Source organism: Nocardia mikamii NBRC 108933, assembly GCF_001613505.1.
GTDB lineage: Bacteria > Actinomycetota > Actinomycetes > Mycobacteriales > Mycobacteriaceae > Nocardia > Nocardia mikamii.
This window is the reverse complement of the sequence record NZ_BDCM01000012.1, coordinates 1-56,655: the sequence shown is the minus strand read 5'-3', so window position 1 is coordinate 56,655 and position 56,655 is coordinate 1. Positions and strand designations below refer to the sequence as shown.

General features: G+C 69.2%; 56 protein-coding genes and 1 pseudogene (1 of these 57 only partly in view). 38 read left to right on the top strand and 19 right to left on the bottom strand.

Annotated features, from left to right (window positions below; genetic code table 11):
• The 4 genes and pseudogenes from aroB to NMI01S_RS15100 all read right to left on the bottom strand — a co-directional run.
• Positions 1-672, bottom strand: partial view of a 3-dehydroquinate synthase gene (gene aroB, locus NMI01S_RS15115; RefSeq protein WP_062997738.1) — the 5' portion only. It extends 465 nt beyond the left edge of the window; 672 of the gene's 1,137 nt are visible here — the first part of the coding sequence; its start codon is at positions 670-672; its stop codon lies beyond the left edge, outside the window.
• A gap of 656 nt (positions 673-1,328) precedes the next feature.
• A pseudogene (locus NMI01S_RS35885) lies at positions 1,329-1,844 on the bottom strand (shikimate kinase); the annotation flags it as partial.
• A gap of 56 nt (positions 1,845-1,900) precedes the next feature.
• Positions 1,901-3,121, bottom strand: a complete 1,221-nt coding sequence (gene aroC / locus NMI01S_RS15105) for a chorismate synthase (RefSeq protein ID WP_084512986.1) — start codon at positions 3,119-3,121, stop codon at positions 1,901-1,903.
• 44 nt (positions 3,122-3,165) lie between these two features.
• Entirely contained in the window at positions 3,166-3,729 is a 564-nt protein-coding gene (locus NMI01S_RS15100; protein ID WP_062997734.1) for an A24 family peptidase, read from the bottom strand.
• A 175-nt stretch (positions 3,730-3,904) separates the two neighbouring features.
• On the opposite strand from NMI01S_RS15100, the gene NMI01S_RS15095 reads away from it, so the two are divergent.
• The 5 genes from NMI01S_RS15095 to NMI01S_RS15075 all read left to right on the top strand — a co-directional run bounded on the left by NMI01S_RS15095 (position 3,905) and on the right by NMI01S_RS15075 (position 7,219).
• Complete coding sequence (locus NMI01S_RS15095; RefSeq protein ID WP_062997733.1) at positions 3,905-5,041, top strand: M24 family metallopeptidase; 1,137 nt, start codon at positions 3,905-3,907, stop codon at positions 5,039-5,041.
• A gap of 80 nt (positions 5,042-5,121) precedes the next feature.
• Positions 5,122-5,685: an elongation factor P gene (gene efp / locus NMI01S_RS15090; RefSeq protein ID WP_036502667.1), complete on the top strand. Its 564-nt coding sequence runs from the start codon at positions 5,122-5,124 to the stop codon at positions 5,683-5,685.
• Positions 5,686-5,784: 99 nt separating this feature from the next.
• Positions 5,785-6,294 carry a transcription antitermination factor NusB gene (nusB, locus tag NMI01S_RS15085; RefSeq protein ID WP_062997731.1) on the top strand — a complete coding sequence of 170 codons (510 nt, stop codon included), beginning with the start codon at positions 5,785-5,787 and terminating at the stop codon, positions 6,292-6,294.
• Positions 6,294-6,551 carry a YciI family protein gene (locus NMI01S_RS15080; protein ID WP_036502665.1) on the top strand — a complete coding sequence of 86 codons (258 nt, stop codon included), beginning with the start codon at positions 6,294-6,296 and terminating at the stop codon, positions 6,549-6,551. Before nusB ends, NMI01S_RS15080 begins: the two co-directional genes overlap by 1 nt.
• Positions 6,552-6,661: 110 nt before the next feature.
• A complete protein-coding gene (locus NMI01S_RS15075; RefSeq protein ID WP_063920767.1) occupies positions 6,662-7,219 on the top strand; it encodes an LppU/SCO3897 family protein in 558 nt (185 codons plus the stop codon).
• Positions 7,220-7,233: 14 nt separating this feature from the next.
• Here the strand turns inward: NMI01S_RS15075 and NMI01S_RS15070 are convergent, their stop codons facing one another.
• Positions 7,234-8,211 (bottom strand): quinone oxidoreductase family protein, encoded by a 978-nt coding sequence (locus tag NMI01S_RS15070; protein ID WP_062997724.1) that lies wholly within the window; start codon positions 8,209-8,211, stop codon positions 7,234-7,236.
• 91 nt (positions 8,212-8,302) lie between these two features.
• On the opposite strand from NMI01S_RS15070, the gene NMI01S_RS15065 reads away from it, so the two are divergent.
• The gene (locus tag NMI01S_RS15065) at positions 8,303-8,875 is read left to right on the top strand and encodes a TetR/AcrR family transcriptional regulator (protein WP_245716873.1); all 573 of its coding nucleotides are present in this window, start codon (positions 8,303-8,305) and stop codon (positions 8,873-8,875) included.
• On the opposite strand, the gene NMI01S_RS15060 is transcribed toward NMI01S_RS15065, so the two are convergent.
• Together NMI01S_RS15060 and NMI01S_RS15055 are read right to left on the bottom strand one after the other, a co-directional pair.
• A complete protein-coding gene (locus tag NMI01S_RS15060; protein ID WP_084512985.1) occupies positions 8,865-10,109 on the bottom strand; it encodes an ArsB/NhaD family transporter in 1,245 nt (414 codons plus the stop codon). The genes NMI01S_RS15065 and NMI01S_RS15060 overlap by 11 nt on opposite strands.
• 65 nt (positions 10,110-10,174) lie before the next feature.
• Positions 10,175-11,317 carry a serpin family protein gene (locus tag NMI01S_RS15055; RefSeq protein WP_062997719.1) on the bottom strand — a complete coding sequence of 381 codons (1,143 nt, stop codon included), beginning with the start codon at positions 11,315-11,317 and terminating at the stop codon, positions 10,175-10,177.
• Positions 11,318-11,612: 295 nt separating this feature from the next.
• On the opposite strand from NMI01S_RS15055, the gene NMI01S_RS15050 reads away from it, so the two are divergent.
• A complete protein-coding gene (locus NMI01S_RS15050) occupies positions 11,613-12,164 on the top strand; it encodes a DUF4334 domain-containing protein (protein WP_062997717.1) in 552 nt (183 codons plus the stop codon).
• Between the two features lie 4 nt (positions 12,165-12,168).
• On the opposite strand, the gene NMI01S_RS15045 is transcribed toward NMI01S_RS15050, so the two are convergent.
• The 3 genes from NMI01S_RS15045 to NMI01S_RS15035 form a co-directional block, all read right to left on the bottom strand.
• Positions 12,169-12,909, bottom strand: coding sequence for an HD domain-containing protein (locus NMI01S_RS15045; RefSeq protein WP_062997715.1), 741 nt, complete (start codon positions 12,907-12,909; stop codon positions 12,169-12,171).
• 47 nt (positions 12,910-12,956) lie between these two features.
• Positions 12,957-13,583, bottom strand: coding sequence for an alpha-ketoglutarate-dependent dioxygenase AlkB (locus tag NMI01S_RS15040; RefSeq protein ID WP_062997713.1), 627 nt, complete (start codon positions 13,581-13,583; stop codon positions 12,957-12,959).
• 81 nt (positions 13,584-13,664) lie between these two features.
• Positions 13,665-14,531: an alpha/beta fold hydrolase gene (locus NMI01S_RS15035; protein WP_036502653.1), complete on the bottom strand. Its 867-nt coding sequence runs from the start codon at positions 14,529-14,531 to the stop codon at positions 13,665-13,667.
• A gap of 208 nt (positions 14,532-14,739) precedes the next feature.
• On the opposite strand from NMI01S_RS15035, the gene pyrR reads away from it, so the two are divergent.
• From pyrR to NMI01S_RS14965, 14 genes are all read left to right on the top strand, one after another.
• A complete protein-coding gene (pyrR, locus tag NMI01S_RS15030; RefSeq protein ID WP_082856957.1) occupies positions 14,740-15,402 on the top strand; it encodes a bifunctional pyr operon transcriptional regulator/uracil phosphoribosyltransferase PyrR in 663 nt (220 codons plus the stop codon).
• On the top strand, positions 15,399-16,364 hold the full coding sequence (locus tag NMI01S_RS15025; protein ID WP_062997711.1) for an aspartate carbamoyltransferase catalytic subunit: 966 nt from the start codon (positions 15,399-15,401) through the stop codon (positions 16,362-16,364). Before pyrR ends, NMI01S_RS15025 begins: the two co-directional genes overlap by 4 nt.
• Positions 16,365-16,473: 109 nt before the next feature.
• Entirely contained in the window at positions 16,474-17,814 is a 1,341-nt protein-coding gene (locus NMI01S_RS15020) for a dihydroorotase (protein ID WP_062997709.1), read from the top strand.
• The gene (locus tag NMI01S_RS15015; RefSeq protein WP_062997707.1) at positions 17,814-18,329 is read left to right on the top strand and encodes a PH-like domain-containing protein; all 516 of its coding nucleotides are present in this window, start codon (positions 17,814-17,816) and stop codon (positions 18,327-18,329) included. The genes NMI01S_RS15020 and NMI01S_RS15015 overlap by 1 nt, the downstream gene beginning before the upstream one ends.
• 38 nt (positions 18,330-18,367) lie before the next feature.
• Complete coding sequence (gene carA / locus NMI01S_RS15010) at positions 18,368-19,486, top strand: glutamine-hydrolyzing carbamoyl-phosphate synthase small subunit (RefSeq protein ID WP_062997705.1); 1,119 nt, start codon at positions 18,368-18,370, stop codon at positions 19,484-19,486.
• Positions 19,486-22,812, top strand: coding sequence for a carbamoyl-phosphate synthase large subunit (gene carB / locus NMI01S_RS15005; protein WP_062997703.1), 3,327 nt, complete (start codon positions 19,486-19,488; stop codon positions 22,810-22,812). Before carA ends, carB begins: the two co-directional genes overlap by 1 nt.
• A 14-nt stretch (positions 22,813-22,826) precedes the next feature.
• The gene (locus tag NMI01S_RS15000) at positions 22,827-23,210 is read left to right on the top strand and encodes a hypothetical protein (protein ID WP_062997701.1); all 384 of its coding nucleotides are present in this window, start codon (positions 22,827-22,829) and stop codon (positions 23,208-23,210) included.
• Positions 23,207-24,031 carry an orotidine-5'-phosphate decarboxylase gene (gene pyrF / locus NMI01S_RS14995; RefSeq protein WP_062997699.1) on the top strand — a complete coding sequence of 275 codons (825 nt, stop codon included), beginning with the start codon at positions 23,207-23,209 and terminating at the stop codon, positions 24,029-24,031. Before NMI01S_RS15000 ends, pyrF begins: the two co-directional genes overlap by 4 nt.
• A gap of 614 nt (positions 24,032-24,645) precedes the next feature.
• Complete coding sequence (mihF, locus tag NMI01S_RS14990; protein WP_030513994.1) at positions 24,646-24,966, top strand: integration host factor, actinobacterial type; 321 nt, start codon at positions 24,646-24,648, stop codon at positions 24,964-24,966.
• A 7-nt stretch (positions 24,967-24,973) separates the two neighbouring features.
• Positions 24,974-25,555 (top strand): guanylate kinase, encoded by a 582-nt coding sequence (gene gmk, locus NMI01S_RS14985; protein ID WP_039779181.1) that lies wholly within the window; start codon positions 24,974-24,976, stop codon positions 25,553-25,555.
• A gap of 64 nt (positions 25,556-25,619) precedes the next feature.
• Positions 25,620-25,895, top strand: a complete 276-nt coding sequence (gene rpoZ / locus NMI01S_RS14980) for a DNA-directed RNA polymerase subunit omega (RefSeq protein WP_025350704.1) — start codon at positions 25,620-25,622, stop codon at positions 25,893-25,895.
• Between the two features lie 53 nt (positions 25,896-25,948).
• Positions 25,949-27,166 (top strand): bifunctional phosphopantothenoylcysteine decarboxylase/phosphopantothenate--cysteine ligase CoaBC, encoded by a 1,218-nt coding sequence (gene coaBC / locus NMI01S_RS14975; protein WP_062997697.1) that lies wholly within the window; start codon positions 25,949-25,951, stop codon positions 27,164-27,166.
• Between the two features lie 200 nt (positions 27,167-27,366).
• Positions 27,367-28,581 carry a methionine adenosyltransferase gene (gene metK, locus NMI01S_RS14970; protein WP_062997695.1) on the top strand — a complete coding sequence of 405 codons (1,215 nt, stop codon included), beginning with the start codon at positions 27,367-27,369 and terminating at the stop codon, positions 28,579-28,581.
• Positions 28,582-28,742: 161 nt separating this feature from the next.
• Complete coding sequence (locus NMI01S_RS14965; protein WP_062998600.1) at positions 28,743-30,806, top strand: primosomal protein N'; 2,064 nt, start codon at positions 28,743-28,745, stop codon at positions 30,804-30,806.
• 39 nt (positions 30,807-30,845) lie between these two features.
• Here the strand turns inward: NMI01S_RS14965 and NMI01S_RS14960 are convergent, their stop codons facing one another.
• The gene (locus NMI01S_RS14960) at positions 30,846-31,685 is read right to left on the bottom strand and encodes an NAD(P)H-binding protein (RefSeq protein ID WP_062998597.1); all 840 of its coding nucleotides are present in this window, start codon (positions 31,683-31,685) and stop codon (positions 30,846-30,848) included.
• A gap of 73 nt (positions 31,686-31,758) precedes the next feature.
• Here NMI01S_RS14960 and NMI01S_RS14955 point away from each other — a divergent pair, with 73 nt between their 5' ends.
• From NMI01S_RS14955 to NMI01S_RS14925, 6 genes are all read left to right on the top strand, one after another.
• Complete coding sequence (locus NMI01S_RS14955; protein ID WP_062997693.1) at positions 31,759-32,340, top strand: TetR/AcrR family transcriptional regulator; 582 nt, start codon at positions 31,759-31,761, stop codon at positions 32,338-32,340.
• 98 nt (positions 32,341-32,438) lie between these two features.
• Positions 32,439-33,095 (top strand): PadR family transcriptional regulator, encoded by a 657-nt coding sequence (locus tag NMI01S_RS14950; RefSeq protein WP_439956263.1) that lies wholly within the window; start codon positions 32,439-32,441, stop codon positions 33,093-33,095.
• Positions 33,096-33,221: 126 nt separating this feature from the next.
• Positions 33,222-33,434, top strand: coding sequence for a hypothetical protein (locus NMI01S_RS14945; protein WP_062997691.1), 213 nt, complete (start codon positions 33,222-33,224; stop codon positions 33,432-33,434).
• 88 nt (positions 33,435-33,522) lie between these two features.
• On the top strand, positions 33,523-34,083 hold the full coding sequence (def, locus tag NMI01S_RS14940; protein ID WP_062997689.1) for a peptide deformylase: 561 nt from the start codon (positions 33,523-33,525) through the stop codon (positions 34,081-34,083).
• Positions 34,084-35,007 (top strand): methionyl-tRNA formyltransferase, encoded by a 924-nt coding sequence (gene fmt / locus NMI01S_RS14935; RefSeq protein WP_062997687.1) that lies wholly within the window; start codon positions 34,084-34,086, stop codon positions 35,005-35,007.
• 383 nt (positions 35,008-35,390) lie between these two features.
• Positions 35,391-36,725, top strand: coding sequence for an RsmB/NOP family class I SAM-dependent RNA methyltransferase (locus tag NMI01S_RS14925; RefSeq protein ID WP_369689908.1), 1,335 nt, complete (start codon positions 35,391-35,393; stop codon positions 36,723-36,725).
• Between the two features lie 13 nt (positions 36,726-36,738).
• On the opposite strand, the gene NMI01S_RS14920 is transcribed toward NMI01S_RS14925, so the two are convergent.
• Positions 36,739-37,929 (bottom strand): YeiH family protein, encoded by a 1,191-nt coding sequence (locus NMI01S_RS14920; RefSeq protein ID WP_084512984.1) that lies wholly within the window; start codon positions 37,927-37,929, stop codon positions 36,739-36,741.
• A 103-nt stretch (positions 37,930-38,032) separates the two neighbouring features.
• On the opposite strand from NMI01S_RS14920, the gene NMI01S_RS14915 reads away from it, so the two are divergent.
• Positions 38,033-38,962: a LysR family transcriptional regulator gene (locus NMI01S_RS14915; RefSeq protein ID WP_062997681.1), complete on the top strand. Its 930-nt coding sequence runs from the start codon at positions 38,033-38,035 to the stop codon at positions 38,960-38,962.
• 9 nt (positions 38,963-38,971) lie between these two features.
• Here NMI01S_RS14915 and NMI01S_RS14910 read toward each other — a convergent pair whose 3' ends face one another.
• Positions 38,972-39,898 carry an RNA polymerase sigma factor SigF gene (locus NMI01S_RS14910; protein ID WP_084512983.1) on the bottom strand — a complete coding sequence of 309 codons (927 nt, stop codon included), beginning with the start codon at positions 39,896-39,898 and terminating at the stop codon, positions 38,972-38,974.
• Entirely contained in the window at positions 39,898-40,311 is a 414-nt protein-coding gene (locus tag NMI01S_RS14905) for an ATP-binding protein (protein ID WP_245716871.1), read from the bottom strand. Before NMI01S_RS14905 ends, NMI01S_RS14910 begins: the two co-directional genes overlap by 1 nt.
• 132 nt (positions 40,312-40,443) lie before the next feature.
• On the opposite strand from NMI01S_RS14905, the gene rpe reads away from it, so the two are divergent.
• On the top strand, positions 40,444-41,106 hold the full coding sequence (gene rpe, locus NMI01S_RS14900) for a ribulose-phosphate 3-epimerase (protein ID WP_062997678.1): 663 nt from the start codon (positions 40,444-40,446) through the stop codon (positions 41,104-41,106).
• Here the strand turns inward: rpe and NMI01S_RS14895 are convergent.
• On the bottom strand, positions 41,078-41,470 hold the full coding sequence (locus NMI01S_RS14895; protein ID WP_245716870.1) for a hypothetical protein: 393 nt from the start codon (positions 41,468-41,470) through the stop codon (positions 41,078-41,080). The genes rpe and NMI01S_RS14895 overlap by 29 nt on opposite strands.
• 566 nt (positions 41,471-42,036) lie before the next feature.
• Here NMI01S_RS14895 and NMI01S_RS14890 point away from each other — a divergent pair.
• From NMI01S_RS14890 to NMI01S_RS14875, 4 genes are all read left to right on the top strand, one after another.
• On the top strand, positions 42,037-42,657 hold the full coding sequence (locus tag NMI01S_RS14890) for a riboflavin synthase (protein ID WP_062997676.1): 621 nt from the start codon (positions 42,037-42,039) through the stop codon (positions 42,655-42,657).
• A gap of 81 nt (positions 42,658-42,738) precedes the next feature.
• The gene (locus tag NMI01S_RS14885; protein ID WP_062997675.1) at positions 42,739-43,989 is read left to right on the top strand and encodes a bifunctional 3,4-dihydroxy-2-butanone-4-phosphate synthase/GTP cyclohydrolase II; all 1,251 of its coding nucleotides are present in this window, start codon (positions 42,739-42,741) and stop codon (positions 43,987-43,989) included.
• 29 nt (positions 43,990-44,018) lie between these two features.
• Positions 44,019-44,498 carry a 6,7-dimethyl-8-ribityllumazine synthase gene (gene ribH / locus NMI01S_RS14880; RefSeq protein WP_036502603.1) on the top strand — a complete coding sequence of 160 codons (480 nt, stop codon included), beginning with the start codon at positions 44,019-44,021 and terminating at the stop codon, positions 44,496-44,498.
• 4 nt (positions 44,499-44,502) lie between these two features.
• Positions 44,503-45,006, top strand: coding sequence for a PH domain-containing protein (locus tag NMI01S_RS14875; protein ID WP_062997673.1), 504 nt, complete (start codon positions 44,503-44,505; stop codon positions 45,004-45,006).
• Positions 45,007-45,010: 4 nt separating this feature from the next.
• Here NMI01S_RS14875 and ggt read toward each other — a convergent pair whose 3' ends face one another.
• Positions 45,011-46,954 (bottom strand): gamma-glutamyltransferase, encoded by a 1,944-nt coding sequence (gene ggt / locus NMI01S_RS14870; RefSeq protein ID WP_062997671.1) that lies wholly within the window; start codon positions 46,952-46,954, stop codon positions 45,011-45,013.
• Between the two features lie 100 nt (positions 46,955-47,054).
• Here ggt and NMI01S_RS14865 point away from each other — a divergent pair, with 100 nt between their 5' ends.
• Entirely contained in the window at positions 47,055-48,524 is a 1,470-nt protein-coding gene (locus NMI01S_RS14865; RefSeq protein WP_062997669.1) for an amino acid permease, read from the top strand.
• Between the two features lie 22 nt (positions 48,525-48,546).
• Here NMI01S_RS14865 and NMI01S_RS14860 read toward each other — a convergent pair whose 3' ends face one another.
• Both NMI01S_RS14860 and NMI01S_RS14855 read right to left on the bottom strand, forming a co-directional pair.
• A complete protein-coding gene (locus NMI01S_RS14860; RefSeq protein ID WP_062997667.1) occupies positions 48,547-48,963 on the bottom strand; it encodes a DUF3291 domain-containing protein in 417 nt (138 codons plus the stop codon).
• A gap of 88 nt (positions 48,964-49,051) precedes the next feature.
• Positions 49,052-49,855: an ABC transporter ATP-binding protein gene (locus NMI01S_RS14855; RefSeq protein WP_062997665.1), complete on the bottom strand. Its 804-nt coding sequence runs from the start codon at positions 49,853-49,855 to the stop codon at positions 49,052-49,054.
• A gap of 247 nt (positions 49,856-50,102) precedes the next feature.
• Between NMI01S_RS14855 and NMI01S_RS14850 the strand changes: the two genes are divergently transcribed.
• From NMI01S_RS14850 to NMI01S_RS14840, 3 genes are all read left to right on the top strand, one after another.
• The gene (locus NMI01S_RS14850) at positions 50,103-52,163 is read left to right on the top strand and encodes an MFS transporter (RefSeq protein ID WP_084512981.1); all 2,061 of its coding nucleotides are present in this window, start codon (positions 50,103-50,105) and stop codon (positions 52,161-52,163) included.
• Between the two features lie 326 nt (positions 52,164-52,489).
• On the top strand, positions 52,490-53,209 hold the full coding sequence (locus tag NMI01S_RS14845; RefSeq protein ID WP_062997663.1) for an oxygen-binding di-iron domain-containing protein: 720 nt from the start codon (positions 52,490-52,492) through the stop codon (positions 53,207-53,209).
• A gap of 146 nt (positions 53,210-53,355) precedes the next feature.
• Positions 53,356-53,922, top strand: coding sequence for a hypothetical protein (locus tag NMI01S_RS14840; protein WP_062997661.1), 567 nt, complete (start codon positions 53,356-53,358; stop codon positions 53,920-53,922).
• On the opposite strand, the gene NMI01S_RS14835 is transcribed toward NMI01S_RS14840, so the two are convergent.
• Positions 53,919-55,625: an FAD-binding dehydrogenase gene (locus NMI01S_RS14835; protein ID WP_062997659.1), complete on the bottom strand. Its 1,707-nt coding sequence runs from the start codon at positions 55,623-55,625 to the stop codon at positions 53,919-53,921. The two genes, NMI01S_RS14840 and NMI01S_RS14835, sit on opposite strands and share 4 nt — an antisense overlap.
• 91 nt (positions 55,626-55,716) lie before the next feature.
• Between NMI01S_RS14835 and NMI01S_RS14830 the strand changes: the two genes are divergently transcribed.
• Positions 55,717-56,655: winged helix-turn-helix domain-containing protein (locus tag NMI01S_RS14830; protein ID WP_062997657.1), on the top strand; the 939-nt coding region annotated here is incomplete at its 3' end.

Sequence of the window (56,655 nt, the reverse complement as noted above, 5' to 3'; positions counted from 1 at the left end):
CAGCACGTCGCCCTTCGGGTCCAGGGCGGCGGCGGGTTCGCGTTCGATCAGATCGAGGATGACCGGGTCGGCGATGAATCCGGCCTTGATGATCTCGGCCATTCCCGCGACGATCTCGTTGGGCGGCACCGTTTCGAGGGTCACCAGATCCACCAGCACGGCCGACGGCTCGTGGAAGCAGCCGACCAGGTTCTTCCCGGCCTCGGTGTTGATTCCGGTCTTGCCACCGACCGCCGCGTCGACCATCGCGAGCAGTGTGGTCGGTACGTGGACGACCTTCACACCACGCATCCAGGTGGCGGCGACGAACCCGGCCAGATCGGTGGCCGCACCTCCGCCGAGGCTGATCACGACGTCCTGCCGGGTCAGGCCGATGCGGCCGAGCACCTCCCAGCAGAAGCCTGCGACCGGGAGATCTTTACCGGCCTCGGCATCCGGAATCTCGATGCGATGCGCGTCGAGGGTGTCACCGTGCGGGCCGACGGCCTGCTCGGCGAGCGCCTGCCGCACCACCTCCGCGGTCTCGGTCAGCGGCGGCTGATGGAAGATCGCCACCGTCCGCACTCCGGGCCGGCGGGCGACCTGCTCGACCAGTTCGCCCAGCAGCCCCCGGCCGATGATCACCGGATACGGATCGGCGGTACGGACCTCGATGCGGGTGGGCTCGCTCATGTGTGCTGCTCCGATTCCTCTAGTGCTCGTCGTGTGCGTGCCCGGCGGGCGCGGGCGCGCCGGGACCGGCCGGCCCCGGGCGCCGCGTCGTGCGCGGTCTGCGCGGTGTCACCCGCGAGACGTGCGGTGGGCGAAGGTGTTTCGTCGGCCGCGGCTGCCGGCCGTGTCTCCGGGCCGGAGCGGACCGGGCGCGCCGGTTCCGGATGCGGTGCCGCGGCCGCGCCGGGGTTGTGGCTCGCCGCGGGAGGGCCGGCGGCACGGGTGGCGGTGCGGCGGACCCGGCCCGGCCGGGCATTCGGCTGTGCGGCAGGGGGTTTCGCGGCCACGCTGCCCGACGTCGGTTCGGCGGTGACCGTGGGCCGGTCCGAGGCCGGTTCGAGGGGCGCCGCCTCGGGCGGGGTGCCGGTCCGGTTGCGGGAGTGCCGGCGGCCGCCGCGGCGGGAACGCCGGGCCCGGCGCCGCGGCTGGGTGCGGTCCGTCTCGGGCGAATCCGTCTGTGCGGCTTCGGTTTCGCCGGATGCGGCGGGGAGCTGGGTGGCGTCGGCCGCGGCGCGCGTGCGGCGACGGCGCCCCCGGGAACGGGAGCGGCGAGTGCCGGTGGGTTCGGCACTCGCCGAATCCTGCTGCGGTGCGGGGGTTTCGGCCGGTTCGATGCCGAGTTTGGCCAGAATGGCACGGACGACGCGGCCGGGGCTGCGACCGTCGGTGCGGATCCGGATGGAGGCCACCTCGCGATAGAGCGGGCGGCGCACGCGCATCAGTTCGCGATACTTCGCGCTCGGATCGTCGCCGTTGAGCAGTGGCCGATTCGTCGACGCCCCGGTCCGGCGCAGTCCCTCGGACACACTGATCTCCAGATACACCACCGTGCGCCCGCGCAACAACTCTCGCGTCGCCGCGGACAGGATCGCGCCGCCGCCGAGGGAGACGACGCCGTGTTCGGCGAGGATCGCGCGGCGTACGACGCGTTCCTCGATGCGCCGGAATTCCGGTTCGCCGTCGGTGGCGAAGATGTCGGGGATGCTGCGACCGGTGTCCTGTTCGATCCCGGCGTCGGTGTCGTAGAGCGAGACGCCGAGTTCGCGGGCGAGTTTGCGCCCGATCGTGGACTTACCGGCACCGGGCGGGCCGATGAGGACCACGCTGGGCCGGCTGGGGTCGCTGCGAACGATCACGACGGCTGTCCCGGGCGCCGGACCCGGGCGGTGCCGCGCGCGGGATCAGCCATTCATGCCTCCGACGCCACGACGCCCGGGATGTGCGGGCGGGTCTGGACACGCTTCTGGTACGTCGTGAGGTTGTCGACGGTCTCGGCGAGGGAATCGCCGCCGAACTTCTCCAGGACGGCCTGCGCGACCACGAGCGCGACCATCGCCTCGGCGACGACACCGGCGGCGGGCACGGCACAGACGTCGGAGCGCTGATGGATGGCCACGGCCTCGTCGCCGGTGGCCATGTCCACGGTGGACAGCGCGCGGGGAACGGTGGAGATGGGCTTCATCGCCGCGCGCACGCGCAGGGCTTCGCCGTTGGTCATACCGCCCTCGAGGCCACCGGCGCGGTTGGTGGAGCGCAGCACCCCGTCGGGGCCGGGACGCATTTCGTCGTGGGCGGCGCTGCCGCGGCGACGTGCGGTCTCGAATCCGTCGCCGACCTCGACTCCCTTGATGGCCTGAATGCCCATCAGGGCCGCGGCCAGCCGCGAATCCAAGCGCTGTTCGCCGCTGACGAACGACCCCAACCCGACCGGCAGTCCGGTGACCACGACCTCGACGACGCCGCCGAGGGTGTCACCGTCCTTCTTGGCGGCCTCGATCTCGGCGATCATCGCGGTTTCGGCCTCGGGATCGAATGCGCGGACCGGGCTGGCGTCCACGGCCTCGAGGTCGGCGGCGGTGGGCACGAAACCCGGGCGCGCCGCCGCGGTGCCGATCGAGACCACATGGGAGACGACGTCGACACCGAGGGCCTGGCGCAGGAACTGCCGGGCCACTGTGCCGGCGGCGACCCGGGCGGCCGTTTCGCGGGCGCTGGCGCGTTCGAGCACGTTGCGGGCGTCGTCGAAGCCGTACTTGAGCATCCCCGAGTAGTCGGCGTGGCCGGGGCGGGGGCGCGTCAGCGGAGCGTTGCGGGCCAGTTCGGCCAGTTCGGCCTCGTCGACGGGGTCGGCGGCCATGACCTCGGTCCATTTGGGCCATTCGGAATTGGCGATCTCGATCGCGACCGGGCCGCCCATGGTGCGGCCGTGGCGGATACCGCCGATCACGGTGACCTTGTCGGCCTCGAACTTCATCCGCGCGCCGCGCCCGTAGCCCAGTCGCCGCCGCGCCAGTTGCGCGGCGATATCGGCCGAGGTCACCTCGACACCGGCCACCATCCCCTCGACGATGGCGACAAGAGCGGGACCATGAGACTCACCAGCAGTAATCCAGCGCAACACGACCTCCATCTTTCCACGTCACAACGGTTCCCCGGACATCGGTGTCCGCGCGGCTACACCGTGGGCCACAGTGCCGCAACGGTAGCCAGGCACATCGCGGGCCCGTGTGGCACGGTGATCGAGGCGCCCAACACACCGCGACGACCGTCCGGATCTCCGGCCTCAGCGGGGCGGTCGCCGGGAGGCGCGGGCCCGATCGCGGTGCCGTCCCGGCCGAGCGTGAACAGCCCGCCGCCGGCACCGGCGGCGCGAGCGGCCACACCTGCCGCGATCAGCGCGCCGACCCCGGCCGAGGCGGTCAGCAGCGGCGCTCCGATCGCGGCCCACACCCAGCAGGACGGCCCGCCGCACGCCGCGGCCGCACCGGTGCCGAGTGCCAATTTCACATCTCCGGCTCCGCACGCCGCCGGATCGATCAGATGCGTCAGCAGATACGGCACGGCGAGCAGCAGCGCGCCGGCGATCGCGGCGGTGGCACGCCCGGTCGAGGCCGCGAGCACCGGCACGACCGCCGCACCCGGCAGGGTGAGCACGTCGGGCAGGCGCCCGGTCCGGATATCGATCACGCTGAGCGCAACACACCAGACGATCAGGGCGAGGTAGGCGGCGGTGGTCATGGCAGCCATCGTCTCTCGCCGGCGAGCGGCCACCCCTGCCCGCGAACCTGAAATGTGGACAACCGCAACAGTTGTGAACACACGATGGGTAACACCCGCTCGCCGCCGGTCGCGGCCGTGGGGCGCGGGAGACGGCGTGACGGCCTCGCAACACGGCAGCGGTAGCGTGGCAGCCATGTCTGCTGATGACGGTGCCCGGCGTCCCGACCACGCTGCGCGTCGGGCCGGGTTGCGAGACCTGTTGGTGGAGAACGGGGTCGATGCCCTGCTGGTGACCGATCTGGTGAATATCCGGTACCTGACCGGCTTCACCGGCTCCAACGCCGCCCTGCTGGTGCACTCCTGGGACGGCAGCCAGGTGGGCGAGGATGGGGAACGGACCGTCATCTGCACCGACGGCCGCTACCTCACCCAGGTCGGCGAACAGGTGCCCGACGTGCGCGCCGAGATCGCTCGCGCCAGTGCGCGGCGATTGGTCGAACTGGCCGGGGAATGGCAGATCGGCCGGGTCGGTTTCGAAAGCCACGTCGTGACCGTCGACCAGCACCGCGGCTTCGTCGAGCAGGGCAGCGGGCTCCAATTCGTTCCCGCGCCCGGTCTGGTCGAGCAACTGCGCACGGTCAAGGACGACTACGAGGTCGAGCAGCTACGGACGGCGTGCGCGGCCGCCGACGCCGCGCTGGCCACCCTCCTCGAGCGAGGAGGGCTGCGCCCGGGCCGCACCGAGCGCCAGGTCGCCCGCGAGCTGGAATGGCTGATGTTCGAGCACGGCGCCGACGCGATCGCCTTCGAGACCATCGTGGCCGCCGGCGCCAATTCCGCAGTGCCGCATCATCGTCCGACCGGAGCGATCCTGGCCGCCGGCGATTTCGTGAAGCTCGATTTCGGCGCGGTGGTCGGCGGCTACCACTCGGATATGACCCGCACGCTGGTCCTCGGCGAGCCGACCGATTGGCAGCGCGAGATCTATCAGCTCGTCCACGAGGCACAACGGGCCGGCCGTGAGGCGCTGAAGCCCGGCGTGTCGTGTGCGGCTGTCGATGCCGCGGCTCGCTCGGTGATCGAGTCGGCCGGGCACGGCGACCTGTTCGTGCACGGCCTCGGGCACGGCGTCGGACTGCAGATCCACGAAGCGCCTCCGGTCGCCAAAACCGCGACCGGTACACTTCTGGATGGCGTGGCGGTGACCGTCGAGCCAGGTGTGTATTTCCCCGGCCGCGGCGGAGTTCGCATCGAGGACACGCTCGTGGTTCGCGCGGGGGGTCCGGAATTGCTCACCCACACCACCAAAGACCTCACCGTGGTCGACTGACCCCGGCTGCCCCACCGGGCGGGGCCCTACGGCCCGGCCTACAGAACGTCGAACAGTACTAACAAGGAGATCCGAGGACAGTGGCGGACACCAGCGACTTCAAGAACGGCCTCGTGCTGAAGATCGACGGTCAGCTCCAGCAGATCATCGAGTTCCAGCACGTCAAGCCGGGTAAAGGTCCCGCCTTCGTGCGGACCAAACTGAAGAACGTGCTGTCCGGCAAGGTGGTCGACAAGACGTTCAACGCCGGCGTGAAGGTGGAGACCGCCACCGTGGACCGCCGGGACATGACCTACCTGTACCACGACGGGTCGGACTACATCTTCATGGACGGCGAGACCTTCGACCAGATCGGCATCGACGAGCGGACCATCGGCAAGGGCGCCGGTTTCCTGCTGGAGAACATGACCGTGCAGGTCGCCACCCACGAGGGCGCGCCGCTGTACGTCGAGCTCCCGGTCACGGTGGAACTCGAGGTCACCCACACCGAGCCCGGCCTGCAGGGCGACCGCTCCAGCGCCGGCACCAAGCCCGCGACCCTGGAGACCGGTGCCGAGGTGCAGGTACCGCTGTTCATCAACGTCGGTGACAAGCTGAAGATCGACTCGCGCGACGGCGGCTACCTGGGCCGGGTCAACGCCTGACTCTCCGGATCCACCGGCCCGGCGCCGGAACCATGGGCGGCGCGCGCGTACCGGCTTTCCGGTATCGCACGCGCCGCCGTCGACACTGCGAACGGGATAATGGTGATCGTGGCTGATCAGCCCGTGGACAAGAAGTCCACCCACAAGAAACTCGGAGCCCGGCACAAGGCCCGCCGCCGGGCCGTGGATCTGCTCTTCGAGGCCGAGGCGCGGGACGTCGACCCGGCCGATCTGGTCGTGGAGCGTCTGGACCTGGCCGGTCGCGACGAACAGGTCGCCCCGGTGAATCCCTACACCCGCACCCTCGTCGAAGGCGTCGCCGACGATCTGGACCGGGTCGACGGCACCATCGAGTCCTATCTGCAGGACTGGACCCTCGGCCGGTTGCCCGCGGTGGACCGCGCCATTCTGCGCGTGGCCGTGTGGGAGTTGTTCCACGCCAACGACGTTCCGCCCGTGGTGGCGGTGGACGAGGCCGTCGAGCTGGCGAAGGAATTGTCGACCGACGATTCGCCCGCGTTCGTCAACGGCGTGCTCGGCCGCATCGTGTCGCTGGCCGACCAGGTACGCGCCGCCGCGGCCGCCACCCGCCGCGACGGCGGGGCGTGATGATCAAATATCTCGTTCTCGCGATGCGCACTTCGGCCTGGTCCGACGCGGTCATCGAACCGCACCGCGAATGGCTGGCCGACGTGCGGGCGCGAGGTCAGCTGGATTGCACCGGCCGCTTCACCGACGGCAGCGGCGGGGCATACCTGGTGCTGGCCGAAGACCTCTCGGCCGCAAGGGAATTGGTGTTCACCGATCCCATCCACACCACCGGTGCCTCCGAGCTGACGATCCACGAATGGGAGATCACGGGCTGAGTCGCGCTCGTGGTCCGCGCTCCTGGATTCGGACAAACCCGCTAAATTTCCCGGATCCCCGCCGGGCCCGCATACTGTTCCGGTCACTTGACCTAGAAAAGGTGGAACGGATGCGGTTCAATTCGGCGACAGCGCGCGCGGCGCTGCGTCTCGCCCCGGCGATCGTCGCGGCGGTAACCCTTGCCACGACCGGTTGCTCGGCGGTGGAAAAGGGTGTCGACAAGGGGGTTCAGGTCGCCAAGGATCACAACAAATCCGATACCGCCCGCGCGAAGGTCGGTGACTGCATCAACGTGATCAATGCCTCGGCCGTCGATTCCGATACCGAACCGGTCGCCTGCACCTCCGACAAGGCCGTCTACAAGGTCGCGCAGGTGCACAACGACAAGGTCGATTGCGGCGCCGATTTCACCTCGTACGAGGAAACTTTCAACGGCGGCACGCTGGCGTATCTGTGCCTGGCGCCGAATTTCAAAGCGGGCCTGTGCTACGCGGATTCACCGCTCAGTGGCTACAAGTACGCCGACTGCACATCGGCGGATGCGAGTTTCCGTGTCGCCCAGCGCATCGACGGGCAATCCGACGACACGCTGTGCGGCCCGGAGTCCGACAGTGTGATCACCCTGTCGGATCCGCAGACGACATTCTGTCTGGCGCAACCGAAGTGAGCCGGGTCCTGCGCTCAGGCGGTCTCGGGGCGCAGCACGATCGTGCCGAAGGTCGCGCGCTCGTCGACCCGTCGATGGGCCTCGGCCGCATCCGTCAGCGGTAGGACGCTGTCGATCAGTACCGTGAGGTCACCGGCGGCGGCGAGTTCGAATGCCGCCGCCCGCTTCGCCGCCACCCCGGCCAGCCACTGCGGCCCGGAGCAGCCGGTGAAGGTGAGGCCACGCATGATCAGATCCATGGTCGTGACCTGGGCGGGGGCACCGGACAGCCAGCCGTAGCCGAGCATCCGGCCCCGCAGCGGGGTCATGAGATCGAGGACGGCCGCGGCGCTCTCGCCGCCGATCGAGTCGAAAACCACGTCGACAGTGGTGTTTTCGAGGCGTTCGCCGAGATGTCGCGGCCAGTCCGGATCGCGGTGGTCGACGACCGTGTGCGCGCCGAGTTCGCGCGCGCGCTCCGTTTTGGCCGCTCCGCCGGCGGTGGCGATGATGTGCGCGGCGCCGGATCGGGCCGCCAACTGGGTGAGGTAACCGCCGATGCCGGTGGCCGCGGCCTCGATCAGGACGGTTTCGGTACCGGTGAGTGCCGCGGCGTCCAGCAGGGCGAGGGCCACCGATCCGCTCATCGCGACCGCCGCGGCGGCATCGCCGGCCAGTCCGTCCGGGATGCGGACCGCGGATTCGGCGGGGGCGCACATCCACTCGGCATAGCTGCCGAAGTCGTTGCGCGCCACCAGGACCCGCTGCCCTTTCCATTCCGGGTCGACGTCGTCGGCGACGGCGGTGACGACGCCGACCGCCTGGGTCCCGAAAACCGTGGGCGTCGGCTTCGGTGTCGGGTACATGCCCGAACGCAACATCGTCTCCGGGTACAGCACGGGCACCGCCTCCACTCGGATCAGCATCTCGCCGGGCTGGGGGGTGGGTTCGTCCACATCGCGCGGGACGAGGACCTCCGGGCCGCCGACCCCGGCCATTACGATTGCCTGCATATCGACCTCATAACTTGACTAACGGTCCAGATATTCCGACGGGAAGAATATGGACCGTCGGTCAGGTTTGTCAACGGGACTGGAGTGCACAGTGGCGCAGCAGCGCAGAGAACGAGCCGATGCGGCGCGCAACCGCCGTGCGATCCTCGATGCGACTCGGGCGCTGCTGGCCGAGGGTGGGGCCGAGGCCGTGACCATGGACCGAGTGGCGGCCACGGCGGGAGTCGGCAAAGGCACAGTGTTTCATCGTTTCGGCTCGCGCGCCGGGCTGTTGCACGCGATGGTCGCCGAACCGGCCGAAACGCTGCGGGCGGCGATCACCGACGGCCCGCCGCCGCTGGGCCCGGGCGCGCCGGCGGGGGAGCGGCTGCTCGCCTTCTTCGACGCGATGGCCACGATGGTCGCCGACAACGTCGAACTGATGGTCGCCGCCTACCGCAGCGTGCCCCCGCATCCGCGCACCTCCGAATTCCATGCCACCTGGGCGGAACACATCACGAAGCTGCTGACCGAGGCGCGACCGGACCTCGACGCCGAGGCGGTCGGTCACCTGCTGTTCGGCATGCTGGGCAGCGATTACGCCCTCGCCGCGGTGCGCGAGGGCGAGAGTGCGAGATTACGAACGGCCGTGCGGCAGGTGGTGCTCGCCGTGGTCAGCCCGTGAGCAGAACGCCGCCCACCGCACCCGCGGTCGCGACCACCGCCAGCGCCAGGCCGGTGCAGACGAACCGCACCGGCGGCACCCGGACCGCGTGGGAGCGGCAGAACTCCAGGCACAGCAGCGTCGCCAGTGAGGCCCACGGGGTGGCGATCGCGCCGACATTCGTCCCGATCAGCAAGGACAGCAGCTGGTTTCGGTGCTCGGGCGGTATCACCGCCTCACCCGCGGTGTAGGCGGGCAGATTGTTGACGATATTCGACAGCCCGAGGCCCGCCCCGGCCGCGCGGTAGGCCCCGGCCGCACCGGAATCCGTGCCGATCAGCGCGGCCATCAGATCCGAGAGTCCGTAGCGGCCCAGAGTCGGGATGACCAGGAACAACCCGATCACGAAGATCAGCAGCTGCCACGGGATCAGCGACGGCCGCAGCGCATCGCGGTCGAACACGGCGAATCCGGCGATGGCGAGGACGGCCGCGGCGAGCGCCGCGTAGCCGATGTGGTCGCCGACGAACGGAATCGCCAGGACGAACAGCGCGCAGGCACCGCCGGCCGTCGCGAACAGCGCCCGTTCCCGTGCACTTCCCAGCCGGATCGGGGGCGGTGCCACGTAGCGATCGGTGCCGCGGCGGCCGCGCCGCCAGTACCAGATCCACAGGGCCGCCATGGTCGCGGCGAGCGAGATCAGCTGGGGCAGCCACATTCTGGCCGCGAATCCGGTGGCATCGAGTCCGATCCGGTCGGCGGCGAGCAGATTGGTGAGGTTGGACACCGGCAGCAGCAGGCTCGCGGTATTCGCCAGCCACAACGTGGTCATCGCCAGCGGCAACGGAGGAATCCGCGCGGGCCGGGCCAGGGCCAGCATGACCGGTGTCAGCAGGACCGCGGTGGTGTCGAGGTTGAGCACCATCGTCGTCACGGCCGCGAAGCCGACGCAGAGCACGAACAGCGCCGGATAGCGCCCCCGCCCGGCGATCGCGATCCGATGGGCGATCACGTCGAAAACCTGTGCGCGCCGGGCCAGATGGGCCAGCACGATCACGCTGCCGAGGAACAGCAGCAGCGGTCCGATCCGGCGCATGTTCGCCTCGGCGTCGGCACGTGGCAGCCATCCGGTCAGCACGCACAGGACACCGGCCGCGAGGACGGCGATGCGGATCCAGTCCAGGAAACGCGGTGCGGAGGCTTCCTCCGGCTCCGGGTCCCGCGCGCTGCGCTCGGGCGCCCCCGGTTCGGACATCCGGCCATCATCGCACCACGGCGCACGTCGGCGCGTGCCGGTCCGCCCGCGTGTGGAGGGCCGGTTCACGACGCCGGAGTGGCGATCCACCCGGCCACGATCGCCAGTCCGGTGGGGCGGTGGACGCCGAGGAAGCCGAAGGGACGGTCGAAGTTCACCGCGATCATCAGCGCGGCGGCCGGCGCTGGTGGCATCCCGGTCGGTTCCATGAGGATCGCGGTGACGGCCGCGGCCGCGAAACCGTCGGCGGTGAACCGGGCGCAGACGTCCTGGGCGGCCGCCGTCACCCGCAGCGCGACCGGCGAGAGGCCGGGGAACGGGTTGTCCGCGGCGGTGCTCGCCGCGGTCAGGCCGAACAGCTCCGGCGCGCGCAGCAGGTCGTGGGTGGATCGAACGGCGAAGGGCGGCACCTGGATTCGCAGAGTGTCCGATACGGCGGTCACCTGCCGGGCCTCGAGTCCCGGAGCTGCGGTGCCGAGTCCGGGCCGGCGCGTCTCCACCGAACCGTCGAGAGCCCCGAGCCCGGCCGCCAGCACCGCCGGGGCGGTGACACCGTCCTCGCCCAGCAGCAGATGCACATCCAGATCGGATGTGCCGCGCACCACCACGCGCGAGACGGGCGTGCCGGCCAGCAGCACGGCGGCATCGCCGAGGTCGGTGCTGTACCGCGCGAGAGCGGGCCCGCGGTGGCCCCGCCACGGACCGCTCGACGGTTCCAGCACATCGGCGTGGAAGCTCTGCTGCCACGCGGTGCGGGCGACGACGGCGGTGGCCAGCGCGCAGGCGGTCGCCGAGCCGATCCGGGCCGGGAAACGGTCGATCAGGCCGTCGGTATGGCGACGCGCCCAGCCGTCGAGCCCGTCCGGACCGCGCAGCGCGGCGATCGTCCCCGGCGGCAGGGTGGCGATCCACTCCTCGCGCAGCGCGATATCGTCGCGCACCCACACTCCGAGTGCCGCGCGCACCGATTCGGCGGCCTCGATCCGCCGCAGCAGGGTGATCGCGGCGTCGTGGGCGGATGCCGCGGGAATGCCGGCCGCCGCGGTGAGCTCGCCGCGGGCCGGCTCACCGGCCGTCGCGGCCAGGAGTGCGAGCAGCGGCCAGATCCCGCAGCCGGACAGGACGAAATCCTCGGAACCCGCTGCGGCGCACCACTTTCCGGTGAGGTCGTTGGAGGCGGCCACATCGGGCGCGAGGCTCGGCTGCATGGGCGAAAGCCTACCGACGGGCGCCGACAGCAGTGCGCCCCTGCCGGGGTGTACGTGGGCGGCAGGGGCGCGTCCGGAGCCTGATGGTCCGGACGATCGGCCGGAACCGATCTGCCCACGAGTCTGGTTCCTCAACCGCACTCGAGGTCCAGGCCTCCGGCGCGTGGTCTGCGTCACGCCCGGGGAAACAGTGGCCGAAACTACGTCTTCGTGGCCGAACGTGTTGAGGTGTCCCGGCCGATGTATGTCATCCTTCCCCGGGCGGAACGCTCCGCGAAAGGTCCAGGAGGTAGGGATGGCTGGTGCCGGTACGGCCCGTCTGGCGGAACTTCGCGCGGGTCGCGCGACCCCGGAGCAGGCGTGGCAGCTGTACGACAGCCTGCCGGAGGTCGCGGTCGCCGAGATCACCACCGGCCGCTGGACCGGCGACGAACTGGACACCGGACATCCGTGGGCCGGTGTGCTCGTCGAATCCGGCTGGTATGGAAAGCAGTTCGACTCTCCGGACGAGGTGCAGCCGCTGCTGTTCGCCGGGCCGGACGGCCGGGTCTTTCCGGTCGATCCCCGCCGGGTGCCGCTGGGCCTGGCCGGAACCCTCCCGGCGGCGGGATTCCGGGCGGCGCGGCGAATGCTCCCGGCGTTGCGCCCGCTGCTGCGGACCCGCGCCGGTCGTGCGCGCCTGCGCGAGATCGAATTCCGCGGCAAGGTCAGCGCGGCCATGATCTACGACCACCTGCCCATCGTCGACATCTTCCGTCGCGTCGACGAGGACACCCTGCTCGGCGTGATGGATATGCGCGGGCTGAGCGACCCTTACTTCTTCATCCTGCGCCGCGACCGCTCCTGACCGCTCAATCGTCCCCGGCGGCGAGGATCACGTCGAAGCGGGCGTCGGCGGTGTCGAGCTGTTCGAGAATGTGCTGCTTGACATGCGGGGCCAGCGGCGTGTCCGCGCGGGTGATCAGTTCGCGGTAGACCGCGGTGAGCGGCCGGTATTTGGTGGCGAGTTTCGACATGACGGCCTGTTCGTCGGCGTAGAGGATGCCGACGCCGTTGTCGGTGAAGTCGGAGATCTTCACCACCCGGGCCCACGGATCGCGGTCCAGGCTCGCGGCGACGTGGTCGCGATATCGGATATGCCGGTCCTCGTCCGAATCGTGAGCCGGATTGGTCACCGCCGCAACGAGATTCGATACGCGTTCGCCGAACCGCCGGGTCAGCACCGCGAGTGCCGCCGCTGCGGAGTCCTCGTCCGGATCGTGCTCACCGCGGAGGGCGACCAGGTCGGCGGCGTGATCCTCCACCGCATCGTGCAGGAGTCCGGCGAGCACCAGATCGGTGTCGTGCACCTCGTAGTGGCTCACGATGCGGATCGCCACCCGCAGTAGATGATTCAGATACGGCTCGCGGCCGTAGTTGTCGTCGCGGTGCAGGTGGGCCACGAATTCCAGTGCCGCGTCGACCCGTTCGGGATCGGCCAGTTTGCGCTGCGACTCGAGCAGCAGCCGCTGCCGCAGCCCTTCCTCGCCGTGCACATCGCTGAGTGTGTGCAACGGCATGGCCGCCAGAATTCCCGCCCCGATGGACTCCATCCGCCCAATCTAGCGGGCCACGGTGACAATCCGCCGTCGCCGGGTTGTCAGCGAACCCCGCGCGGACGGAATTGGATGCTGATCCGCGGACCCACCGGCCGCCGTGTCTTCGGCACCGCATGTTCCCAGGTGCGCTGGCAGGAGCCGCCCATTACGAGAAGATCGCCGTGCCCGACGTGATAGCGGATGCTCGCGCCGCCGCCGCGCGGACGCAGCAGCAGGGCCCGCGGGGCACCGATCGACAGGATCGCGACCATGGTGTCGTGGGTGGAACCGCGGCCACCGGTATCGCCGTGCCAGGCGACGCTGTCCTGGCCGTCGCGGTAGTAGCACAGACCGGCCGTGTGGAACGGTTCGCCGAGTTCCGGGCCGTAATGGCCGCTGAGGGCGGCGCGGGCGTCCTGCAGGATCGGATCCGGCCAGGGCTCGTTCTCGCCGTAGTGCCGTAGCAGACGCGGCACGTCCACCACGCGGTCGTACATCGGGCGGCGGTCGGCTCGCCACGGCACGCGAGTGGCCAGCCGCTCGAACAGTTCGTCGGCTCCGTGCAACCATCCCGGCAGCAGGTCGATCCACGCGCCCTCGGTCAGCGGGGTGCGGCGCACGCCGTCCAAAGGCCCCAGTTCGATATCGCCGAAGCCGTCGAACAGCGATCTCTGCAGCGGTGTCGACATGCGTTCGAATCTACGTTCTATCGAACATATGTTCAAGCATCGGGGTGTGCCGGTATCCGGCGCCGATCCGGGCGGCCCGGATCAGCTCAGGTGCGCGCGCACGAAATCGACCACCGCGTCGGAGAATTCGTCGTTGACGTCGCTGGCGGCGGTATGCGCGGCACCGGTGATCTCGACGTATTCCATCTGCGGCACCAGCGCGCGGAAGTCGGCGACGCCCTGTTCGCTGACCACGTCCGACAGGCGCCCGCGCACCAGCAGCACCGGGATCTCGAGCGCGCGGGCGGCATCCTCGAGGTCGCTGGTCTGCAGTTCGATGTCTTCCGGCCGGCTCGACATCATCGCCGGATCCCAGTGCCAATACCAGCGCCCGTCCTCGCGCAGCCGCAGATTGCGCCGCAGGCCCTCGGGGTTGCGCGGCCGGCGACGGTGGGGCAGATATTCGGCCACCGCGTCGGCGGCTTCCTCCAGGGACGCGAAGCCCTCGGGGTGGCCGCCGAGGAAGTTCATGACCCGTTCCACGCCCTTGTGTTCCGGGCGCGGCACGACGTCGACCAGAACGAGTCCGGCGATGCGCTCCCGGCCGGGGCGGGCGGTTGCCAGCAGTGCGGTCAATCCGCCCATGCTCGCACCGACCACAATGGCGGGCCGGTCGAGTTCGGCGAGGATGTCCAGGAGGTCGGCGGTCATCGCCGTGCGCGAGTAGTCGCCGTCCGGCGCCCAGTCGCTCTCGCCGTGACCGCGGGCGTCCAGCAGGACGGCGTGCATTCCCACCTTCGCCAGCGCGGCGCCCGATTCCTTCCACGAGTGCCGGGTCTGGCCGCCGCCGTGCAGGAAGACCGCCAGCGGGCCGTCGGCCGGCCCCCAGCTCTCCCCGGCCAGGGCGATGCCGCCGTGGCCGCGGAAGGTGATCCGGCGGGGCTCGGTGAAGTCGGCTTCGTTGCTCACCCTCCGAGCATCCCACATCCGGTTTACGCTGTATGAAACAGTCCCGGCCAACGGTTGTGGCGCGTGCGTGATGTGTTCGCATAGCCGCAGGTGGCGGGGCTCACAGCGGGACCCCCGCCGACGGGAGGCCGGGGCGGCGCTGCTAGGCTCAGGCATCGAAAAGACATCCTTTAACGGACCGTCCGGTGAGGCGGGGAAGGAGGTCGGCATGGCCGTGCCCGAAGAGCGCGGCGGCCGCGTCGCGCCCGAAGAACGGGCTGCCAGGTCGAGCGCTGCCGAATACTCGCAGCGGCACGACCCCGAGTGGGTCCGCGCCGGGCGTGAATTGTTGTCCGCCTCCGATGTCGGCCGGACCATCGCGCGCATGGCGCATCAGATCATCGAGAAGACCGCGCTGGATTCGTCGGATCCCGAGGCGCCCCGGGTGGTGCTGATCGGCATCCCCACCCGCGGCACCACCCTGGCCGCGCGGCTGACCGATCGCATCGAGGAATTCTCCGGCGTGCGTCCCGCCCTCGGTTCGCTCGACATCACGCTGTATCGCGACGACCTGCGCAACCGCCCGCATCGCCCGCTGGAACGGACCTCGGTCCCCGAGGGCGGTATCGACGACGCGCTGGTCGTTCTCGTCGACGACGTGCTGTTCTCCGGCCGCAGCGTGCGCTCGGCACTGGACGGTCTGCGCGATCTGGGCCGCCCGCGTGCGGTGCAGCTGGCGGTGCTGGTCGACCGCGGCCACCGGGAACTGCCGATCCGCGCCGACTACGTCGGCAAGAACGTGCCCACCTCGCGCAGTGAGGACGTGTCCGTCCTGCTCAGCGAACACGACGGTCACGACGGCGTCTATCTGCATCAGGGGGATGAGCGGTGAGGCATCTGCTCTCGGTCACCGATCTCGACCGCACCACCGCCACCGAACTCCTCGACGACGCCCAGCGCTTCGAACAGGCGCTGCTCGGCCGTGAGGTCCGCAAACTGCCCACCCTGCGCGGGCGCACCGTGATGACCGTGTTCTTCGAGAACTCCACCCGCACCCGGGTGTCGTTCGAGGTCGCGGGCAAATGGATGAGCGCCGACGTCATCAACGTCAGCGCCTCGAGCTCCTCGGTGTCGAAGGGCGAGTCGCTGCGTGACACCGCGCTGACCCTGCACGCGGCGGGGGCCGACGCGCTGATCGTGCGGCATCCGGCCTCCGGGGCGGCCCATCAGATCGCCCGCTGGTTCGGCGAATTGGACGCCGGTTCGGGCGGCTACACCGGAAGCGGTCCCGCGATCGTCAACGCCGGCGACGGCACGCACGAACATCCCACCCAGGCCCTGCTGGACGCGCTGACGCTGCGGCAGCGACTGGGCGAGCTGGCGGGCAAGCGCATCGTGATCGTCGGCGATATCCTGCACAGCCGGGTCGCGCGGTCCAACGCCTTCCTGCTCGACACCCTCGGCGCCGAGGTGGTGCTCGTCGCGCCGCGCACCCTGCTGCCGGTCGGGGTCGAGCAGTGGCCGGTGCAGGTCTCGCATTCGCTCGACGCGGCGCTGCCCGGCGCGGACGCGGTGATGATGCTGCGGGTGCAGGCCGAGCGGATGAACGGCGGCTTCTTCCCGTCGGCCCGCGAATACTCCATCGCCTACGGACTGAACGAGCGGCGCATGGCCCTGCTCGACAACGACGCGGTCGTCCTGCACCCGGGCCCGATGCTGCGCGGTATGGAAATCGCCTCGGCGGTCGCGGATTCGCCCAAAGCCGCAGTGCTGCAACAGGTCACCAACGGTGTGCACATGCGCATGGCGGTGCTGTTCCGCCTGCTGGTCGGCGCGGGGGAGGCCGTCGCATGAGTGGAACAGGGCCGGAGGCGGCAGCCCGCGTAATCCCGCAGGCCCCCGCTCGTGTGCATCGGTACCGCGTGAGCATGAGCATGAGCTTCGACGTGGAAGGTGAGGGCGCGTGAGCGATCTGGTTATCCGGGGCGTGCGGCCCTACGGCGAGGGCGAGCCGGTCGACGTGCTGGTGCGCGACGGTGTGATCGTCGCGCTCGGTGAGCGATCCGGTGCGACCGTCGACGGCGTCGAGGTCGCCGCCGATGCCGAGGTGCTGGAGGCGGACGGCCGGATCCTGCTCCCCGGCTTCGTCGACCTGCACACCCACCTGCGCGAACCCGGCCGCGAGGACACCGAAACCATCGAAAGCGGTTCGGCCGCAGCGGCATTGGGTGGCTACACCGCCGTGTTCGCGATGGCCAACACCTATCCCGTGGCCGACACCTCGGTCGTCACCGATCACGTGTGGCGGCGCGGGCAGGAGGTCGGGCTGGTCGATGTGCATCCAGTCGGCGCGGTGACCGTCGGCCTGGCCGGCAAGCAACTGGCCGAGATGGGCACCATGGCCGCCGGTGAGGGCCGGGTGCGGGTCTTCTCCGACGACGGGCACTGCGTCTACGACCCGCTGATCATGCGCCGCGCGCTCGAGTACGCGAAATCTCTCGGCGTGCTGATCGCCCAGCATGCCGAGGAGCCGCGGCTCACTCAGGGCGCCGTCGCGCACGAGGGCCCGAACGCCGCCCGGCTGGGCCTGGCCGGCTGGCCGCGCGCGGCCGAGGAGTCGATCGTGGCCCGCGACGCGCTGCTGGCCCGCGACGCCGGAGCCCGGGTGCACATCTGCCACGCCTCCACCGCGGGCACCGTCGAACTGGTGAAATGGGCCAAGGCGCAAGGGATTTCGATCACGGCAGAGGTTACCCCGCATCATCTGCTGCTCGACGATTCGCGGCTCGAGACCTACGACGCGGTGAACAAGGTCAATCCGCCGCTGCGCGAGGCCTCCGACGCTCAGGCCCTGCGCAAGGCCCTGGCCGACGGAGTGATCGACTGTGTGGCCACCGACCACGCCCCGCACGCCGAACAAGAGAAGTGCTGCGAGTTCGCCGCCGCCCGTCCCGGCATGCTGGGACTGGAGACCGCGCTGTCGATCATCGTGGAGACCCTGGTCGCTCCCGGCCTGCTCGACTGGCGCGGGGTGGCGAAGGTGATGAGCGAGAACCCGGCCCGCATCGCGGGACTCGACGATCAGGGCCGCCCGATCGCGGTCGGCGAACCGGCCAACCTGACCCTGATCGACCCGGATGCGTCGTGGACCGTGCGCGCGCGGGAGCTGGCGAGCATTTCCGACAACACGCCGTACGAGGCGATGACCCTGCCCGCCAAGGTCGCCGCCACGATGCTGCGCGGGCGGATCACCGCCCGCGACGGAGTGGCCACGACCGCCCTGGCGGGGAGAGTGGGGCGATAATGGAGCGAACACTGTGGGTGATAGGGCTGGCCGCCCTGTTCGCCTTGTTCCTGTGGTTGATGTATCGCTCCTGGCTCGTGCGGGCCCGGAAGCAGGCCTCCTCGGTCGGGGAGCTGCCGACGGTGCCGGCGGATCTGGGCGCGCAGGTGCTCGAGCCGACGACCGGGCTGTACACCGGCACCACGTTGGCTCCGAGCTGGCAGAACCGCATCGTGGTCGGAGATCTGGGCTTCCGCGCCACGGCGGAGTTGACTCGCTTCGAACGCGGGATCCTGCTGGAACGCGACGGCGCTGAGGTGATCTGGATTCCGCAGGAGTCCATCACCGCGGTCCGCACCGAACGCGGCCACGCAGGCAAGGTGATGACCGACAATGGTGTGCTGGTTATTCGCTGGAAGTTGCCGACGGGAACCGAGGTCGATACCGGGTTCCGCGGCGACGACAAGACGGTGTATCCGGCCTGGACGGCCATATCCGCGACGGGACAGACCGGCGCGGCGACGGGAGACGAATAGAACGTGAAGGCTGGATTTCTGGTGAACGAGGTGAGCGAATGAGCGACCGCGCCGCGGTGATGGTGCTCGAGGACGGACGGGTGTTCCGGGGCCGGCGGTTCGGCGCCGAGGGCGAGACGCTCGGCGAAGCGGTGTTCTGCACCGCGATGACCGGCTATCAGGAGACCCTGACCGACCCCAGTTACCACCGCCAGATCGTGGTGGCCACCGCCCCGCAGATCGGCAACACCGGCTGGAACGACGAGGACGACGAGTCGAACCGCATCTGGGTGGCCGGGTACGCGGTCCGCGACCCCGCGAAGCGGGCCTCGAACTGGCGCGCGACCACCACCCTGCAGGACGAGCTGGAGCGCCAGCACATCGTCGGCATCGCCGGTATCGACACCCGCGCGCTGGTGCGTCACCTGCGCACCCGCGGTTCGATGAAGGCGGGCATCTTCAGTGGTGACGCCGCCGCGGCCTCGGCCGAGGAGTTGCTGAGCCGGGTCACCGGTCAGGCCTCGATGCTCGGCGCCGATCTGGCCGGGGAGGTCTCCACCGACGGCGTGTACACCATCGAGCCCACCGGTGAGCACCGGTTCACCGTGGTAGCGGTCGATCTGGGTATCAAGACCAACACCCCGCGCATGTTCGCCGAGCGTGGCATCCGGGTGCACGTGGTGCCCTCCGGCGTCACGCTGGACCAGATCAAGGAGCTGAAGCCCGACGGTGTCTTCCTCTCCAACGGACCCGGCGACCCGGCCACTCAGGACGACGCGGTCGAGCTGACCAAATCCGTTCTGGGCGAAGGACTTCCGCTGTTCGGAATCTGCTTCGGCAACCAGATCCTCGGCCGCGCGCTGGGCCTGGGCACGTACAAGATGAAGTTCGGCCACCGCGGCATCAACGTCCCGGTCCTCGATCACGCCACCGGCGCGGTCTCGATCACCGCGCAGAACCACGGCTTCGCGCTCGAGGGGGAGGCCGGACAGCGCTTCGAGACCCCGTTCGGCACCGCCGAGGTCAGCCACACCTGCGCCAACGACGGCACCGTCGAAGGGGTACGCCTGGTGGACGGTCGTGCGTTCTCGGTGCAATACCACCCGGAGGCCGCCGCGGGACCGCACGATGCCGCCTACCTGTTCGACCGCTTCGCGGGTTTGATGGAGGAAGCCTGATGCCACGCCGCACCGACCTGAAACACATCCTGGTCATCGGCTCCGGGCCGATCGTCATCGGCCAGGCCTGCGAATTCGACTACTCCGGCACCCAGGCGTGCCGGGTGCTGCGGTCCGAGGGCCTGCGGGTGTCGCTGGTGAACTCCAACCCGGCGACGATCATGACCGACCCGGAATTCGCCGACTCCACCTACGTCGAGCCGATCACCCCGGAATTCGTCGAGAAGGTCATCGCCAAGGAGCGCCCCGACGCCATCCTCGCGACCCTGGGCGGCCAGACCGCACTCAACACCGCGGTGGCGCTGCACGAGAACGGGGTGCTGGAGAAGTACAACGTCGAGTTGATCGGCGCCGACTTCGAGGCCATCCAGCGCGGTGAGGACCGCCAGAAGTTCAAGGACATCGTCGCCAAGGTCGGCGGCGAGTCGGCCCGGTCCAAGGTGTGCTACACCATGGACGAGGTGCGCGAAACCGTTGCCGAACTGGGCTTCCCGGTGGTCGTGCGGCCCTCGTTCACCATGGGCGGCCTGGGCTCGGGCATGGCCTACAACGACGAGGATCTCGACCGCATCGCCGGCGGCGGCCTGGCCGCCTCGCCCACCGCCAACGTCCTCATCGAGGAATCGATCCTCGGCTGGAAGGAATACGAACTCGAGCTGATGCGCGACGGCCGCGACAACGTGGTCATCGTCTGCTCGATCGAGAACGTGGACCCGATGGGCGTGCACACCGGCGATTCGGTGACCGTCGCCCCGGCCATGACCCTCACCGACCGCGAATATCAGAAGATGCGCGATCTCGGTATCGCGATTCTGCGCGAGGTCGGCGTCGACACCGGCGGCTGCAACATCCAGTTCGCGGTGGATCCGCGCGACGGGCGCCTGATCGTCATCGAGATGAATCCGCGCGTCTCGCGTTCGTCCGCACTGGCCTCCAAGGCAACCGGTTTCCCGATCGCCAAGATCGCGGCGAAACTGGCCATCGGCTACACCCTCGACGAGATCGTCAACGACATCACCAAGGAAACCCCGGCCTGTTTCGAGCCCACGCTCGACTACGTGGTCGTCAAGGCGCCGCGGTTCGCGTTCGAGAAGTTCCCGGGCGCCGACCCGACCCTCACCACCACCATGAAGTCGGTCGGTGAGGCGATGAGCCTGGGCCGTAACTTCTCCGAGGCGCTCGGCAAGGTGCTGCGCTCGCTGGAGACCAAGGCGGCCGGGTTCTGGACCCAGCCCGACGGCCGCTGGACCGACGTCACCGAGATCCTCGACGATCTGCGCGTGCCGACCGAGGGCCGGCTGTATCAGGTGGAGCGGGCGCTGCGGCTGGGCGCGAGCATCGAGGACGTCGCGCAGGCCTCGGGAATCGACCCGTGGTTCGTCGCCGAGATCGCCGGACTGGTCGACCTGCGCGCCGAGATCGCCCAGGCGCCGGTGCTGGACGAGCCGCTGCTGCGCTACGCCAAGCACAACGGCCTGTCCGATCGCCAGATCGCCGTGCTGCGACCGGAACTGGCCGGTGAGAACGGGGTGCGCGAACTGCGTCACCGCCTCGGCATCCGGCCGGTGTACAAGACGGTCGACACCTGCGCGGCCGAATTCGAGGCCAAGACGCCGTACCACTACTCGAGCTACGAACTCGATCCGGCCGCCGAGTCGGAGGTGGCGCCGCAGCTCGAACGCGAGAAGGTGATCATCCTCGGTTCCGGGCCCAACCGCATCGGCCAGGGCATCGAATTCGACTACTCCTGCGTGCACGCCGCGCAAACCCTGTCGCAGGCCGGGTATGAGACGGTCATGGTCAACTGCAACCCGGAGACCGTCTCCACCGACTACGACACCGCCGACCGCCTCTACTTCGAGCCGCTGACCTTCGAGGACGTGCTCGAGGTGTACCACTCCGAATCGGAGTCGGGCCGGGTCGCCGGGGTGATCGTGCAGCTCGGCGGGCAGACGCCGCTGGGTCTGGCGCAGCGGCTCACCGACGCCGGGGTGCCGGTGGTCGGCACCTCCGCGGCGGCGATCGACCTGGCCGAGGATCGCGGCGAATTCGGCGACGTCCTGGTCGCCGCCGGTCTGCCCGCGCCGAAGTACGGCACCGCCACCACGTTCGAGCAGGCCAAGCAGATCGCGGCCGAAATCGGTTATCCGGTGCTGGTCCGCCCGTCCTATGTGCTGGGCGGGCGCGGTATGGAGATCGTCTACGACGAGAACTCGCTCGAGGGCTACATCTCGCGCGCCACCGAACTCAGCCCCGAACATCCGGTGCTGGTCGACCGCTTCCTGGAAGACGCCATCGAGATCGACGTCGACGCGCTCTGTGACGGCGAGGAGGTCTACCTCGGCGGCGTGATGGAGCACATCGAGGAGGCCGGTATCCACTCCGGCGACTCGGCGTGCGCGCTGCCGCCGATCACTCTGGGCCGCAGCGATATCGAGGCGGTCCGGCGCTCGACCGCCGCACTGGCCAAGGGGATCGGCGTCAAGGGCCTGCTCAACGTGCAGTACGCGCTCAAGGACGACGTGCTCTACGTACTCGAGGCCAATCCGCGCGCCAGCCGTACGGTGCCGTTCGTCTCCAAGGCCACCGGCGTGCAGCTGGCCAAGGCCGCCGCGCGAGTGATGCTGGGTACGACCATCGCCGAATTGCGCAAGGAGGGCATCCTGCCCGCCGAGGGCGATGGCGGGCACGCGCCGATGGATGCCCCGGTCGCGGTGAAGGAAGCGGTGCTGCCCTTCCACCGGTTCCGCCGTCCCGACGGCACGGGCATCGATTCGCTGCTGTCGCCGGAGATGAAGTCCACCGGTGAGGTGATGGGTATCGACGCCGACTTCGGTACCGCCTTCGCCAAGAGCCAGTCCGCGGCCTACGGTTCGCTGCCGGTCGCCGGCACGGTGTTCGTCTCGATCGCCAATCGCGACAAGCGGGCCATGGTGTTCCCGGTCAAGCGGCTGCACGATCTGGGCTTCCGGATCCTCGCCACCGAGGGCACCGCGGAGATGTTGCGGCGCAACGGGATTCCGTGTGAACGGGTGCGCAAGCAGTCCGATCCGGTGCCCGCGTCCGGCAACGGCGAGCCGATCGAACCGTCGATCGTCGATCAGATCAAGGACGGCGAGATCGACATCGTGTTCAACACGCCTTACGGTAACTCCGGGCCCCGCGTGGACGGTTACGAGATTCGTACCGCCGCGGTGGGCGCCAACATTCCGTGCATCACGACGGTTCAGGGTGCGGCTGCAGCCGTACAGGGCATCGAAGCAACCATCAACGGCGGTATCGGGGTGCGCTCGCTGCAGGAGCTGCACGCCGTATTGCGCGGCTAAGAGGAGAGATAACGGTGGGAGCCATCGGTTTCGGCGCGGGAGTCCGGCCCCCGGGGGCCGGTCGGGCGACGACTCGGCGGATTCGGGGATTCGGCGCGGCGGAGGCAGCGCCGCCGGGAGGCGGCGACATCCGCCGGATGCGCAACGTCGGCGGCTACAGCACGGTCGGTTTCCGGGCGATCCCGCCGATCGGGCGCAAGCCGGCGCCCGATGCCGACGCAGAGGCGGACGCGCTCACCGACGCGGTGCTCGCCCGCGCGGACGAGGTTCTCGCCCAGGCCGACGAACTGCTCGCCTACGGCGGTGAGGACGCCTACGCCGAATCCGGGACCGCCGGTGCGCAGACCCCGACCGCGCATGCCGGGGACGAGCTGGCGGGCGCCGGGGCGAGCCGGTGACGCCGTTCGGCCCGCGATTGGCCGACGCGATGGGCCGGCTGGGCCCGCTGTGCGCCGGTATCGATCCCCATCCGCAGTTGCTGCGTGCCTGGGGACTCGGCGAAGACGTCGAGGGCCTGAAACGGTTCTCCGACATCTGTGTCGAGGTGTTCGCGGGCCGGGTGGCGCTGGTGAAACCCCAGGTGGCGTTCTTCGAGGAGTACGGCTCCGGTGGGATCGTGGTGCTCGAGGACACCATCGCCGCGCTGCGTGAGGCCGGCACGCTGGTGCTGGCCGACGCCAAGCGCGGCGACATCGGCTCGACCATGGCCGCCTACACGCGGGCCTGGCTGGGTGACGGTCCGCTGGCCAGTGATGCGGTGACGGTATCGCCGTACCTCGGCTTCGGTGCGCTCTCGCCCGCGCTCGACGCCGCGCGGTCGGCCGGGCGCGGGGTCTTCGTCCTGGCTGCCACCTCGAATCCGGAGGCCGCCCAGGTGCAGCGCGTCACCGCGGCCGACGGGCGCAGTGTCGCGCAGATCATGATCGACGAGGCGGCCGGCTGCAACGCCGGGGAAGAATTCGGATCGGTCGGCGTCGTGGTCGGCGCGACCCTCACCGAGCCGGTCGACGTAAGCAAGCTCAACGGTCCGGTCCTGATGCCCGGCGTCGGCGCGCAGGGCGGGGGCGCGGAATCGATCCGCGCGCTGATCCCGTCCGACCGGTTCGCGGCCGTGGTCCCCAACGTCTCCCGGGAATTGCTCGGCGCCGGGCCTTCGGTCGCGGCGATGCGCACCAAAATGCACAAGCTCGCCGACGAATTCGCCTTCCTGCAGGCCTGATCCGTTCCGCCCGGGTCCGGCGCGAGCCGTCGCGCGCCCGGGCGGATCGCGTCCGCGACGCGCCGCCGGGCCGGGCACCGGCTACCCCTTCGGAAGGCGACCGGTTTGTTTGCGTTTGCGGCTCGTTCGCGCGCGTATGTGCTCGTTCCCGGGTGGAAGTTACACACACGTGTTTTTCCGGCTCAGCGGCCCTTCCGGAGTGTCGTACGGCCCTGTTCCGCGCGTCGCCGATCGGTGCCGAGCGGGTCCCCGCTGGCACGCCACGCCGCGACACGCTGGGGTAAAAATTCGCGACACGCGGAAAATCTTCAGAAAGTTCCAGGTCGCGCGATTACGGGTCGGTTACGGCCGCATCCGGCCGGCCTCCGAACCACCGGCGAACCCGTTGGAAGCGGGATAAGCCCAGGTCATCGGCGTGTTGGCGAAATCCTCGGGCCAGGCGTCGCGACTGGGCGCATTCGGTCGCGTGACCTGCCCGGTAACGGGCCGGAATACCCGAATCGGGCGCTGACCTGGGGGGTGGGTTCGCAATCGGAGCGCCGCGTGGGTACGGTCGCTGAGACCACCGGGTTACCGGAGGTAGATCTAGCAATGAACGATGAGACGGAGGAACCGTGGCCCTTCCCCAGCTGACTGACGAGCAGCGCGCCGCTGCTTTGGAGAAGGCGGCTGCCGCTCGCCGCGCTCGGGCAGAGCTCAAGGAGCGCTTGAAGCGTGGCGGCACTGACCTGAAGACGGTCCTGAAGGACGCCGAGACCGACGAGGTCCTCGGCAAGATGAAGGTATCCGCGCTGCTGGAGGCCCTGCCCAAGGTCGGCAAGGTCAAGGCGGCCGAGATCATGAGCGAGCTGGAGATCGCGCCGACCCGCCGGCTGCGGGGCCTGGGCGACCGGCAGCGCAAGGCGCTGCTGGCGAAGTTCGACTTCGAAGCCTGATCCGAGGGTGGTCGAACACACACAGAAGGGTCGGCTGGTAGTACTGGTCGGCCCCTCGGCCGTCGGCAAGTCCACCGTGGTCCGTTGCGTCCGGGAACGGCTGCCGGAACTGGTGTTCAGTGTGTCGGCCACCACCCGGGCCCCCCGGCCCGGGGAGGTCGACGGCCGTGACTACCGGTTCGTGACCCGTGCCGACTTCGACACCATGATCGAAGAAGGCGAACTACTCGAATGGGCCGACATTCACGGCGGCCTGCAACGGTCGGGTACCCCGGCCGCTCCGGTGAAGGCGGCACTGGCCGCCGGGAAACCGGTCCTGGTGGAGGTGGACCTCGCCGGCGCCCGCTCGGTCCGAGCGGCGATGCCCGAGGCGCTGCTGGTCTTTCTGGCCCCGCCCAGCTGGGAGGAACTCGTGGCCCGGCTGACCGGCCGCGGCACCGAATCACCCGAGGTGATCGAGCGCCGGCTCGCCACCGCGAAGACCGAACTCGCCGCCTGTGACGAGTTCGACATCGTGATCGTGAACGACGACGTGACCACGGCCTGTGAGCAGTTGGTATCGTTGTTCGTTAGCACAAATTCGAGATGACCGCGGGCGATCCGCGAACTCCTCTCGAACAGCAACTCCCCATCGACCCGCAGGAGCCTCCCTAGTGAGCGACACCAAGACCGTGCCCGCCTACGACACCCCGGTCGGCCTCACCAACCCGCCGATCGACGAGTTGCTCGAGCGCACGTCGTCCAAGTACGCGCTGGTCATCTACGCCGCCAAGCGGGCGCGTCAGATCAACGACTACTACAACCAGCTCGGCGACGGCATCCTCGAGTACGTGGGTCCGCTGGTCGAGCCGGGCCTGCAGGAGAAGCCGCTCTCGGTCGCCATGCGCGAGATCCACTCCGACCTGCTCGAACACACCGAGGGCGAGTGACCCTGCGGTCGTAACCCGCTGTCTCTCCACCGGACCGAAGAGGCTTGATTCAGATGCGAATCGTTGTCGGCGTGGGCGGCGGGATCGCCGCCTACAAGGCGTGCTCGCTGGTGCGCAAGTTCACCGAGACCGGGCACGACGTCCGAGTCATTCCCACCGAGTCCGCACTGCAGTTCGTCGGTAAGGCCACCTTCGAGGCGCTGTCGGGCAATCCGGTGCACACCGGGGTTTTCGCCGATGTGCCGGAGGTGCCGCACGTGCGCATCGGCCAGGAGGCCGATCTGGTGGTCATCGCCCCGGCCACCGCCGATCTGATGGCGCGCGCCGCCTCCGGCCGCGCCGACGATCTGCTCACCGCCACACTGCTCACCGCCCGATGTCCGGTGGTCTTCGCTCCCGCCATGCACACCGAGATGTGGGAGCATCCGGCCACGATCGCCAACGTCGCCACGCTGCGCGCACACGGCTCGACCGTGATGGAACCGGCCTCCGGGCGGCTCACCGGCGCCGATACCGGTCCCGGCCGCCTGCCCGAACCGGAGGAGATCTTCGCGCTGGCCTCGCTGCTGCTCGAGCGCTCCGACGCGCTGCCCCGGGATCTGGAAGGGCGCCGCGTCGTCGTCTCCGCGGGTGGTACCCGCGAACCGCTCGATCCGGTGCGGTTCCTCGGCAATCGCAGTTCCGGGAAGCAGGGCTATGCCATGGCCCGGGTAGCCGCTCAGCGGGGCGCCCAGGTCACCCTGATCGCCGGAAACACCATCGGCCTGGAGCCGCCCGCCGCGGTCGAGGTCGTGCACGTGACGACCGCCGAGCAGATGGGCACCGCCGTCGACAAGCACTCCGTGGGCGCGGACGCCGTCATCATGGCCGCCGCGGTCGCCGATTTCCGGCCGGTCAACGTGGCCGCCGCGAAAATCAAAAAGGGTGCGCACGAACCGAATTCGATCGAGCTGACCAAGAATCGCGACATTCTGGCCGGGCTGGTGCAGGCGCGGCGCGACGGGCAGCTCGGCGGCCTGGCGATTGTCGGTTTCGCCGCCGAAACCGGCGACGAACACGGCGATGTGCTGACCCACGCGCGAGCGAAACTGGCTCGCAAGGGCTGTGACCTGTTGGTGGTCAATGCCGTCGGCGAGGGTAAGGCGTTCGAGGTCGACAACAACGACGGCTGGCTGCTCGGCGCCGACGGCACCGAACAGGCGCTGGATCACGGTTCCAAGGCGCTGCTCGCCAGCCGGGTTCTCGATGCGCTGGGCCCGCTGTTGCGTTGAGCCGCAAGCTGTTCGGCCGCCCCGCCGCCGTGGCGACGCGGCCGGGATGCCCGTGGCGGCCGGTGCGAGGGCCCGAACGCCGCCGCTCCGCCCGGCCGTGGCAAGTTTGGAATAGTCTGAGGTAAAGGGTTGTGCGGTGACGCGATGCCGCTACTGTCGCATCCCGACATGAGAAACCCGTTGAGGGAGAGGGAACAACTGTGCGCACGTCCGGTAGCCGGCTATTCACGAGTGAGTCCGTCACAGAGGGTCACCCGGACAAGATCTGTGACGCGATCAGCGATTCCATCCTCGACGCGCTGCTCACCGAGGACCCGCACAGCCGGGTGGCGGTCGAGACCCTGGTAACCACCGGTCAGGTCCATGTCGCCGGTGAGGTCACCACCGAGGCCTACGCCGATATTCCGACCATCGTGCGCGAGAAGGTGCTCGAGATCGGCTACGACTCCTCGGCGAAGGGCTTCGACGGCGCCTCCTGCGGCGTGAACGTCGCCATCGGCGCCCAGTCGCCCGATATCGCGCAGGGTGTCGATCACTCGCACGAGGCGCGCGTCGGCGGGTCCGACGACGAGATCGAACGCCAGGGCGCCGGTGACCAGGGCCTGATGTTCGGATACGCCACCAAGGAGACCCCCGAGCTGATGCCGCTGCCGATCGCGCTGGCGCACCGGCTCTCGCGGCGGCTGACCGAGGTCCGCAAGTCCGGTGTGCTGCCCTACCTGCGCCCGGACGGCAAGACCCAGGTCACCATCGAATACGAGGGGGATCGTCCGGTCCGGCTCGACACGGTGGTGCTCTCGACCCAGCATGCTGCCGATATCGACCTGGACAATCTGCTGGCGCCCGATATCCGGGAGAAGGTCGTCGACGCGGTGCTGGCCGATCTGGAACTGCCCAACCCGCTCGACACCTCCGATATCCGGCTGCTGGTCAACCCCACCGGCAAGTTCGTCCTCGGCGGTCCGATGGGCGATGCCGGCCTGACCGGCCGCAAGATCATCGTCGACACCTACGGCGGTATGGCCCGTCACGGCGGTGGCGCCTTCTCCGGTAAGGATCCGTCGAAGGTGGACCGCTCGGCCGCCTACGCCATGCGCTGGGTAGCCAAGAACGTGGTCGCCGCCGGACTCTCCGACCGCGTCGAGGTCCAGGTGGCCTACGCGATCGGCAAGGCCGCCCCGGTGGGCCTGTTCGTCGAGACGTTCGGCACCGAGCAGGTCGATCCGTCGCAGATCTCGAAGGCGATCAGCGAGGTCTTCGACCTGCGCCCGGGTGCGATCATCCGCGACCTGGACCTGCTGCGGCCGATCTACGCGCCGACCGCCGCCTACGGTCACTTCGGCCGCACCGACATCGACCTGCCGTGGGAGCGCACCGACCGCGCCGACAAGCTGCGCGCGGCCGCCGGTCTCTGATCGGGTCCGCGCCTGCCGTGGCGGAAGCGGTAGAACCGACGGCGCCCTCCGTTCCGACGGAGGGCGCCGTTTGCGTGCCCGCCTCGTCGTCCGCCGAACAGCCCGCGGAAACCGGCGGCGACAAGGCCCGCGGCGCCCGGCTCGACAAGCCGATCGCCCGGGTGCTGCCGTTGCTCGAACCCGCCCATCTGGACCGCGATTTCGACTATTCGGTGCCACCGGAGATGGACGAGCTCGCCCAGCCCGGGGTGCGCGTGCGGGTGCGCTTCTCCGGCCGCCTGGTCGACGGATATGTTCTCGAACGGCTCACGCGCACAGAGCATTCCGGCAAAATACAGCCGCTGCAGCGGGTGGTGTCCGGTGAACGGGTGCTGACCCCGGACACCGTCCGGCTGGTGTCCGCGGTCGCCGCGCGATACGCCGGCACCCGCGCCGACGTGCTGCGGCTGGCGATTCCACCGCGCCATGCGCGCACCGAAGCGGCCGAACCGAAACCTGTGGAACTGCCGGAGATTCCGGAAGATTTCCCGGCCTGGTCCCGCTATGTGCACGGCGAGTCGTTCCTGTCCGCCCTGCGGCGGGGCAGCGGTCCGCGCGCGGCCTGGCAGGCGATGCCCGGTGAGGAGTGGCCGCGTCGGCTCGCGGAGTTGGCGGCGACGACGGTCGCGAGCGGCCGCAGCGTGATCGTGATGGTTCCCGATCAGCGCGATCTGGACCGGGTGGTCGCGGATTGTGCCGCGCTGGTGGGAGATTCGGTGGTCGGCTTGTCGGCGGGGCTGGGACCCGCGGCGAGGTACCGGCGCTGGCTCGCGGTGTTGCGCGGGTCGGCGCGGGTCGTGGTGGGGACGCGCAGTGCGGTCTTCGCGCCGGCGCGGGAGCTGGGCCTGATCGTGGTGTGGGACGACGGCGACGACACCTATGCCGAACCGCGCGCACCCTATCCGCACGCCCGTGAGGTGGCGATGTTGCGCGCGCACGAAACCGGTGCGGCATTCGTGGTAGCCGGGTTCGCGCGGACGGCGGAGGCACAGGCCATCGTGGAATCCGGATGGGCACATGATCTGATCGCCGACCGGAAGACGTTGCGCGCCAATACCCCTCGAATCCACGCGCCGGGTGACAGCGATATCGCGCTGGAGCGCGACCCGATGGCGCGGGCGATCCGCATCCCCGGCACCGCTTTCGCCGCGGCGCGCCGGGCCCTCGCCGCGGGCGATCCGGTGCTGGTTCAGGTGCCGCGGCGCGGATACGTCCCCGCCCTGGCGTGCGCGAAATGCCGCACCCCGGCCCGCTGCCGTCACTGCAACGGACCGCTGTCGTTGCCGGAGAGCGGTACCTGGGGCAGGCGGGATGCCCGACCGGCCGATGATCCCCGGGGTGGGGCGGCGGCCGGCGCCCCGGACGAGCGTCGGCCGCCGGGAGTCCCGTTGGGCAGCAAGGGTTCCGGGGATATGGCCCAGAGCCCGAACTGTCGCTGGTGCGGCAAGGTGGAACCGGCCTTCCGGTGTGGCACGTGCGGTTCGCGGGTGCTGCGGGCGGTGGTGATCGGCGCCCAGCGCACCGCGGAGGAACTGGGCCGCGCCTTTCCCGGTGTGCCCATCCGCGGTTCGGGCGGCACCGGGGTGCTGGACGCGGTGCCGGACGGCCCCCAGGTGGTGGTGGCGACCATCGGTGCCGAGCCCACGGTGCCGGGCGGCTACGCGGTGGCACTGCTGCTCGACGGCTGGGCGCTGCTCGGCCGAGCGGACCTGCGGGCCGCCGAGGATGCGCTGCGGCGCTGGATGTCCGCGGCCGCCCTGGTCCGCCCGACCGGCGAAGTGCTCGTGATGGCCGAACCGGCGTTGCCGACCGTGCAGGCGCTGGTGCGCTGGGATCCGATCGGCCACGCCCGCGACGAGCTGGCCGCACGCAGCGAGGTCCGCTTCCCGCCCGCGGTGCGTTTGGCCGCCGTGGACGGTACGACCGCCACCATCGGCGAGCTCCTCGGTGAGACGGCACTTCCGGACGGCGTCGAAGTGCTGGGCCCGGTACCGCTGCCGCCCGGCGCCCGCACGCCGTTCTCCGGCGACGCCGCGCCCGCCGAGGTCGAACGGATGATTCTCCGGGTCGACCGGCGGGCGGGCTCGGCGCTGTCGCGCGCACTGGCCGCCGCCCTCGCGGTACGTAGCAGTCATCGCTCGGACGGTCCGTTGCGAGTGCAGATCGATCCGGTCGACATCGGCTGACGCACAACCGAATTCGGCGTGCCGGGCGCGGGGCGACGGTCAGCGGAACATGTCGATGTTGCGTCGCGCCCACGCCGAGAAGGGCTGCGGCGCCCGGCCGAGGACCGCCTCGACATCGCCGCTGACCCGCAGTTCCTCGGCAGTCGGCGCACCGATGATCGCCAGCGTGGTGTCGGCGGCGTCGGCGGGCATCACGGTGAGCAGCTGCGCGTACGCCTGCTCGGCTGTCTGCTCGACGAAACGGACCGGCTCGCCGAGCGTTTCGGCCAGGTCCCGCACACGATCACGCGGCGATTCGGGCGCGGGGCCGGTCAGCACGTAGGTCCGGCCGGCGTGGCCGGGCTCGCGCAGGGCGACGGCGGCCACGGCGGCGATATCGTCGGGGTCCACGAAGGGGATCGCGGTGTCACCGAACGGCGCGGTGACCGTTCGCTGTGTGCGCACCGCGTCCGCCCACATCGCGACGTTCGATTGAAAACCGCTCGGCCGCAATATGGTCCATTCCAGCCCCGAGTCCTGGACGGCGACTTCGACCTGTTTTCCGAACTGTCCGTGCGAGGCGCTGTCGGGCCGGGTTCCGACGCCCTGGGACGACAACAGGACGACGCGCCGCACTCCCGCATCCCGCGCCGCGGCCAGCACTCCCGGCACATCTGCTGCGAGAGATCCCGGCGCGAGCAGGAGAAACAGCTGTTCGGCACCGTCGAGGGCTGCCGTCACCTCGTCCGTATTCGTCAGATCGGCCGCGATGTGCCGCACGCCGTGGGGAAGGTCGTCGGGACGGCGGCGGGATACGGCGGTCACCTTTTCGCCGGCCTCGGCGAGCATCCGCACCAGCGGCCGGCCGACATTACCGGTCGCTCCGGTTACCACGATCATCTGCACTCCTTAGTTAGTTGACTGACTAACATGACCGTACGGCATCTCCGACGTGGTGTCTATAGTTAGTTGTATGACTAACTCAGTCGACAGCAAGCGGGCCGGTGGTAAGCGCGAACGGCTCGCCGCCGCGGCCGCCGAGGTGTTTCATCGGCAAGGGGTGGAGAAGACGACGATCGCGGACATCGCCCGGGCCGCCGAGGTGCCGGTCGGCAACGTGTACTACTACTTCAAGACCAAGGATCAGCTGATCCAGGCGGCGATCGGCGCTCACGCCCACACCCTGGACGGCTTCCTCGCCGAACTCGACCGAAAACCCCGGCCGGTCGATCGGGTGCGGGCGTTGATCCGGTCCTGGGTCGGCCAACGCGATCTCGCGGCCCGATACGGTTGCCCGTCCGGAACCCTGGCCACCGAACTCGACAAACGCTCCGACGGAATGGAGCAGGAACTGGCCGAGGTGATGGGCGTCCTGCTGACCTGGGTTCAGCGGCAATTCGAGGAGATGGGCCGCGCCGACGCGCGCGAACTGGCCGTCGCGCTCATTGCCTCCTATCAGGGAATCTCCTTGCTCACCAATACCTTTCGCGATCCGGAGCTGATGCGCACGGAAGGCGAGCGGCTGGAACGCTGGATCGATTCGCTCGCGGCCTGAACCGCGGCCCCGTAGTGGCGCGTCCCATACTTGTCAAAGATGCATTGCCGATATATCGTTGATTGCGTCAACGTAAGACAATGCCTGAGGAGGCAATCATGGAACGCATGGACAACATGGACAGGTTCGGTCGCGGCCGCCGTCGCGGACCCCGGCCGGACCCGCAGGAACGCGGCGGACACGAACAGTTCCGCCGCCACCCCCGCGGACACGGCTTCGGACCCTTCGGTCCGGACTTCGGGCCCGGATTCGGTCCGGGCGGCCATGTCGGTCGCGGTCGCGGTCGCGGTGGGCGCGGACGGCGCGGAGATGTCCGCGCGGCGATCCTGCTGCTCGTACAGGAACGGCCGATGCACGGCTACGAGCTGATCCAGCAGATCCGCGAGCGTAGCGACGACATCTGGCGGCCCAGCCCCGGTTCGATCTACCCGGCGCTGTCCCAGCTCGAGGACGAGGGCCTGGTGATCATCGAGAAGGTGGCCGGACGCAAAACCGCGAAACTGACCGACGCGGGCGCCGAGTACGTCACCGAACACCGCGACGAGCTGGGCGATCCCTGGCAGGACGTCCGCGAGGGCGTCGGCGATCAGGCGCTGGACCTGCGCGAACTGGTCGGCCAGCTGATGGGTGCGGTCGGACAGGTCGCTCGCGCCGGCACTCCCGAACAGGCCGGTAAGGCCGCCGAGGTCCTCACCGAGGCCCGGCGTTCGATCTACCGGATTCTCGCCGACGACGACACCCCCGCGGCCGAGTGAGGCGAATACAGCGTCCCGTCACACACGCCGGTCCGCGCGGCGCAGTCACGTCGCCGGCCGCTGTGCGGCAGGCTCCGGGCTCGCCGTTCATACGCGAACCCGACGCGGGCGGCGACACCGTGCCCGGTGTGCGATACACCGCCGTCGGCAGCCGTCGACGAGATCATCCAGCCCTATACCGGCATCGCTCCGATCGGTCCGGGTGCGCGCGTGACCGGGAATTGCCACATGGTGTACGACCCGTACGTGCAGCAGCTGCTGCTCATCTGCTCGACCCCGAGCGCGCGCCGCTGCCGCGCCGCGCGTACGTACAGCTGGGCACCGGATTCGGTGAGGTGATCCTGGGGGGCGGCTTCCTGACGAAACGGATTTCCGGCCGCCCGTAAACTGGAGCGACCGCAATGTCGTCTCGCCCGGGAGTATGCCTGTGACAATCCAGCCCGTTCGCCTGTTCGGCGATCCCGTCCTGCGTGCCCGCGCGGACGAGGTCGACGCCTTCGACAGGGAGCTCGAGCAGCTGGTCACCGACCTCACCGACACCATGCACGCCAGTCGCGGCGTCGGCATGGCCGCGCCGCAGATCGGTGTCGGTCTGCGGGTGTTCGTCTACGACACCGGTGAGGCCGCCGGACACGTCGTGAATCCGGTGTTCGAAGTGCTCGGCACCGACGAGCAGACCGGCCCGGAGGGTTGCCTGTCGATCCCGGGACTGCGCTACGACGTGACCCGTGCCCACCGCGTGGTCGCGCGCGGGGTCGATATGCATGGTGAGCCGGTGAAATTCGAGGCCGAGGGGCTGCTGTCCCGCTGCGTGCAGCACGAAACCGATCATCTCGACGGCGTGTTGTATCTGCAGCGGCTGGAACCGGCCACCCGCAAGCAGGCCATGCGCGCGGTGCGGGAATCGGAGTGGTTCGTCGCCGGTAAGACGGTGATGTCGGCGGCCGAGGTCGCCGGCAGCCGTCCCGAGTCCGGGCGGGGCGAGTAGATGCGCCTGGTCTTCGCGGGGACTCCCGAACCGGCCGTGCCGTCCCTGCGGCGGCTGCTCGAATCCGAGCGCCACGAGGTGGTGGCGGTGGTGACTCGGCCGGATGCGGTGGCCGGGCGCGGTCGCAAGGTGACACGCTCGCCGATCGGTCGGCTGGCCGACGAATACGGCATTCCGGTGCTGACCCCGCGCAAACCCTCGGAGCCGGAATTCGTTGCGGCACTGACGGATCTGAAACCCGACTGTTGTCCGGTGGTGGCCTACGGCGCGCTGCTGCCGCGGGTGGTGCTCGACATCCCGCGCCACGGCTGGGTCAACCTGCACTTCTCGTTGCTGCCCGCCTGGCGGGGCGCGGCACCGGTGCAGGCGGCGGTACTGGCCGGCGATGAGATCACCGGCGCCTCGACCTTCCGCATCGAGGAAGGTCTGGACACGGGGCCGGTCTACGGCGTGGTCACCGAACGCATCGGCATCACCGATACCGCCGGCGCCCTGCTGGAGCGGTTGTCGGTCTCCGGTGCGCAACTGCTCGAATCCACCCTCGACGGAATCGAGGACGGCACCGTCCAGGCCGTGCCGCAATCCGGGGAGGGTGTCTCCTATGCGCCCAAGGTGGAGGCCGACGAGGGACACATCCGCTGGGATCAACCGGCGCTGGCGGTCGGCCGCCGGATTCGCGCCGTCACTCCCGCGCCGGGGGCGTGGACCGAAATCGACGGTAAGCGACTGAAACTCGGTCCGGTCGAACTGGTCGAGGACCAACTGCCCGAGCGGGTGATCGAGGTCCGGAAGTCCGGTGTCTACATCGGCACCGCCACCACCGCCGTGCGCTTGGATCAGGTGCAGCCCCAGGGTAAACGGATGATGGCGGCCCTGGACTGGGCCCGCGGCGCACGCCTGGAACCCGGCGCGGTGGTCGAGTGACCGACCCACGCGCAGGCAACGACCGGGACCGTGACGGGCGGCGAGCCGACGATGCGCGCCGCGGTAAAAACCGGGCGGACAACGATTCTCGGCGTCGCGGCGACGCGGAGAGAGGTTCGGGCGGCCGGGGTGGTGACGCTGCCCGGGCTCGCCGGGGCGAGGGGCGCGATTCGTCGGACGACCGTGGACGACGCTCCGGCGCGAGTGGTGCTCGCGGTGCCGGGGGCGCCGGAAAAACGTCGCGGGGCGCCGACCCGAGGCGGAGCACGCGTCAGGATTCGTCTCGCGGCGACGATTCGGCTCAGGGCGCGGACTCTCGTCGTGCGGACCGTGATGTGCGGCGGACCGGTCGCCCCGTGACCCGGCCCCAGGGACGACGCGGTGTGGTGGGTGACGCTCCCAGGCTGGTCGCCCGGGACGTGCTGCGAGCGGTGCGTGAGCGCGACGCGTATGCCAATCTCGTGCTTCCCGTCCTGCTGCGCGAATACGGATTGTCCGGGCGCGACGCGGCTTTCGCGACCGAACTCGCCTACGGCTCCTGCCGCGCGACGGGCGTCCTCGATGCGGTGATCGCCGAATGCGCGGGACGCCCGATCGCGGAGATCGACGGCCCGCTGCTCGACGTGCTGCGTCTGGGCGTGTACCAACTGCTGCGGACCCGGGTGGGATCGCACGCCGCGGTGGATACGTCGGTCGATCTGGTGCGCACCGAATCCGGTAGCGGCAAAGCCGGTTTCGTGAACGCGGTCCTCCGCCGCGCGGCGGCGCGGACACCGGAGCAGTGGGTGGAGGATCTGGCGCCGCGGGATCCGATCGGGCGTGCGGCATTCGAATTCGGGCATCCGGTCTGGATCGCGCAGGCCTTCGCCGACGCCCTCGGTGCGCGGGCGGGGGAGCTGCGCGAACTGCTCGCCGCCGACGACGAACGGCCCATCGTGCACCTGGTGGCGCGGCCCGGCGATATCACCGCCGAGGAATTGGCGCTGGTCAGTGGTGGTGAGGAGGGCCGCTGGTCACCGTATGCGGTGTACCTGGACAGCGGCGATCCGGGGCAGCTGGAAGCGGTGCGCGAGGGTATGGCCGCGGTCCAGGACGAGGGCAGCCAGCTGGTCGCGTTGTCGCTGACCCGGGCGCCGTTGCTCGGTGAGGACGGCGGGCGCTGGCTCGATCTGTGTGCCGGCCCCGGCGGTAAGACCGCCCTGCTGGGCGCTCTGGCCGATATCGACAGGTATCGGGTCGACGCCGTCGAACCCGCCGAACACCGAGCCGATCTGGTGCGCAAGGCGACTCGCGGGCTTCCGGTCAGCGTGCATGTGGTCGACGGCCGCGACTCCGGGCTGGAACCCGGCTACGACCGCATCCTCGTCGACGCGCCGTGCACCGGGCTGGGCGCGCTGCGCCGGCGCCCGGAGGCGAGGTGGCGGCGCACCCCCGCAGATGTGCGCGACCTGACCACCCTGCAGAGCCAATTGCTCACCGCCGCATGGGAACTGCTACGCCCGGGCGGTGTGGTGGTGTATTCCACCTGTTCCCCGCACCTGGCCGAAACCGTCTCGGTCGTCTCCGATTTCGTCCGCCGCTGCGACGCCGAACAACTCGACACCCGCACGCTGCTGCCGGGAGTCACCGACACCGGCGACGGACCCGCCGCCCAACTGTGGCCCCACCGGCACGGCACCGACGCGATGTTCATGGCCGCTCTGCGCAAACCGCTCTGACATCGCGGGCCGCTCAGCCGGCCAGAACCGCACCGGTGAGGGCGATGCCGGCCACCCACACGGTGGACAGGAGCGCCAGGATCAGCGGGCGCGGACCGACGCGGCGCAGTGCGGCCAGGCGTACGCCCGCGCCCAGGGCGAACATGGCGGCGGTGAGCAGCGCGGTCTGGAGCAATTTGGCCATGCCGAGCACCGATTCGGGCAGGAGTCCGGTGGTGCGCAGAGCGGCGCAGGCCAGGAAGGCGACGACGAACAGCGGGACCAGGGGTGGCCTGCGGGTACCGGGCGCGGTGTCCTCGCGCCGCCGGACCTGCCAGCCGATCACCGCCAGCACCGGTGCCAGCAGCACCACCCGCGCCAGTTTGACCACGACCGCGACGGTCAGCGCGGCACCGCCGATCGCGCCGCCGGTCGCGACGACCTGTGCCACCTCGTGCACGGACCCACCGGCCCAGATCCCGGCGGTGCGATCGTCGAGGCCCAGGGCGCCCGACAGCAGGGGCAGCGCGCCGATCATGATCGTCCCGAACACGACCACGAGCGCGATCGCGGTCAGCACTTCCTCGTCCTCGGCGTCGACCACGCCGTCCACCGCCGCCGCGGCGGCCGCACCACAGATGGAGAATCCGCACGCGATCAGCAGTCGCTGCGTCCAGCTCAATCCCAGCAGCCGGCCCATGAACATCGTGCCGCCGATCCCGAGGGCGACGATCGCGACGACCACCGCGATCACGGCGGGTCCGAGCCCGAGAATATCGGCGAATGTCAGCTGCAGGCCGAGCAGCGCGACACCGACGCGCAGCAGCCGCTTCGCCGAGAACTGCAGCCCCGGCTGCACTCGCTGCGGCAACGGCACACAGTTGGCGAGCACCGCCCCGACCACGATCGCCAGCAGGAGCGGGCTGACCGTCGGCGTGAACTGGGCGATCCCCAGCACGAGCGCGGTGATCGCGACAGTCAGGGTCAATCCGGGGACGATATCCGCCCCGCCGCCCGCGCCCGAGCGCCCGGCAGCGAATGCGCTTCGCCGGAGCCGGGCACGTAACCGCCGCCGTAGTGTGCGGACCGTTGCCTGCGTGCCGGAGGATCCGATACCGCGCTGTGAACCGGCCGCGAGCCGGTCGGTGCGGTCGGCCGCGCCCGCCTCGGTGGCGCCGGGCACGTCGGCGGCCTCGGCCGCTCGCGAGGAATCCAGACTTGTCATGACGACCACGGTCCCGTGAATCGGTGGGGTCCGGTAGCGGCCGAAAGGGCATCGCACCCATATCCTGGTGATATGCGTTGAGCTCAACGCATATGATCGCGGTATGGCTGACGTACGCCCCGACCTGGGTTTTCTCGAGCTTCTGGTCGCCATCGACGACCACGGCAGTCTCGGAGCGGCCGCACGCTCGATCGGCATGGCGCAGCCGAACGCCAGTCGTGCGGTGCGTCAGTGGGAGCATCGGCTGGGCCTGGCCCTGCTGCGCCGCTCACCGCGCGGCTCCACGCTGACCCCCGCGGGAACCGTCGTCGTGCACTGGGCGCGCGAGGTGCTGGCGGATCTGGACCGGCTACTCGACGCCGCCGCCGCACTGCGCACCGATCAGGAGGCCGAACTCACGATCGCCGCCAGCATGACGGTCGCGGAATGTCTGCTACCGGGGTGGCTCGGCGCGTTCCGCCGCGGTCATCCGGATGTGAAAGTTCATTTGCAGGTTCACAATTCGCGTCACGTGTGCGACCGGCTCGTGGCCGGGGAATGCGACCTGGGATTCGTCGAATCGCCGGCGGTGCCCGACGGGTTGCCACACGTGACCGTCGCACACGATCGACTGCTCGTCGTGGTCGATCCTGGGCACCCCTGGGCGCGTCGCCGCACACCGCTCACCGTCGCCGAACTGGCCGCGACACCGCTGGTGGTGCGCGAACCCGGATCCGGCACTCGTAGCACCCTCGACGTCGCGCTGGCCGAATATCCGCGCGCCGAACCACTTCTGGAGCTCGGCAGCGCCGCTGCCATCCGCACCAGCGTGCTCGGCGGCGTGGGGCCCGCGGTGCTGAGCACGCTGGCGGTCGGCGACCAGCTCGAGCGCGGTGAACTCCGCGCGGTCACCGTCGCGGGCCTGGATCTGCGGCGCACGCTGCGCGCAGTGTGGCGCCCACCGCGCAAACTCGGCGGCCCGGCCGGACAACTGGTGTCCGCCATCGTGCACGCCCAGCGGGCCGCGACACCGGCCGCGCCGGATCCGGCGTAGCGCCCGGCGTCACTCGCGGGCGCTCTGCTCCCGTAGCCGCGCAAGGGTTTTCGCGAGAATCCGGGAGACATGCATCTGCGATATCCCCATCCGCTGCGCGATCTGAGTCTGCGTCATCGATTCGAAGAAGCGCATGGTGAGGATGCGTCGTTCCCGTTCGGGCAGGCCCGCGAGCAGCGGCCGGATCGCCACATACTCCTCGACCCGGTCGAACTGCGACTCCTCCTCGCCGAGGGTGTCCAGCAGCGAGGCCTCGGTATCGCGGCCCACCGAGACCGCGTCGATGGAACTGGGCTGGTACGCGTTGCCCGCGATGACGGCCTGGGTCACCTCGTCGGGATGGATGTCGAGTTCGGCGGCGATCTCCTTGGCAGTCGGGGAGCGGCCCAGCGACTGCGAGAGTGTATCGATCGCCGAACCGATGCGCAGATGGGTTTCCTTGACCCGCCGGGGGACTCGCATCGCCCAGGTGTTGTCGCGGAAGTAGCGCCGCACCTCGCCCATGATGGTGGGCACCGCGAAGGACAGGAAGTTCGAGCCGCGCGAGACGTCGAAACGGTCGACGGCGTGGACCAGCCCGACCCGTGCCACCTGCGTCAGGTCGTCGAACGGCTCGCCGCGGCCGCTGAACTTGCGGGCGATGTGGTCCGCCAACGGAATACAGCGGTTGATCAACTTGTCGCGCAGTTCGGCGCGGCGGTCGTCACCGGCCTCCGACAGCGCCTGGAACAGCAGGTTCACATCGTCGTATCCGGAGACCGAACCGGTGACCTCGGCGACCTCGTCACCGTCGTCCTCGTCGTCCGGAGTGGCCTCGCCGCCGTCCGTGCGGCCCTCGCCGTCCTCGGCGCCGGTGTCGTCAGGGGATCCGCTCGCGGCCGTACCCGCGGTGTTCTCGGCGTCCTCGGCCTCGAACACGTTGTTCTCGTCGGCCACTACGCCTTCCCCCGGACCCGGCGAAATTCGACCACCGTCGGGTATCCGGAAATAGCCGAATCGAAGGGCTCCTGCGCGACATCGATGCCGTCGGTGAGAGTCCGCAGCACATGCCAGCCGAAGCTGCGCTGGTCGGGCAGTTTCGAGGTGGCCGCGATCCCGGCCACCCGGACGAGTAGATCGTTCTCGCCGACGGTGAAGCGGCACTGCAGGGTGCTGCCGGGAACGGCGAGTTCGATCAGCGTCGAGCACGCCTCGTCGACGGCCAGCCGGATGTCGGCGACCTCGTCGAGTGTGAAATCGCTGAGCAGGACCAGTGTTTCGGCCAATCCGCGCACGATGGGCAGTTGCGACACGGTGGCCGCCACTCCGATTTCGACGGGTGTGCTGCGCAGTCCCTCTTCAGCCGACATGTTGATCACCCTACGAAGGCTACCCAACTTCGCGTCGCGCAATCGCCGACAGTGCCGAAAACCGGTGTGATCGACCCAGTACACTCACGCGCTGTGTCCCTCTCGAATTCCCACTTTCACCGGCCGTCGCCGATGATCGCGCCGTCCATCCTGTCCGCTGATTTCGCTCGTCTGGCGGAGGAGGTACGCGCCGTCGAGGGAGCGGACTGGCTGCACGTCGACGTGATGGACAACCACTTCGTACCGAACCTGACCCTCGGCCTGCCGGTGGTGCAGAGCCTGCTGAAGACCACCGACATCCCGCTCGACTGCCATCTGATGATCGAGGATCCGGCCCGCTGGGCGCCCCCGTACGCGGAGGCCGGTGCCTACAACGTGACCTTCCACGCGGAAGCGACCGACGATCCGGTCGCGGTGGCCCGGGATATCCGCGCCGCCGGCGCCAAGGCCGGATTGTCGGTGAAACCGAATACGCCCATCGAGCCGTACCTGGAAATCCTGCGCGATTTCGACACGCTACTCGTAATGAGTGTCGAGCCCGGATTCGGCGGTCAGTCGTTCATTCCGCACGTGCTGGAGAAGGCTCGCGCGGTCCGACGGCTCGTCGACAGCGGTGAATTGCGTCTTGTCGTCGAGATCGACGGCGGCATCAATATGGACACCATCGAGGCGGCCGCCGAGGCCGGTGTGGACTGCTTCGTCGCCGGGTCCGCGGTGTACGGCACGGACGACCCGGCGGCGACCGTGGAAGCCTTGCGCGAGAAGGTCATCGAGGAGCAGGCGGCGCGGCGCTGAGCCGCGCGGCCTCCACGACCGCGGCCATGGGAACGACCGCCTCGAGATGGTCGGGTGTCTGCACCCAGATCCGATAGCCGGTCCGTTCGTCCTCGGCCGAGGGCAGCACCACGTGGCTGCCCGTGCACGCGACCGTCGTGTACAGCCGGAACAGTTCGGCCGCAACGGATGTGCTGACGCCGGCGGAGCACGACGGGCCGGTGATGAAGGTCCAGCGCCGTGCCCGCGGATGGTGCACGACGGGAGTGACCAGTCCGGACTGGGTGAGCTGGCGCAGGACCCGCTCACCCAGATCGGCGGGCATGGTGACCGCGCCGAATTGCTGCCCGATTTCGAGCACGATGTGCCGTGATGCGTCGTCCACCGACGCGGGGAGATGAAAGACGCGGCGATACCGCTCGCATCGATCCGTGAGAGACGTATCGATCACCGTGGTCACGCCGCACCCCCATGAGGTTGTTGTCCAATGAACTGTTGGAATCAACTGCATAACAATATTGCTACCGAATTCGGCTTGGTGCAAGCGTTGGGGTTGAATTCGCAGTCACGTGGGTAACAAATTGAATTCGGCCGCGATCCGGGCCGGTAGAAGCCGGATATTCGACCGGTAAAGACCTGAATTCGATGCCCCTTTTCTGAAATAGTCCTGCTATTCCTTTTCGGCATTCGGCGATACGACCATCGGGCGGGGAAGCTGATCGGCCCGCTCGGCGCGTCGCCGATATCGCGCCCGGTTCGGTGCGCTTTTCCGGTCCGAAAGTCTCGAATGTCCGGCCGCGACCGGTCGGTAGGACGGCCGGATGTGCTCTGCTACAGCGCGTCGTTACGCTGATGACACTGCGACCCGCGGGGGAATACCCCGGGCCGCCGGCACCGTTTGCGCTAGCGGACGCCCCGACGCGGTGGGCGCCGGGCTGACAGGAGATACGGATGTTCACAGGCATCGTCGAGGAGTTGGGCGAGATCGTCGCCGCCGAACGGTCCGCGGACGCGGCCAGGCTCACGATTCGCGGCGCGACCGTCACCTCCGATGCCCGCCACGGCGACTCCATCGCCGTCAACGGCGTCTGCCTGACCGTGGTCGACGTAGTCGACGGCGACAGTTTCACCACCGACGTGATGGGGGAGACCCTCAACCGCTCCGGCATCGGCAAACTCGACATCGGGTCGAAGGTGAACCTGGAGCGCGCCGCGGCGGTGAACAGCCGGCTCGGCGGCCACATCGTGCAGGGCCATGTCGACGGCACCGGGGTCATCCTGTCGCGCACCCCTTCCGACAACTGGGAGGTCGTGCGAATCTCGTTGCCCGACAATCTGGCTCGCTACGTGGTCGAGAAGGGATCGATCACCGTGGACGGCATCTCGCTGACCGTCTCGGGCCTCGGCGTCGACGACGCCGGCGAACCCGGGCACCGCGACTGGTTCGAGGTCTCGTTGATCCCCACCACCCGCGAACTCACCACCCTCGGCGCCGCGCCCGCCGGCACCACCGTGAACCTGGAGGTCGACGTCATCGCCAAATATGTCGAGCGGCTCCAGCAGCGTGGCTGACCGGAGCAACCGCGACGTCGTACCGGCGACCCGACCCAGTAGGCTCGAGTCGCACCTATTCCGAAGTGGAGCACAGCAGACGTGACCAGGTTCGACACCATCGAGCGCGCAGTCGCCGATATCGCCGCCGGTAAGGCGGTCGTCGTCGTCGACGACGAGGGCCGGGAGAACGAGGGCGACCTCATCTTCGCCGCGGAGAAGGCGACCCCCGAGCTGGTGGCTTTCATGATCCGATACACCTCCGGCTACATCTGTGTGCCGTTGACCGGTGCGGACTGCGATCGGCTGGGCCTGCCGCCGATGTATTCGATGAACCAGGACAAGCACGGCACTGCCTACACGGTGTCGGTGGACGCGCGAGAGGGCATCAGCACCGGCATCTCCGCCGCCGACCGCGCGACGACCATGCGCCTGCTGGCCGATCCGGCCTCCCGTGCCGACGAGTTCACCCGGCCCGGCCACGTCGTGCCGTTGCGCGCCAAGGACGGCGGGGTGCTGCGGCGCCCGGGCCACACCGAGGCGGCCGTGGATCTGTCCCGGATGGCCGGTCTGAGCCCGGCCGGTGTGATCTGCGAGATCGTCAGCCAGAAGAACGAGGGCGATATGGCCCGCACCGAAGAGTTGCGGATCTTCGCCGACGAGCACGAACTCGCGCTGATCTCGATCGCCGACATGATCGCGTGGCGCCGCAAGCACGAGAAGCAGGTGGAGCGGATCGCCGAGGCGCGAATCCCCACCAAGTACGGCGAATTCAAGGCCGTCGGCTACAAGAGCATCTACGACGACGTCGAACATGTGGCGCTGGTCCGCGGCGATCTGAGTGTCGACGCCGGTGACGACGTCCTGGTGCGTGTGCATTCGGAATGCCTCACCGGTGACGTGTTCGGCTCGCTGCGTTGCGATTGCGGCCCGCAACTGGATGCCGCGATGGAGATGGTCGCCGCCGAGGGACGCGGTGTGGTGCTCTACATGCGCGGGCACGAAGGCCGCGGCATCGGCCTGATGCACAAACTGCAGGCCTATCAGCTGCAGGATTCCGGGCACGACACCGTGGACGCGAATATCGAACTCGGCCTGCCCGCCGACGCCCGCGACTACGGCACCGGGGCGCAGATCCTGGTCGATCTCGGGATCAAGTCGATGCGGCTGCTCACCAACAATCCGGCCAAGCGGGTCGGCCTGGACGGCTACGGCCTGAGCATCACCGAACGGGTACCGATGCCGGTGCGGGCCAATGCCGAGAATCTGCGGTATCTGCGCACCAAGCGCGACCGGATGGGCCACGACCTGGTCGGTCTGGACGACCTGGACCTCGGCGAGACCGCGCAGTAGTCAGAATTCGTGAGAAGGGGTATCGGTCGATGAGCGGTACGGGTGTACCGGAGTTCGCGCTGGCGGACGCGAAGGACCTGAGGGTCGGCATCGTCGCCTCGCGGTGGCACACCACCATCTGCGATACGTTGCTCGCCAATGCCGAGCGGGTGGCCCGGGAAGCGGGCGTCGAGCAGATCACGGTGGTGCGTTGTGCCGGGGCGATGGAGTTGCCGGTGGTCGCGCAGGCGCTGGCCCGCACGCACGACGCGGTCGTGGCGCTGGGTGTCGTGATCCGCGGGGGAACACCGCATTTCGAATACGTCTGCGATGCGGTGACCGCCGGGCTGACGCGGGTGTCGCTGGACGAGGGCACACCCGTCACCAACGGGGTGCTCACGGTGAACACCGAGGAGCAGGCCCTCGACCGCGCGGGCCTGCCGGATTCGGCCGAGAACAAGGGTGAGCAGGCGAGTGCCGCGGCCCTGGATGCCGCGCTGACCCTGCGCGCGCTGCGCCGGGAAGCCTGAGCCGATGCCGCCGGTCGTGCACCTGTTCAAACGCGGTCCGCAGCGCCCGGCCGCGGACGGGCGGCAATGGGATCTCGAGGTGCGTCCGCGCCGGGCGGTGCGCACCGCGCGCATCGTGGCGGCCGTGATAGCGGTGCTGTTCATCCTGGCGGGGGTGTTGTCGAGCAATTCGACGACCGGGGTGAACTTCCGCGGCGCCGACCAGGTGGCGATCATCTGCTTCGGACTGTTGCTGGCCGGTGCCGTGCTGCTGCTGACCCGGCCGCGGGTGCGCGTCGGACCGCAGGGCGTCGTCGTGCGCAACATCCTGGGCGACAACGAGTTCCGCTGGTCCGATATTCGCGGTGTCGCGATTCCGGACAAGAAGGCTTGGGCGCGACTGGAATTGGCCGGCGACGAATACGTGCCGATGCTGGCGATCCGCGTCAACGACAAGGATCACGCCGCCCGGGCGATGGATCGCTTCCGCGATCTCGGCGCGAAATACACCGCCGCGCAGCAGGACTGACCGGTCAGCGGGCGTCGCCGAGGACGATGCCCTCGCGCCGGGGATCCGCCCCGCCGATCCAGCCGCCGTCCTCGCGCTGCAGGGCGCTGAGCCCGCTGGACTGCGGGTCGACCGACACCTGATGCCCCATCTCGCGCAGTTTCCGCACCAGCGGATCGTGGGCCCCGTTGTCGGTGGCGTCGATCGCGGGATGTTCCCCGCCCACCCCGGTCACCGGTGTGTTCGCCGCGCCGAAGGCCACCTGCGAGACCGCCTGCTGCGGATCCAGATGCCAATCCAGCAGGCCCACCAGCGCTTTCACCACGAACTGGATGATCACCGAACCGCCGGGGGACCCGGCGACGTCGACCAGTCGACCGCGGGACCCGTCCGGCGTCCGGTCGAAGACCAGGGTGGGGCTCATCGAACTGCGCGGCCGCTTCCCGGGCTGTACCCGGTTGGCCAGCGGCACACCGGCCGCATCGGCCGGTTGGGCACTGAAGTCGGTGAGCTGGTTGTTCAGGACGAATCCGTCGACCAGATGGAACGATCCGAACGCCGATTCGACGGTGGTGGTCATGGTCGCGGCGTTGCCGTACCGGTCCACCACGGAGATGTGGCTGGTGCCGTGTTCGGGTTGCTGCACGCCGGTGCCGAGCGGGACCGGACCGAAGTCACCCGGCTGCGCGGTGCCCATGGAATGGTTCGGGTCGATGCGGGCCGCCCGCTGCTTCAGATAGTCCTTGTTCACCAGCGCGGCGGGCGAGCCGCCGGGCAGCGGAACGAAATCGGGATCGGCGATGTATTTGTCGCGATCGGCGTAGGCCAGCCGCTCGGCCTCCGAGATCAGGTGCACCGCTTCGGCTTTCGGGATCCCGCCGTTGCGGTCGAGACGGTCCGGGGACAGGCTTGCGAGGTCGAAATTCTCCAGGATCCCGAGGGTCGCGGCGACGGTGATACCGCCGGAGGACGGATTGGGCATCCCGCAGATCCGGTGGGTGCGGTAGTCGGTGCACAGGGCGGTGCGTTTCTTCGCCTGATACCGCGCGAGATCGTCGAGTGAGATCTGACCCGGGGTGCGGCCACCGCTGGTGGTCGCGGTGGCGTCGACGATGTCGCGGGCGACCGCTCCGGTGTAGAAGGCGTCGGGGCCGTCGGAGGCGATGGCGCTCAACGTCTTGGCCATGGCCGGATTGGCGAGGTGGAAGCCCCGTGGTTTGGGGGAGCCGTCCGGCTGCAGAAAGTACTGCCTGGCATTCTCGTCCCGGGCCAGGTCCGGGGCCGACTGCGCGATCTGGCTCGCCATCCGGGCGCTGATGTCGAAACCGTTGTCCGCCAGCGAGATCGCGGGACCGAACAGGTCGCGCCAGGACTGCTTGCCGTGGTCGCGGTGCGCCGCTTCGAGCAGTCGCAGCACGCCGGGCACGCCGATCGACCGTCCGCTGGCACGGGTATTCGGTTGCGGCATCGACTGATCGGTGTCGCTGACCCAGCGCAGATAGTTCTCGGTCGCGGCGGCGGGGGCGACCTCGCGACCGTCGTAGGCGTCGACCGATCCGGCCGCGGCGTCGTAATAGAGCAGGAACGCGCCGCCGCCGATGCCGGAGGCCTGCGGTTCGACCAGGCCCAGTACCGTCTGCGCGGCGATCAGCGCGTCGGCCGCGGTGCCGCCGTCGGCCAGGACCTCACAGGCGGCGTGGGTGGCCAGCGGGTTCGCGGTGGAGACCGCGAAGGTGTGGGTGCGTACCGGGGTCATATTGCTGCGGTATCCGGTGGCGATCTCGGGATTGGTCGCCAGGTTCGTCGCACTCGCCGCCGGTCCCGCCGCAGCCGTGATCGGGGTGCCGTCCGGGCCTCCGACGCAGCTTCGGCCGGCCTCGGAGGTGGTGGTCGTGCAGCCCGTGAGCAGCCCGGTGGTCAGCAGCAGGGCGGCGCTCGCGCCGGCCAGAATCGCTCGCGTGCGCCTCATGCAGGCACTTTAACGCGCACCGGCCCCACCACGCCGGGCATCATTCCCACACCGGGTAACGTCGAGCCGCCCCGACCTCGACCAAGGGATCACCCGACCGATGAGCGAGACACCAGCACAGACGCACCTGTCCGCGGAGGACAGCGGCTACCACAAGAGCCTCAAGCCGCGGCAGTTGCAGATGATCGCGATCGGCGGCGCCATCGGCACCGGCCTGTTCCTCGGCGCCGGCGGGAGGCTGGCGCACGCGGGGCCGGGACTGTTCCTGGTGTACGCGGTCTGCGGCGTGTTCGTCTTCTTCATCCTGCGGGCACTGGGCGAACTGGTTCTGCACCGGCCTTCGTCGGGGTCGTTCGTCTCCTACGCGCGCGAGTTCTACGGGGAGAAGGCGGCTTTCGTCGCCGGCTGGACCTATTTCCTGAACTGGTCCATGACTGGCATCGTCGACACCACCGCGATCGCCACCTATCTGCACTACTGGGGCGCGTTCGGTGCGATCCCGCAGTGGGTGCTGGCGCTGATCGCGCTGTGCCTGGTGCTGAGCGTGAATCTGATCTCGGTCAAATGGTTCGGTGAACTCGAGTTCTGGGCGGCGCTGATCAAGGTCGTCGCACTGGTGTCGTTCCTGATCATCGGCATCGTCTTCCTCGGCGGGCGATTCCGGGTCGACGGGGCCGCAACGGGTTTCGGGTTGGTCGCGCAGTCCGGCGGCTGGTTCCCGACCGGGGTGCTGCCGCTGGTCACGGTCGCATCGGGCGTGGTATTCGCCTACGCCGCGGTGGAGATGGTCGGCACCGCCGCGGGGGAGACCGAGAATCCGCAGCAGATCATGCCGCGCGCCATCAACTCGGTGATCCTGCGTATCGCCGTGTTCTATGTCGGCTCACTGATCCTGCTGGCCCTGCTGCTGCCCTACACCGCCTACCGTGCCGACGAGAGCCCGTTCGTCACGTTCTTCGCCGAACTGGGTGTGCCGCACGCCGGTTCGGTGATGAATCTGGTCGTGCTCACCGCGGCGTTCTCGAGTCTCAACGCCGGTCTGTACTCGACCGGACGCATTCTGCGCTCGATGGCGGTCAACGGCAGCGCACCGCGATTCACCGCGCGGATGAACAGCCGCGGTGTGCCCTACGGCGGCATCGTGCTGACCAGCCTGATCGCTCTGGTCGGCATCTGGCTCAATTACATCGTGCCGGCGCGCGCCTTCGAGATCGTGCTCAACATCGCGTCGCTGGGCATCCTGTCCTCCTGGGCGACGATCGTGCTGTGCCAGCTGGCGCTGTGGCGGCGCTGGCGGCGCGGTGAGCTGGAACGGCCCGCGTTCCGCATGTTCGGCGCGCCCTATACCGGCATCGCGACCCTGATCTTCCTGGGCGCGATGCTGGTGCTGATGGCCTTCGATCACCCGGTCGGCACCTGGACGGTCGCGAGTCTGGTGATCCTGATCCCGGCGCTGATCGCCGGCTGGTTCGCGGCCCGCTCGCGGGTACTGGAGGTGGCGCGGCTGCGGGAACCACCCGAGGACGAGCAGCCGGCCAGGCGTCCGGAATCGGTGCCGGTCGACGACTGATCCGGCCGGGCGCGGCGGTGGTTTATCGGAGAGTGGCCGTGCTGCTTCGTTTTTCGCGTTCCTCGGCAATGCGACGTCGAGCCTCGGACCAGTCGATCGGCAGGTCGGCGGCGGGGACGGACCAGAACACGAACGTCGATTCGCGCATCACCGCGCGGGCGCGCACGATGGCCGAGGCGTGCGGATCGGTGCGGGCGTAGGCGCTGATCGCCTCCTGATCGGTCCAGGCCGACAGCGTCCAGAACGTGCGGCGGGTGAGGTCGGCCTTCAAAGTGACGCCGAGCGCGCCGGGGGAGCGGCGCGCCTGGCGCCACAGCCGGATCGAGGTCGCGAAGAACCCGGGCACGTGCCGCAGCGACCGGACTTCGAGCCGTGAGGCCATGATCTGGACGGTATCGGTGGTGGGCCGATCGACGGTGACCCAGGGCAGTGTGGGCATGGCGGAGAACTTTCGACGAGACGAGTGAATGCTGACGCCTGCCCAACATCGCACGTTCCCCGAATCTTGTCAATGACAAGATTCGGGCTCAGGCGCGGACGCTGCGCTCCGCCCGCACATGCCAGCGTCCGTCGTCGGTGCGGGTCAGCCGGATCGGATGGTCGAAACAGGTGCTGATATTGCCGCTCGTCAGCACCTCGTCCACGGGTCCGCTCGCCACGCAACGTCCCGCGCGCAGCAGGAACGCGTGGGTGGTGGCCGGGGGTAGTTCCTCGAGGTGATGGGTGACCAGGACCGACGCCAGCTCGGGATGGGTGGCCTGCAGCAGATCGATCCGGTCGATGAGCTGTTCCCTGCCGCCGACGTCGAGGCCGGTGGCCGGTTCGTCGAGCAGGAGCAGCCGCGGCTCGGCGATCAGCGCCCGGGCGATGAGCGCGCGCCCGCGTTCACCCTGGGACAGGGTGGGCCAGCGGGCGTCGCGGCGAGGGGTCAGCCCCATGAGTTCGATGAGCCGATCCGCCTCGGTATCCTCGTCCGACGTCGGCGACCAGCGCTGCTTGATATCGGCGGTATTGGTCAGCCCGGTCAGAACCACCTCGTGCGCGCTGAGGGGATAGGGCGGATTGTGCCGCGGGTCGACATGGCCGATGGCCGTTCGCAATTCGCGCATATCCACCCGGCCCAGCCGATGCCCGAGAACGTGCACGCTGCCGTGGGTGGGATGTTCGAACGCACCGAGCATCTTCAGCAGTGTGGTCTTCCCGGCGCCGTTGGGTCCCAGTAGTGCCCAATGCTCGCCGGCTCGCACGGTCAGTGACACCGCGGACAGGATCGGAGTGCGGTTGCGCACGAAATCTACGGCGTCCACCTGCAGGATGGGGGAGTCGACCATGGGTTCACGGTAGCAAACTCCTCAGACAAGCTGATAGGTCGTGGAGTGCGCGAACAGTCCTGCGAACAGCCGGCAACCGTCGACCGGTCGGTATGCGCCCCGCAATCGGATCGGTCGGTTCGATCGAGTTGCCGGAAAAGTGATGTGGATCACGATTGGCCGCTACCCTGTTCCCACCCGGTGCTCGTGCGGAATCACAAGAGATTCTCCCGCGACGAGATGCCGTGGCCAGAAAGGCATCTCGACCATGAGCTCGACCTCGACACCAGCCGCTCCCACCCTGCTCACCGGATTGTGGCGGCGAAAACTACCGCACTATCCCGATACCCCGGCCCGCTCCTGGTATCTGACGCTCGTGGTGATCACCTCGATCGTGCTGTACTACCAGCTCTTCGTCGCGGGCGCGGTCGGAAATCAGCTGATCGCCTACTTCCACCTCTCCTTCGCCTATTTCGTGTGGATCTTCATCATCGGCGCGGCCTTCGGCGCCGCGGCCTCGGTGGCGGCGGGGCTGCTCGATCGCTGGGGGCGCGCCAATATCGTGGCCTACGGAGTGGTGATCTGTTCGCTGCTCACTCTGTTCGCGCTGCCGGCGACGACCACGAAGATGGCCTATCTCGTCGTCTACTGCGTGGTGAGCGTGGTCGAGGGTGCGGTACTGGTGGCCACCCCGGCGTTGATCCGGGACTTCTCGCCGCAGCTGGGCCGCGCCTCGGCGATGGGGTTCTGGACCCTGGGGCCGGTGATCGGCGCACTCGTCACCAGCGAGATCACCGCCCGCACCCTCGACAGTCACCCGGACTGGCAGTTCCACTACCGCCTGTGCGGCGTGATCAGCTGTGCGGTCGCCGTCGTCGCGGTGATCGGATTGCGCGAACTGAGTCCGCGCCTGCGTGATCAGGTGATGGTGAGCCTGCGGGATCGGGCCCTGGTCGAGGCGCGGGCCAAGGGGCTGGACGTCGAGGCGCTCGAGCGCGGGCAGTGGCGTCAGATGATGCGCGTGGACGTGGTCGGCTCGGCCCTGGCCATCAGCATCTTCCTGGCATTCTTCTACACCATCGTGTCGTTCCTGCCGGTCTATCTGGCGACGAACTTCGGTTTCACACCGGCGCAGGCCAATGCGCTGGGTAACTGGTACTGGATCGCGAACGCGGTGGCGCTGGTGGTGACCGGCATCGTGTCGGACATCCTCAAGGTGCGCAAACCGTTCATGATCCTGGGCGCCCTGATCAGTATCGCCGGGCTGTACGTCTTCCTCGGCTACACCGATCATCCCGACACCGGCTATTACTCGTTCGCGGTGGTGATGATGGTCATCGCGGTCGGCGGCGGCATCGCCTACGCCACCTGGATGGCGAGCTTCACCGAAACCGTGGAGCGTCACAATCCGGCCGCGACCGCGGTCGGGCTGGCCGTGTGGGGTGGTGTGCTGCGCACGGTGGTGACCTTCACGCTGTTCGGTCTGCTGATGGTGGTCGACGCGGCTGGGCCGCTGGTCAACAACGGTCCGCGACTGCAGGAGATCCAGGCGCACTACGGACCGCAGCTGGCGACCATCCAGACCGTCGGCGCCGAGACCATGACTCAACTCGGCCGCAATCCCGCCGATCCCGCCGCTCAGATGGCGGCGCTGACCAAGCTGACCGGCGCGTCACCCGCCGACATCCAGGCCACCATCGCGTTGAACGCGCGGTATCCGCAGGAGCTGGCGACACTGCAGGCTGTGGATCCGGCCACGCTCGGTGCTCTGGCGGTGAATCCGAACGACGCCCGGGCCGCGGGCGCCGCGGTCGGTCAGGTGGCGGCGAAATTCGGCATCAGCCCCGCCGAAGCGGTGGGGCGGCTGACCGCGACCCAGCAGATTCCGCGCGATCAGCTCGCCGTCGCCAGTGCGGTCGGCCCGAAACTCGTGACCGCGCAAGCGCAGTTGCAGGCGGTGGCCACCGTGCCGGCCGATGATCTGGCCTATGTGGCCGAGCACGGCGCCGAGGTGAAGCAGGCGGCCGCCGACTCGCCGGTGCAGTGGCGGCAGTGGTGGTGGATCTGCCTGATCGCCCAGGTGCTGTTCCTGCCCTTCGTCTTCCTGATGGCCGGGCGCTGGAGTCCGAAGCGGGCCGCCGCCGATGCCGCCGAACACGACCTGCGCGTGCGACAGGAACTGGTGGCGCTGGCGGAAACCGAGGCCGGGAAGGAGGCCTCTGCGGCGGAATCGGCAGAGCCGGCGACCGTCGCCGAAAGCACTTCTGGCGCAGGGGAATCGGCGGCTGGGGAAGCTGCGCCGCCTGCTGAGCCGGCGCCTGCGGGGTAGTTCCGCGACGTGAATCGAGGTCCGGAAGGCGCCTGCCGCCCGTTCCGGACCTCGATGGCGTCGATCACCGAATGCCGGCGGGTCTGCTCGCCGATGCGGTGCAGCATCCCAGTTTGCTCTGGACGTCGAACAGCAGAGCCTTCGGCCGGTCGTTCATGATCGCGATCGTATCCGCGGCCGGTCGGCGATCCGCGCGGCCGGGCGGCCCTATCGACCTCGCCATGTGATCTGGATAACATCTGATGCGGGGGTCGACTCGAAGGCAGCGGGTCCGCGCCGCCGTAGGTGATCCCGCCGGCGCGCGAGGCCCGGATGGGAGCGAGATCATGCAGACCCGTACCGATGAGATAGCCGACCGGATCTACCGAATATCCACGTTCGTGCCCGAGGTCGGCCCGACCGGATTCAGCTTCAATCAATTCCTCGTCGTGGACGAGGAGCCTCTGCTGTTCCACTGCGGCATGCGCGCGCTGTTCCCGCTGGTGAGCGCGCAAATCAACGCGATCGTGCCGGTCGAACGGCTGCGCTGGATCACCTTCGGCCACGTCGAGGCCGACGAATGCGGGGCGATGAACCTGTTCCTCGCCGCGGCGCCGCACGCGCAGGTGGCACACGGAATCCTCGGTTGTCAGGTCTCCATCGACGATCTCGCCGACCGGCCGCCACGCCCGCTGGCCGACGGGGAGATCATCGAATTGGGCGAGCGGCGCATCCGCCATATCGATACTCCGCACGCACCGCACAACTGGGAGTCGCGGGTGCTCTACGAGGAGACGACGGGGGTGCTGTTCTGTGGTGACCTCATGACCCAGGTCGGCGACGGGCCCGCACTCACCGAATCCGATGTGGTCGGTCCGGCCGTCCTCGCCGAGGACGTCTTCCGGGCGACGTCACTGGGCCCCGCCGTACCGGCCGCCCTGTACGGATTGGCGCAGCTGAATCCGGCGACCCTGGCGGTGATGCACGGCTCCAGCTTCGCCGGGGACGGCGCCGCCGCGCTGCGGGCACTGGCGGCGGACTACGAGAGACGCTTGCTTCCAGCGTGATCGGCCAGCGCCGGATCGGGCCTCCTCGATCCGGCGCGCAACGGCGGGCGGGTGTATGCCGACGCGACACCGGGTATGCCGTAGGCGCGCCGAGCGGCGGGTGTGGCCCTACACTCGGCACACACATTCGACGGAGGTGATCGGCGGTGTATCCCCAGGATCCGCGTGAGCAGCACACCACGCGGTACGAAAGCGGTTATCAGCCGGGCGGGTATCAGGAACCCGCCTACCAACAGGATCCCGCATACCAGCCCTACCGGACACCGGGCGGAGCGCACCCCGCGCCCCGGCGGCCCGAGGTCAACGTGGGCATGTTCGCGGGCGGGGTACTCGCCACCGCGGTCGTGACCGCGCTGGCGGCGTGGCTGTGCGCGTGGATCATCGACGTCGTCGCCACCCGTGCCACCGAGAGCGGCAAGTTCGGGGTCTGGAACCCGATGGCCGAGCAGGGCTACTGGTTCGCTGTGGTCGCGTTCCTGTGTGCCCTGCTCGCCGGCGTGCTCTGGTACCTGTTGCATCTGGGCACGCCGTCGCCGGACATGTTCTTCGCCTGGATCGTCGGGATTCTGATCGCGGCGGCGGTGGTCATCCCGCTGACGCTGTCCAGCGATATCTGGGTGGGCGTGTCCACCGCCATCGAACATCTGGTGATCGGCCTGCCGATCTTCAGCCTGACCCGCACCGTCGGCGCGAAGAGCCTGGAGCGGCCCTAACGCGACAGCCGGGCCATCGCGAGCCCGGCCGCGCGGCCGGAGAAGATGCACCCGCCGAGGAAGGTGCCTTCCAGCGCGTTGTAGCCGTGAACGCCACCACCGCCGAAGCCGGCGACCTCACCCGCGGCGTACAGGCCGGGGAAGGGAGCGCCGTCGGAGCGGATCACCTGCGAGTCGAGGTTGGTCTGCAGACCGCCCAGCGTCTTGCGGGTCAGCACGTTCAGGCGTACCGCGATCAGCGGACCGTGCGCGGGATCGAGAATCCGGTGCGGTGCCGCGACCCGGCCCAGTTTGTCGCCGAGTGAGCGCCGCGCGTTGGCGATCGCCATCAATTGCGCGTCCTTGCTGTATTTGTTGTCCAGCTCGCGATCCCGGGCGACGATCTGGTGTTCCAGCGCGGCGACGTCCAGTTGCGGGCCGCGCGCGATCTCGTTCATGCCGCGCACCAGTTCGGGCAGGGTGTCGGCGACGACGAAGTCCACGCCGTGCCGTTTGAACGCCTCGACCGGGCCGGGAGCACCCTTGGCCGCGCGGCTCTTGAGCGTGAGTTTGAGGTCCTTGCCGGTGATGTCGGGATTCTGCTCGGAACCCGAGAGCGCGAACTCCTTCTCGATGATCGACTGGGTGAGCACGAACCACGAGTAGTCGTAGCCGGTGTCGAGGATCGCCTTCATCGTGGCATTGGTGTCGAAGCCGGGGAAACACGGTGCGGGCAAACGCTTTCCGTTCGCGTCGAACCACAGTGACGACGGTCCCGGGATGATACGGATGGCGTGATCGGGCCAGATCGGATCCCAGTTGTGAATGCCCTCGGTGTAGTGCCACATCCGGTCGCGGTTCACGATGCGACCGCCCGCCGATTCGGAGATCGCGAGCATGCGGCCGTCGACATGGGCGGGCACGCCGGAGATCATGGTCTGCGGGCAGGGGCCGAGCCGTTCGGTGGGCCAGTTCTTGCGGATCAAGTCGTGGTTGTGGCCGATGCCGCCGGAGGACACCAGCACCGCCGGAGCGCGGAATTCGAACTCGCCCACCGTCGTTCGCGACGAGGCCACGCCGCGATCCAGGTCGCTCGGTTCCAGGACGCTGCCCCGCACGCCGACCACCGCGTCGTCCTCGACGATCAGATCGTCGACCCGGTGCCGGAACGCGAATTCGACGAGTCCGCGCTGCTCCGCGGCCAGTACCGGTTCCAGGAAGACGCGCAGCACCTCCGGTCCGGTACCCCAGGTGAGATGGAAGCGGGGCACCGAATTGCCGTGTCCGTCGGCGGTGGCGCCGCCGCGTTCGGCCCAGCCGACCAGGGGTGTCACCCGCAAGCCGAGATCGTGCAGGTACCGGCGCTTCTCCCCGGCGGCGAACTCGACGTAGGCGCGCGCCCACTGGCGAGCCCAGTGGTCCTCGTCGTCGCGATCGAATCCGGCCGAACCGAGCCAGTCCTGCCAGGCCAGCGCGAAGGAGTCCTTGATGCCGAGGCGCCGCTGTTCCGGGCTGTCGACGAGGAACAATCCGCCCAGCGACCAGAATGCCTGCCCGCCGAGATTGTTGCGATTCTCCTGGTCGAGTACCAGCACCCGTCGTCCGGCGCGCGTCAGTTCGTAGGTGGCCACCAGTCCGGCCAGCCCGGCTCCGACGACGATGACATCCGGCTGTTGTGACGGTGTCACGGGCACTCCTCCACATTGGGGGCGATTTGGATACATTCATGTATCGAACGTGTTCAAGGTAGCAGATTCGGGCCGTCGCGAGCCCGGCTCGGGCATATCTGTCGGTGGGTCATGGCAGATTCGGTGCGTGCGCACCATCACCTCCGCCGCGGCCCGCCGGGCCGCACTCGCCGCCCAGGGATTCGCCACCGCCGCCCGCGACCGAGCGGACGGGCCCGGTGGCGCGAGTCGCCGCGCAGTCCTGGGTGTTCTCCGCAATACCAAACTGCTGCAACTGGATTCGGTCGCGGCGGTGGTCCGTGCGCAGTACGCGCCGGTGTTCGCTCGGATCGGCGCCTACGATCGCACGCTGCTCGACGAGGCGATATGGGAACACAGTGCGCGGCGGCCGCGCCGGCTCGTGGAGTACTGGGCGCACGAGGCGGCGCTGATTCCGGTGGAGGATTGGCCGCTGCTGCGGTGGCGGATGGCCCGCTACGCGCACGGCCGCTGGGGCGGGGCGCGCCGGGTGCTCGACGAGAATCCCGATCTGCCCGGCCGTGTGCTGAGTGTGATCGACCAGGTCGGGGCGTGCACCGCGGCCGAGGTGGAGCGGCAACTCGAGCTGAATCGCCCACGGCGCAAGGATCATTGGGGCTGGAACCACAGCGATACCAAGGTGGCGTGCGAGATGTTGTTCGCCACCGGGGAGCTCTCGGTGGACAAGCGGGTCGGCTTCCAGCGGCACTACGACCTCACCGAGCGCGTGCTGCCGGCCGAGGTCGTGAGCCGCCGGGTCGACGAACCGGATGCGGTGCGTGAGCTGGTCCGGCGGGCCGCCGACGCGTTGGGGGTGGCCACCGAGACCGATCTGCGTGACTACTACCGGCTGCATCGACGGCAGTGCGAGCCGGCACTGGCCGAGCTGGTCGACGCCGGAGAACTCGAGCCGGTGCGGGTGGACGGCTGGGACAAGCCGGCCTACCTGCGTACCGGCGCGCGGATCCCGCGACGGGTCGACGGTGCTGCCCTGCTGTGCCCGTTCGACCCGCTGATCTTCTTCCGGCCCCGGACCGAGCGGCTGTTC

Bases quoted from the DNA above. Each gene is read 5' to 3' on its own strand.
- NMI01S_RS14850 (WP_084512981.1), top strand. From the start codon at position 50,103: ATGAGCTCGACCTCGACACCAGCCGCTCCCACCCTGCTCACCGGATTG.
- NMI01S_RS14835 (WP_062997659.1), bottom strand. From the start codon at position 55,625: ATGTATCCAAATCGCCCCCAATGTGGAGGAGTGCCCGTGACACCGTCA.
- NMI01S_RS14950 (WP_439956263.1), top strand. From the start codon at position 32,439: ATGGAACGCATGGACAACATGGACAGGTTCGGTCGCGGCCGCCGTCGC.
- NMI01S_RS14920 (WP_084512984.1), bottom strand. From the start codon at position 37,929: ATGACAAGTCTGGATTCCTCGCGAGCGGCCGAGGCCGCCGACGTGCCC.
- fmt (WP_062997687.1), top strand. From the start codon at position 34,084: ATGCGCCTGGTCTTCGCGGGGACTCCCGAACCGGCCGTGCCGTCCCTG.
- carA (WP_062997705.1), top strand. From the start codon at position 18,368: ATGAGCGACCGCGCCGCGGTGATGGTGCTCGAGGACGGACGGGTGTTC.
- NMI01S_RS15040 (WP_062997713.1), bottom strand. From the start codon at position 13,583: ATGTCGACACCGCTGCAGAGATCGCTGTTCGACGGCTTCGGCGATATC.
- NMI01S_RS15050 (WP_062997717.1), top strand. From the start codon at position 11,613: ATGGCTGGTGCCGGTACGGCCCGTCTGGCGGAACTTCGCGCGGGTCGC.
- aroC (WP_084512986.1), bottom strand. From the start codon at position 3,121: ATGGAGGTCGTGTTGCGCTGGATTACTGCTGGTGAGTCTCATGGTCCC.
- NMI01S_RS15015 (WP_062997707.1), top strand. From the start codon at position 17,814: ATGGAGCGAACACTGTGGGTGATAGGGCTGGCCGCCCTGTTCGCCTTG.
- NMI01S_RS14955 (WP_062997693.1), top strand. From the start codon at position 31,759: ATGACTAACTCAGTCGACAGCAAGCGGGCCGGTGGTAAGCGCGAACGG.
- NMI01S_RS14860 (WP_062997667.1), bottom strand. From the start codon at position 48,963: ATGCCCACACTGCCCTGGGTCACCGTCGATCGGCCCACCACCGATACC.
- NMI01S_RS14845 (WP_062997663.1), top strand. From the start codon at position 52,490: ATGCAGACCCGTACCGATGAGATAGCCGACCGGATCTACCGAATATCC.
- NMI01S_RS15060 (WP_084512985.1), bottom strand. From the start codon at position 10,109: ATGTCCGAACCGGGGGCGCCCGAGCGCAGCGCGCGGGACCCGGAGCCG.
- NMI01S_RS14905 (WP_245716871.1), bottom strand. From the start codon at position 40,311: ATGTCGGCTGAAGAGGGACTGCGCAGCACACCCGTCGAAATCGGAGTG.
- NMI01S_RS15095 (WP_062997733.1), top strand. From the start codon at position 3,905: ATGTCTGCTGATGACGGTGCCCGGCGTCCCGACCACGCTGCGCGTCGG.
- NMI01S_RS15100 (WP_062997734.1), bottom strand. From the start codon at position 3,729: ATGACCACCGCCGCCTACCTCGCCCTGATCGTCTGGTGTGTTGCGCTC.
- NMI01S_RS15075 (WP_063920767.1), top strand. From the start codon at position 6,662: ATGCGGTTCAATTCGGCGACAGCGCGCGCGGCGCTGCGTCTCGCCCCG.
- NMI01S_RS14890 (WP_062997676.1), top strand. From the start codon at position 42,037: ATGTTCACAGGCATCGTCGAGGAGTTGGGCGAGATCGTCGCCGCCGAA.
- NMI01S_RS15055 (WP_062997719.1), bottom strand. From the start codon at position 11,317: ATGCAGCCGAGCCTCGCGCCCGATGTGGCCGCCTCCAACGACCTCACC.
- NMI01S_RS15070 (WP_062997724.1), bottom strand. From the start codon at position 8,211: ATGCAGGCAATCGTAATGGCCGGGGTCGGCGGCCCGGAGGTCCTCGTC.
- ribH (WP_036502603.1), top strand. From the start codon at position 44,019: ATGAGCGGTACGGGTGTACCGGAGTTCGCGCTGGCGGACGCGAAGGAC.
- NMI01S_RS14875 (WP_062997673.1), top strand. From the start codon at position 44,503: ATGCCGCCGGTCGTGCACCTGTTCAAACGCGGTCCGCAGCGCCCGGCC.
- rpe (WP_062997678.1), top strand. From the start codon at position 40,444: ATGATCGCGCCGTCCATCCTGTCCGCTGATTTCGCTCGTCTGGCGGAG.
- carB (WP_062997703.1), top strand. From the start codon at position 19,486: ATGCCACGCCGCACCGACCTGAAACACATCCTGGTCATCGGCTCCGGG.
- NMI01S_RS14915 (WP_062997681.1), top strand. From the start codon at position 38,033: ATGGCTGACGTACGCCCCGACCTGGGTTTTCTCGAGCTTCTGGTCGCC.
- NMI01S_RS15080 (WP_036502665.1), top strand. From the start codon at position 6,294: ATGATCAAATATCTCGTTCTCGCGATGCGCACTTCGGCCTGGTCCGAC.
- NMI01S_RS14855 (WP_062997665.1), bottom strand. From the start codon at position 49,855: ATGGTCGACTCCCCCATCCTGCAGGTGGACGCCGTAGATTTCGTGCGC.
- NMI01S_RS15045 (WP_062997715.1), bottom strand. From the start codon at position 12,909: ATGGAGTCCATCGGGGCGGGAATTCTGGCGGCCATGCCGTTGCACACA.
- coaBC (WP_062997697.1), top strand. From the start codon at position 25,949: ATGCGAATCGTTGTCGGCGTGGGCGGCGGGATCGCCGCCTACAAGGCG.
- NMI01S_RS14960 (WP_062998597.1), bottom strand. From the start codon at position 31,685: ATGATCGTGGTAACCGGAGCGACCGGTAATGTCGGCCGGCCGCTGGTG.
- ggt (WP_062997671.1), bottom strand. From the start codon at position 46,954: ATGAGGCGCACGCGAGCGATTCTGGCCGGCGCGAGCGCCGCCCTGCTG.
- NMI01S_RS14865 (WP_062997669.1), top strand. From the start codon at position 47,055: ATGAGCGAGACACCAGCACAGACGCACCTGTCCGCGGAGGACAGCGGC.
- nusB (WP_062997731.1), top strand. From the start codon at position 5,785: ATGGTGATCGTGGCTGATCAGCCCGTGGACAAGAAGTCCACCCACAAG.
- pyrR (WP_082856957.1), top strand. From the start codon at position 14,740: ATGGCCGTGCCCGAAGAGCGCGGCGGCCGCGTCGCGCCCGAAGAACGG.